60 protein-coding genes are annotated in these 54,573 nt (G+C 39.2%); 29 read left to right on the forward strand and 31 right to left on the reverse strand.

The window, feature by feature from the left end; translation table 11 throughout:
- Positions 1–400: 400 nt before the first annotated feature.
- Complete coding sequence (locus V6C71_18905; protein ID HEY9770531.1) at positions 401–2,089, reverse strand: M3 family oligoendopeptidase; 1,689 nt, start codon at positions 2,087–2,089, stop codon at positions 401–403.
- Positions 2,090–2,146: 57 nt separating this feature from the next.
- On the opposite strand from V6C71_18905, the gene V6C71_18910 reads away from it, so the two are divergent.
- Positions 2,147–2,779 (forward strand): hypothetical protein, encoded by a 633-nt coding sequence (locus V6C71_18910; GenBank protein ID HEY9770532.1) that lies wholly within the window; start codon positions 2,147–2,149, stop codon positions 2,777–2,779.
- Positions 2,780–2,801: 22 nt separating this feature from the next.
- Here the strand turns inward: V6C71_18910 and V6C71_18915 are convergent, their stop codons facing one another.
- Complete coding sequence (locus V6C71_18915) at positions 2,802–4,919, reverse strand: prolyl oligopeptidase family serine peptidase (GenBank protein HEY9770533.1); 2,118 nt, start codon at positions 4,917–4,919, stop codon at positions 2,802–2,804.
- Between the two features lie 382 nt (positions 4,920–5,301).
- On the opposite strand from V6C71_18915, the gene V6C71_18920 reads away from it, so the two are divergent.
- From V6C71_18920 to V6C71_18935, 4 genes are all read left to right on the forward strand, one after another.
- Positions 5,302–5,994 carry a hypothetical protein gene (locus V6C71_18920; protein ID HEY9770534.1) on the forward strand — a complete coding sequence of 231 codons (693 nt, stop codon included), beginning with the start codon at positions 5,302–5,304 and terminating at the stop codon, positions 5,992–5,994.
- 191 nt (positions 5,995–6,185) lie between these two features.
- Complete coding sequence (locus tag V6C71_18925) at positions 6,186–6,851, forward strand: CDP-alcohol phosphatidyltransferase family protein (protein ID HEY9770535.1); 666 nt, start codon at positions 6,186–6,188, stop codon at positions 6,849–6,851.
- A 100-nt stretch (positions 6,852–6,951) separates the two neighbouring features.
- Complete coding sequence (locus tag V6C71_18930) at positions 6,952–7,203, forward strand: TIGR03643 family protein (GenBank protein HEY9770536.1); 252 nt, start codon at positions 6,952–6,954, stop codon at positions 7,201–7,203.
- Positions 7,204–7,291: 88 nt separating this feature from the next.
- Entirely contained in the window at positions 7,292–8,107 is an 816-nt protein-coding gene (locus V6C71_18935; GenBank protein HEY9770537.1) for a carbohydrate ABC transporter permease, read from the forward strand.
- Positions 8,108–8,134: 27 nt separating this feature from the next.
- On the opposite strand, the gene V6C71_18940 is transcribed toward V6C71_18935, so the two are convergent.
- Entirely contained in the window at positions 8,135–9,859 is a 1,725-nt protein-coding gene (locus V6C71_18940; protein HEY9770538.1) for a hypothetical protein, read from the reverse strand.
- 210 nt (positions 9,860–10,069) lie between these two features.
- Between V6C71_18940 and V6C71_18945 the strand changes: the two genes are divergently transcribed.
- The 6 genes from V6C71_18945 to V6C71_18970 all read left to right on the forward strand — a co-directional run bounded on the left by V6C71_18945 (position 10,070) and on the right by V6C71_18970 (position 13,976).
- On the forward strand, positions 10,070–10,645 hold the full coding sequence (locus tag V6C71_18945; protein ID HEY9770539.1) for a TerD family protein: 576 nt from the start codon (positions 10,070–10,072) through the stop codon (positions 10,643–10,645).
- Between the two features lie 195 nt (positions 10,646–10,840).
- Entirely contained in the window at positions 10,841–11,416 is a 576-nt protein-coding gene (locus V6C71_18950; protein ID HEY9770540.1) for a TerD family protein, read from the forward strand.
- A gap of 105 nt (positions 11,417–11,521) precedes the next feature.
- Positions 11,522–12,112, forward strand: a complete 591-nt coding sequence (locus V6C71_18955) for a TerD family protein (GenBank protein ID HEY9770541.1) — start codon at positions 11,522–11,524, stop codon at positions 12,110–12,112.
- A 273-nt stretch (positions 12,113–12,385) separates the two neighbouring features.
- Positions 12,386–12,604 carry a hypothetical protein gene (locus tag V6C71_18960; protein ID HEY9770542.1) on the forward strand — a complete coding sequence of 73 codons (219 nt, stop codon included), beginning with the start codon at positions 12,386–12,388 and terminating at the stop codon, positions 12,602–12,604.
- A 24-nt stretch (positions 12,605–12,628) separates the two neighbouring features.
- On the forward strand, positions 12,629–13,549 hold the full coding sequence (gene accD, locus V6C71_18965; protein HEY9770543.1) for an acetyl-CoA carboxylase, carboxyltransferase subunit beta: 921 nt from the start codon (positions 12,629–12,631) through the stop codon (positions 13,547–13,549).
- 52 nt (positions 13,550–13,601) lie between these two features.
- Positions 13,602–13,976, forward strand: a complete 375-nt coding sequence (locus V6C71_18970) for a 4a-hydroxytetrahydrobiopterin dehydratase (protein HEY9770544.1) — start codon at positions 13,602–13,604, stop codon at positions 13,974–13,976.
- Positions 13,977–14,028: 52 nt separating this feature from the next.
- Here the strand turns inward: V6C71_18970 and V6C71_18975 are convergent, their stop codons facing one another.
- A complete protein-coding gene (locus tag V6C71_18975) occupies positions 14,029–14,412 on the reverse strand; it encodes a hypothetical protein (GenBank protein HEY9770545.1) in 384 nt (127 codons plus the stop codon).
- Between the two features lie 262 nt (positions 14,413–14,674).
- On the opposite strand from V6C71_18975, the gene V6C71_18980 reads away from it, so the two are divergent.
- The 5 genes from V6C71_18980 (at position 14,675) to V6C71_19000 (ending at position 18,756) form a co-directional block, all read left to right on the forward strand.
- Positions 14,675–15,655: a FecR family protein gene (locus tag V6C71_18980; GenBank protein ID HEY9770546.1), complete on the forward strand. Its 981-nt coding sequence runs from the start codon at positions 14,675–14,677 to the stop codon at positions 15,653–15,655.
- A gap of 279 nt (positions 15,656–15,934) precedes the next feature.
- Entirely contained in the window at positions 15,935–16,489 is a 555-nt protein-coding gene (locus V6C71_18985; GenBank protein ID HEY9770547.1) for a bleomycin hydrolase, read from the forward strand.
- A gap of 95 nt (positions 16,490–16,584) precedes the next feature.
- Positions 16,585–17,079: a bleomycin hydrolase gene (locus tag V6C71_18990; protein ID HEY9770548.1), complete on the forward strand. Its 495-nt coding sequence runs from the start codon at positions 16,585–16,587 to the stop codon at positions 17,077–17,079.
- 312 nt (positions 17,080–17,391) lie between these two features.
- Positions 17,392–17,997 carry a HEAT repeat domain-containing protein gene (locus V6C71_18995; protein HEY9770549.1) on the forward strand — a complete coding sequence of 202 codons (606 nt, stop codon included), beginning with the start codon at positions 17,392–17,394 and terminating at the stop codon, positions 17,995–17,997.
- Positions 17,998–18,027: 30 nt separating this feature from the next.
- Positions 18,028–18,756 carry a ComF family protein gene (locus V6C71_19000; protein ID HEY9770550.1) on the forward strand — a complete coding sequence of 243 codons (729 nt, stop codon included), beginning with the start codon at positions 18,028–18,030 and terminating at the stop codon, positions 18,754–18,756.
- 98 nt (positions 18,757–18,854) lie between these two features.
- Here V6C71_19000 and cbiE read toward each other — a convergent pair whose 3' ends face one another.
- Both cbiE and V6C71_19010 read right to left on the reverse strand, forming a co-directional pair.
- On the reverse strand, positions 18,855–20,105 hold the full coding sequence (cbiE, locus tag V6C71_19005; GenBank protein ID HEY9770551.1) for a precorrin-6y C5,15-methyltransferase (decarboxylating) subunit CbiE: 1,251 nt from the start codon (positions 20,103–20,105) through the stop codon (positions 18,855–18,857).
- A gap of 60 nt (positions 20,106–20,165) precedes the next feature.
- Positions 20,166–20,510, reverse strand: coding sequence for a hypothetical protein (locus V6C71_19010; GenBank protein ID HEY9770552.1), 345 nt, complete (start codon positions 20,508–20,510; stop codon positions 20,166–20,168).
- A gap of 186 nt (positions 20,511–20,696) precedes the next feature.
- Between V6C71_19010 and V6C71_19015 the strand changes: the two genes are divergently transcribed.
- Together V6C71_19015 and V6C71_19020 are read left to right on the forward strand one after the other, a co-directional pair.
- Entirely contained in the window at positions 20,697–21,362 is a 666-nt protein-coding gene (locus V6C71_19015) for an HAD family phosphatase (protein ID HEY9770553.1), read from the forward strand.
- Between the two features lie 619 nt (positions 21,363–21,981).
- A complete protein-coding gene (locus tag V6C71_19020; protein ID HEY9770554.1) occupies positions 21,982–23,658 on the forward strand; it encodes an EAL domain-containing protein in 1,677 nt (558 codons plus the stop codon).
- Between the two features lie 97 nt (positions 23,659–23,755).
- On the opposite strand, the gene ttcA is transcribed toward V6C71_19020, so the two are convergent.
- The 3 genes from ttcA to V6C71_19035 form a co-directional block, all read right to left on the reverse strand.
- Positions 23,756–24,562, reverse strand: a complete 807-nt coding sequence (gene ttcA, locus V6C71_19025; protein ID HEY9770555.1) for a tRNA 2-thiocytidine(32) synthetase TtcA — start codon at positions 24,560–24,562, stop codon at positions 23,756–23,758.
- A 129-nt stretch (positions 24,563–24,691) separates the two neighbouring features.
- Complete coding sequence (locus V6C71_19030) at positions 24,692–25,147, reverse strand: hypothetical protein (GenBank protein HEY9770556.1); 456 nt, start codon at positions 25,145–25,147, stop codon at positions 24,692–24,694.
- A 123-nt stretch (positions 25,148–25,270) separates the two neighbouring features.
- The gene (locus V6C71_19035; GenBank protein HEY9770557.1) at positions 25,271–25,840 is read right to left on the reverse strand and encodes an alpha/beta hydrolase; all 570 of its coding nucleotides are present in this window, start codon (positions 25,838–25,840) and stop codon (positions 25,271–25,273) included.
- Positions 25,841–25,994: 154 nt separating this feature from the next.
- Here V6C71_19035 and V6C71_19040 point away from each other — a divergent pair, with 154 nt between their 5' ends.
- Positions 25,995–26,258, forward strand: coding sequence for a hypothetical protein (locus tag V6C71_19040; GenBank protein HEY9770558.1), 264 nt, complete (start codon positions 25,995–25,997; stop codon positions 26,256–26,258).
- A 203-nt stretch (positions 26,259–26,461) separates the two neighbouring features.
- On the opposite strand, the gene V6C71_19045 is transcribed toward V6C71_19040, so the two are convergent.
- Genes V6C71_19045 through yqeK form a run of 4 tightly spaced genes read right to left on the reverse strand, consistent with a single transcriptional unit; the run spans position 26,462 to position 29,040 of the window.
- A complete protein-coding gene (locus V6C71_19045; protein ID HEY9770559.1) occupies positions 26,462–27,415 on the reverse strand; it encodes an asparaginase in 954 nt (317 codons plus the stop codon).
- Positions 27,416–27,452: 37 nt separating this feature from the next.
- A complete protein-coding gene (locus V6C71_19050) occupies positions 27,453–27,956 on the reverse strand; it encodes a CGLD27 family protein (protein ID HEY9770560.1) in 504 nt (167 codons plus the stop codon).
- A 13-nt stretch (positions 27,957–27,969) separates the two neighbouring features.
- Complete coding sequence (gene rsfS / locus V6C71_19055; GenBank protein HEY9770561.1) at positions 27,970–28,386, reverse strand: ribosome silencing factor; 417 nt, start codon at positions 28,384–28,386, stop codon at positions 27,970–27,972.
- A gap of 51 nt (positions 28,387–28,437) precedes the next feature.
- A complete protein-coding gene (gene yqeK / locus V6C71_19060) occupies positions 28,438–29,040 on the reverse strand; it encodes a bis(5'-nucleosyl)-tetraphosphatase (symmetrical) YqeK (protein HEY9770562.1) in 603 nt (200 codons plus the stop codon).
- A 466-nt stretch (positions 29,041–29,506) separates the two neighbouring features.
- Here yqeK and V6C71_19065 point away from each other — a divergent pair, with 466 nt between their 5' ends.
- Both V6C71_19065 and V6C71_19070 read left to right on the forward strand, forming a co-directional pair.
- Positions 29,507–30,010, forward strand: a complete 504-nt coding sequence (locus V6C71_19065; GenBank protein HEY9770563.1) for a hypothetical protein — start codon at positions 29,507–29,509, stop codon at positions 30,008–30,010.
- 53 nt (positions 30,011–30,063) lie between these two features.
- On the forward strand, positions 30,064–30,954 hold the full coding sequence (locus tag V6C71_19070; GenBank protein HEY9770564.1) for a hypothetical protein: 891 nt from the start codon (positions 30,064–30,066) through the stop codon (positions 30,952–30,954).
- A 14-nt stretch (positions 30,955–30,968) separates the two neighbouring features.
- On the opposite strand, the gene V6C71_19075 is transcribed toward V6C71_19070, so the two are convergent.
- Positions 30,969–31,400, reverse strand: coding sequence for an ATP-binding protein (locus V6C71_19075; protein HEY9770565.1), 432 nt, complete (start codon positions 31,398–31,400; stop codon positions 30,969–30,971).
- 398 nt (positions 31,401–31,798) lie between these two features.
- Here V6C71_19075 and truB point away from each other — a divergent pair, with 398 nt between their 5' ends.
- The gene (truB, locus tag V6C71_19080) at positions 31,799–32,713 is read left to right on the forward strand and encodes a tRNA pseudouridine(55) synthase TruB (protein HEY9770566.1); all 915 of its coding nucleotides are present in this window, start codon (positions 31,799–31,801) and stop codon (positions 32,711–32,713) included.
- A gap of 212 nt (positions 32,714–32,925) precedes the next feature.
- Here truB and V6C71_19085 read toward each other — a convergent pair whose 3' ends face one another.
- Complete coding sequence (locus tag V6C71_19085; GenBank protein HEY9770567.1) at positions 32,926–33,564, reverse strand: peroxiredoxin; 639 nt, start codon at positions 33,562–33,564, stop codon at positions 32,926–32,928.
- 337 nt (positions 33,565–33,901) lie between these two features.
- Here V6C71_19085 and V6C71_19090 point away from each other — a divergent pair, with 337 nt between their 5' ends.
- The gene (locus tag V6C71_19090) at positions 33,902–35,221 is read left to right on the forward strand and encodes a hypothetical protein (protein ID HEY9770568.1); all 1,320 of its coding nucleotides are present in this window, start codon (positions 33,902–33,904) and stop codon (positions 35,219–35,221) included.
- Positions 35,222–35,455: 234 nt separating this feature from the next.
- The gene (locus V6C71_19095; GenBank protein HEY9770569.1) at positions 35,456–36,592 is read left to right on the forward strand and encodes an alanine--glyoxylate aminotransferase family protein; all 1,137 of its coding nucleotides are present in this window, start codon (positions 35,456–35,458) and stop codon (positions 36,590–36,592) included.
- Positions 36,593–36,717: 125 nt separating this feature from the next.
- Here V6C71_19095 and V6C71_19100 read toward each other — a convergent pair whose 3' ends face one another.
- Positions 36,718–36,921 carry a hypothetical protein gene (locus tag V6C71_19100; GenBank protein HEY9770570.1) on the reverse strand — a complete coding sequence of 68 codons (204 nt, stop codon included), beginning with the start codon at positions 36,919–36,921 and terminating at the stop codon, positions 36,718–36,720.
- Between the two features lie 122 nt (positions 36,922–37,043).
- Here V6C71_19100 and V6C71_19105 point away from each other — a divergent pair, with 122 nt between their 5' ends.
- The gene (locus tag V6C71_19105) at positions 37,044–37,898 is read left to right on the forward strand and encodes a PfkB family carbohydrate kinase (GenBank protein ID HEY9770571.1); all 855 of its coding nucleotides are present in this window, start codon (positions 37,044–37,046) and stop codon (positions 37,896–37,898) included.
- 124 nt (positions 37,899–38,022) lie between these two features.
- On the opposite strand, the gene V6C71_19110 is transcribed toward V6C71_19105, so the two are convergent.
- From V6C71_19110 to V6C71_19130, 5 genes are all read right to left on the reverse strand, one after another.
- Positions 38,023–39,195 (reverse strand): FAD-binding oxidoreductase, encoded by a 1,173-nt coding sequence (locus V6C71_19110; GenBank protein ID HEY9770572.1) that lies wholly within the window; start codon positions 39,193–39,195, stop codon positions 38,023–38,025.
- 19 nt (positions 39,196–39,214) lie between these two features.
- A complete protein-coding gene (gene mazG, locus V6C71_19115; protein ID HEY9770573.1) occupies positions 39,215–40,042 on the reverse strand; it encodes a nucleoside triphosphate pyrophosphohydrolase in 828 nt (275 codons plus the stop codon).
- 200 nt (positions 40,043–40,242) lie between these two features.
- Complete coding sequence (locus tag V6C71_19120) at positions 40,243–40,521, reverse strand: DUF2470 domain-containing protein (protein ID HEY9770574.1); 279 nt, start codon at positions 40,519–40,521, stop codon at positions 40,243–40,245.
- Positions 40,522–40,660: 139 nt separating this feature from the next.
- Positions 40,661–41,116 (reverse strand): hypothetical protein, encoded by a 456-nt coding sequence (locus V6C71_19125; protein HEY9770575.1) that lies wholly within the window; start codon positions 41,114–41,116, stop codon positions 40,661–40,663.
- Positions 41,117–41,200: 84 nt separating this feature from the next.
- On the reverse strand, positions 41,201–41,812 hold the full coding sequence (locus V6C71_19130; protein HEY9770576.1) for a GNAT family N-acetyltransferase: 612 nt from the start codon (positions 41,810–41,812) through the stop codon (positions 41,201–41,203).
- Positions 41,813–42,032: 220 nt separating this feature from the next.
- Between V6C71_19130 and V6C71_19135 the strand changes: the two genes are divergently transcribed.
- Complete coding sequence (locus tag V6C71_19135; GenBank protein HEY9770577.1) at positions 42,033–44,348, forward strand: GAF domain-containing protein; 2,316 nt, start codon at positions 42,033–42,035, stop codon at positions 44,346–44,348.
- A gap of 18 nt (positions 44,349–44,366) precedes the next feature.
- Here the strand turns inward: V6C71_19135 and V6C71_19140 are convergent, their stop codons facing one another.
- The gene (locus tag V6C71_19140) at positions 44,367–46,043 is read right to left on the reverse strand and encodes an iron ABC transporter permease (protein HEY9770578.1); all 1,677 of its coding nucleotides are present in this window, start codon (positions 46,041–46,043) and stop codon (positions 44,367–44,369) included.
- A 779-nt stretch (positions 46,044–46,822) separates the two neighbouring features.
- Between V6C71_19140 and V6C71_19145 the strand changes: the two genes are divergently transcribed.
- Positions 46,823–48,016, forward strand: a complete 1,194-nt coding sequence (locus tag V6C71_19145) for a GNAT family N-acetyltransferase (GenBank protein ID HEY9770579.1) — start codon at positions 46,823–46,825, stop codon at positions 48,014–48,016.
- Between the two features lie 50 nt (positions 48,017–48,066).
- On the opposite strand, the gene V6C71_19150 is transcribed toward V6C71_19145, so the two are convergent.
- The 5 genes from V6C71_19150 to V6C71_19170 all read right to left on the reverse strand — a co-directional run bounded on the left by V6C71_19150 (position 48,067) and on the right by V6C71_19170 (position 51,063).
- A complete protein-coding gene (locus V6C71_19150; protein HEY9770580.1) occupies positions 48,067–48,327 on the reverse strand; it encodes a dienelactone hydrolase family protein in 261 nt (86 codons plus the stop codon).
- On the reverse strand, positions 48,327–48,545 hold the full coding sequence (locus V6C71_19155; protein HEY9770581.1) for a prolyl oligopeptidase family serine peptidase: 219 nt from the start codon (positions 48,543–48,545) through the stop codon (positions 48,327–48,329). The genes V6C71_19150 and V6C71_19155 overlap by 1 nt, the downstream gene beginning before the upstream one ends.
- Before the next feature lie 179 nt (positions 48,546–48,724).
- Positions 48,725–49,099 (reverse strand): hypothetical protein, encoded by a 375-nt coding sequence (locus V6C71_19160; GenBank protein ID HEY9770582.1) that lies wholly within the window; start codon positions 49,097–49,099, stop codon positions 48,725–48,727.
- Between the two features lie 93 nt (positions 49,100–49,192).
- Complete coding sequence (locus V6C71_19165; protein HEY9770583.1) at positions 49,193–50,704, reverse strand: serine/threonine-protein kinase; 1,512 nt, start codon at positions 50,702–50,704, stop codon at positions 49,193–49,195.
- A gap of 200 nt (positions 50,705–50,904) precedes the next feature.
- Positions 50,905–51,063, reverse strand: coding sequence for a hypothetical protein (locus V6C71_19170; protein ID HEY9770584.1), 159 nt, complete (start codon positions 51,061–51,063; stop codon positions 50,905–50,907).
- 107 nt (positions 51,064–51,170) lie between these two features.
- On the opposite strand from V6C71_19170, the gene V6C71_19175 reads away from it, so the two are divergent.
- Positions 51,171–51,581: a hypothetical protein gene (locus tag V6C71_19175; GenBank protein HEY9770585.1), complete on the forward strand. Its 411-nt coding sequence runs from the start codon at positions 51,171–51,173 to the stop codon at positions 51,579–51,581.
- A 46-nt stretch (positions 51,582–51,627) separates the two neighbouring features.
- Positions 51,628–52,059, forward strand: coding sequence for a hypothetical protein (locus V6C71_19180; GenBank protein HEY9770586.1), 432 nt, complete (start codon positions 51,628–51,630; stop codon positions 52,057–52,059).
- 212 nt (positions 52,060–52,271) lie between these two features.
- Here the strand turns inward: V6C71_19180 and V6C71_19185 are convergent, their stop codons facing one another.
- The 4 genes from V6C71_19185 to V6C71_19200 form a co-directional block, all read right to left on the reverse strand.
- Positions 52,272–52,466 carry a heavy-metal-associated domain-containing protein gene (locus V6C71_19185; protein ID HEY9770587.1) on the reverse strand — a complete coding sequence of 65 codons (195 nt, stop codon included), beginning with the start codon at positions 52,464–52,466 and terminating at the stop codon, positions 52,272–52,274.
- Positions 52,467–52,507: 41 nt separating this feature from the next.
- Positions 52,508–53,599, reverse strand: a complete 1,092-nt coding sequence (locus tag V6C71_19190) for a phosphotransacetylase family protein (GenBank protein HEY9770588.1) — start codon at positions 53,597–53,599, stop codon at positions 52,508–52,510.
- 34 nt (positions 53,600–53,633) lie between these two features.
- Positions 53,634–54,008: a type IV pilus biogenesis protein EbsA gene (gene ebsA / locus V6C71_19195; protein ID HEY9770589.1), complete on the reverse strand. Its 375-nt coding sequence runs from the start codon at positions 54,006–54,008 to the stop codon at positions 53,634–53,636.
- A 207-nt stretch (positions 54,009–54,215) separates the two neighbouring features.
- A partial coding sequence (locus V6C71_19200; GenBank protein ID HEY9770590.1) for a photosystem II q(b) protein occupies positions 54,216–54,573 on the reverse strand: 358 nt, incomplete at its 5' end.

The following is a 54,573-nucleotide window of genomic DNA, read 5'->3' on the forward strand; positions in this document are numbered from 1 at the left end:
TAGCGATATGCGAAGCGGTGACGCGACGTAAGGAGCTAATCCTTTAGGAATCCTTTAGGACTGCTTCAAGAAGCTTCGAGACCGAAGGGCGGAGTGCGGTTTATCCGTGAATCCGCGATTGGCAAATGCTTACTTCATACCGCTTCGCACAGATAAACGCACCCTATAGCAGATGATTTATTTGTTTACCGACTAATTCTTGGTTTTGCTCGCTCGGTGATAGTTAAGCTCGCTAAATTTGACGATTTATTCCAGCTAATGCGCGAGAATTGGTATAAAATTAATTTGCAAATAGATAAATGTTTTTCTTTTACAAAATAAAGTCATCTTTTCACTTTCTCAAGTATTACTAATAATGAACATTTAGAAGCAAATCTGCATTTCAGCTAATATTTATTATTTAAAGATGCAAAAACTTCTGAGCTGTTTCAACCACGTTAGCTAGTGAACCAGATTTGAAAGGGGAAATTAAATTAGCTGAACTTGTCAAACTTTGAAAAGGTGCTTTTCCGCCCCGTTGACACAGAGTAATATATTCAGCTAAAGCAGTATTAAAATCAGACTGGGCTTTAACCCAAAATTGCATCGCACAGCACAAAGCTAAAGTGTAATCAATATAATAAAAAGGTGAACAGTAAATATGTTGTTTTTCCTGCCACAAACCGCCTTGGGCAGGATGTTTTATCTCGCCATACTGTCGCCAAGGAAGATAACGTGCTTCCATTTCTTGCCACATTTGATTTCTTTGAGCAGGTGTGGCTTCAGGATTAGCGTAAACTAAATGTTGAAAATGATCTACAGCACAGCCGTAGGGTAAGAATAAGATCGATTCTGCTAGATGAATTTCGCGAAAACGGTCTGCATCATCACCAAAAAACTTTTCCATTTGTGACCAAGTTAGAAATTCTAGACTCATAGAATGAATCTCACAGGATTCTAAGGTGGGCCAGAGATAGTCGATTAAAGGCAGGTTACGGCTTTGCCAAGCTTGAAAGGCATGACCCATTTCGTGAGTAAATACTTCGACATCACCTTTAGTATTGTTGAAATTAGCAAAAATATAGGGAACTCCTTCAGTTGGGAAGCTGGTGCAAAAACCACCTCCCGCTTTACCAGGGCGGGTCTTGAGATCGATAAAATTACCGTTTACCATCATGGCAAAAAAGCTGCCTAATTCTGGGTGCATGGCATCAAACATCTGCTGTGCTTGCTGAAGCATCCAGTCGTGATCCCCCTGTGGTTCAGGATTTCCTTGAAGATCGAATACCGATTCGTCCCAAAAATAAACCTCAGCTAAGTCTAGTTTTTGAGCTTTTCGAGCAATAATTTTCTGTGCTAAAGGGACAACTGTGGCGACTACCTCATTACGGTAATTAGCTACATCAGCTTCAGTGTAGTCAATGCGCTGCATTCGCTTGTATCCTAAACCAGTGTAATTATCGTAGCCTAGTTTTTGTGCCATCTTGTGACGTAGTTTTACTAGCTGGTCGTAAATGCTGTTTAGTTGAGGTTCATTTTGACTAAAAAAATTCCACCTGGCTTTTTCGGCTGCATAACGAGTCTGGCGATCGCTATCTTGAGTATATTTACGAATTCCTGAAAGGTTTAGCGTTTCTCCTTTAAATTCGATTTGAGCGGAGGCTAATAGCTGTACGTATTGATTAACTAACTTAGATTCTTGAACTAAATCTAATTCAATCGCTGGTTCAAAAGTGGTCACGTCTGCTGACCATAAGCTAAAAGCTTGTTGACCCAAAATGGATTCCAATTCAGTCCGATCTTGGCTGTTTAATAACCGCTGTTTCATTGCTATTTCTAGGGCGGTTAATTTTGGTCGTAGTTCGTCACTATATGACTGGGCTTGTTTGTAAGCTTCGTTGGTTGTATCTTGACTAAAGTGGAGTGAAGTTAGAGCAGACCAACTATCTAAGCGACGGCGTAAATCTTCCCACTGTTGCAAAGCTGCTTTTTTGTCTGTGGTAGTAACAGCCCGATCTAAAGCAGTATTAATTTGAGCATATTTTGCCGTAACCTCTTCGATGGTAGGAGTTTCGAGCTGTATATCGGCAAACTTAATTGTCTGACTCATGGTTATTCAGGCAAGATAATTAGATTTTAAAATAATAGCGAAATTTGGTCTTCAGGTATGAGTAATATATCTTTTATTAAAAATGTAGATAAGTTGATTAAACGCGATCGCGATTTGGCTAAGGTGATTGAAGTTTGGGGCTATCCTCCCCAGTGGCAAAGAGAACCTGGATTTTCTACCTTGATTCGGATTATTTTAGAACAGCAGGTTTCTTATGCTTCGGCTAAGGCTGCTTTTAAACGTCTTAACGATGCCGTAGCAACATTGACCCCAGAAAGTTTTCTGGCTTTAGATGATGTTGAACTCAAAGCAATTGGTTTGAGTCGGCAAAAAATTAAATATGGTCGTGAATTAGCTCAGGCTATTATTAACCAGACTTTAAATTTGGCTCATTTAGAAAAACTAGACGATCGCGACGTGAGAAAATTACTGACGCAAATAAAAGGTATTGGTGACTGGACGGTGGATATTTATCTGATGATGGCTTTACAACGCCAAGATGTATTTCCTGCTAAAGACTTGGCAGTAGCGATCGCTGTTCAAGAAATTAAAGATTTATCTATTCGTCCTACCGCAGTAGAATTAGCATCTATTGCTGAACTATGGAAGCCACAAAGAGCGATCGCTACTAAAATCCTCTGGCACTATTATTTGAATCGTAAATCGGTCAAAAAAACTATTAGTTATTAGCTTTTAGATATTAGCTTCAAATTTATTCCATTTCTAAATTTGCCACTAAAAATGCCCATTTATCCGCCGCCTCTTCAATTATTTTACTGGTGGGCTTACCCGCACCATGTCCTGCTTTGGTTTCAATCCGAATTAAAACAGGATTGTCTCCCTGATGGGCAGCTTGCAGCGCGGCAGCAAACTTAAAGCTATGGGCAGGAACAACGCGATCGTCGTGATCGGCAGTGGTAATCATCGTGGCAGGATAGGCTATACCTTCTTTTAGGTTGTGCAGCGGGGAGTAAGCATACAGAGTTTTAAAATCTTGCTCATTGTCTGGATTACCGTATTCAGAACACCATGCCCAACCAATCGTAAATTTATGAAAGCGCAGCATATCTAATACCCCAACAGCAGGAATAACAGCAGCAAATAGATCGGGACGCTGAGTCATACAAGCACCAACTAACAATCCCCCGTTGCTACCACCGGCGATCGCCAATTTTGATTTACTGGTATATTTTTGGTCGATTAACCATTGGGCTGCTGCTATAAAATCATCAAAAACGTTTTGCTTTCGCTCTTTCATGCCTGCTTGATGCCAAGCCTCACCATATTCACCACCACCCCGCAAATTGGGGACGGCATAGATCCCGCCCATCTCTAGCCAAACTAGATTACTAATTGAAAAGTTGGGAGTTAGAGAAATATTAAAACCACCATAGGCATACAAATAAGTAGGATTATTACCATCGAGTTCAATCCCTTTTTTATGGGTAATAAACATGGGAATTTTAGTGCCGTCTTGGCTGGAATAGAATATCTGCTGGGTTTGATACTCGTTAGGGTCAAAATCTACCTGAGGTTGACGAAAGAGTTGACTTTCTCCTGTAGTCATGTCGTAGCGATAAATAGTTGCAGGGGTAGTAAAGCTAGTGAAGGTATAAAAAGTTTCGGTATCGTATCTCTCGCCGCCAAAACCACCAGCAGAACCAATGCCAGGTAATTCTACTTCTCGAACTAAAGTACCGTCTAAATCAAAAATTAAATAAAGCGATCGCGCATCTTTGAGATAACCAGCCACAAACTGATTGTTTAACAATCCTACACTTTGTAATGTTTCTGGTGCTTCTGGAATAATTTCTTGCCAATTGCTGCGCTCGGGATTATTTAGCGCGATCGCAATTACTTTCCCACGGGGTGCATCTAAGTCTGTCTGCACCCAAAAGACATCTCCATCATGATCGATTACGCTATAGCTGGCTTCAAAGTCACTAATCAATTCAACCACTTCACTATCGGGTTGTTCGAGATTTTTATAAAAGACTAGATTTTTACTATCTGTACCCAACCAAACGCTGATAATTAAATACTTACCATCTTCGGTAACACTACCGCTAAAACCCCATTCTTTTTGATCGCGGCGATGATAAATAAGTGTATCTTCTGTTTGTTCTGTACCGAGGCGATGGTAAAAAAGCTTTTGATAATAATTAACGTCTGCTAATTTTGTTTGTTCATTAGGTTCATCATAACGGCTATAAAAAAAACCTTGATCATCTTTCGTCCAGGATGCACCAGAAAACTTGATCCATTTAAGATGGTCTGAACTAGCTTCACCTGTGGCAATATTTTTAACTCGATACTCTACCCAATCCGATCCTGCACTGGATAAACCATAAGCCATCCACTGGCCATCGTCGCTAATAGATAACCCTGATAGTGCTACTGTACCGTCTGACGATAAAGTGTTGGGATCTAGTAAGACTTTTGCTTCATCGTCCAAGGATTCAAGTGTGTATAAAACACTTTGATTTTGTAAGCCATCATTTTTGAAATAAAAATAACGTTGTCCTCGTTTGAACGGGCTACCATACTTCTCATAATCCCAAAGATGAGTTAATCTTTGCTGTATTTTGCTTTTAACAGCAATATTTTCCAAATAGGCAGTTGTCACTTGGTTTTGCGCCGTTATCCAGACTTTGGTTGATTCTGAGTCCGGATTTTCTAGCCAGCGATAAGGATCTTTTACTTCTACTCCATGATAATTATCGCTTTGTTCTACTTGATTTGTGTTGGGATAGACCAGACTGTTACGAGAAAATGTCACAACTAAAACTCCAAAAACATCTATATTATTAGGATAATAAAACTTTGCCATCAGATTAAAATGTCATAGTTTTTTATAGTAAACAATGACCAAAAACTCAATGTCGATTGAGAAATACTAAATATCTAAACATAATTGTTTAATTATTAATTAATTTCTTTTGATGCTAAATAGTGCTTTATCTAAAATAAATATGATAAATTACGAAAGTTTACAATCAATTTTAAATTAAGTCATTTAAGCGGAAATAGTATTTTTGCCGATATTTACCCTTTATTTGGCTAGATAAACAGGACTATTTTACAAGTTAACCAACTCATTAAAATATCAGTCTGATCGGAACGTGGTTAGCGCTGCGATTGCTGCATTTAATCAGTTGCGATTTGTTGTATCAGTACAAAACCATCAAGACTTTAAAATTCAGGTTGTATTCATGAAAATAGTTGTCTTGCTTGCCTTATTAGTATTTTCTGCTTGCCAACCTCAAAAAAGCGAGTCTCAATTTCAGACTACTGAAACTGCTTCAAGTTCTAAGCAAGTTATTGCTAAACCAACTGTTGCGTCAGAATTTCTTATTTCAGCAAATGGCATTGGCAAAGCGAAGCTAGGTAGGACTTTAGGTGAACTCAAACAAATATCGGCTCAAAATACTAAATTTGAAGTAGTAACGCCTTTTATGCTTAACATCAATGCGATCGCCGTTAGCCATAATGGTCTACTTCAATACTATATTCTCTATAATGCAGGAACTAGTTCTCATCCAGATGGATCGACTCCTACGGACAATGATTTGATTACTTTTTTAATGACCGATAACTACAATTACCAAACTGAGGAGGGAGTTAAAGTAGGTATGCCTATTCAACAAGCAGAAAACATTTATGGTGATGCTATTCTCTCCTATAACGTAGATGGAGAATCAGGCGAATATATCACCTTTGGCAATAAAAATTTGCAAAATATTGGCTTTAAAGCCTCTTATTTTCAGCTAATTTGTGAAGGATTCGGTTTTTCAGCTATTTATCCCGAATATCCAGGAGTTTCCTATACAACTGATAAATATTTGGACAGGGCTGCGATCTCAGCGATCGAAGTTTCTTGTCTTCCCACAAATTGTCTTAACTAAATCTAGCGTTGCTGATTTCAGTAATGATATACATAATAATACGCTTAGTAGTAAAACAGTGCGTTGCGGGGCTCCCCCCGTTGAAGCAACTGCTGAACCCGAAGGGCTTTTAGCTTTTAGCTTTTAAAGAAATATACTAAATGTTAGCCTAGTTATCTAACTCGACATCCATAGCGGTAAATCAATAATTAATGGCAGACATTAAGCCACATCAAAGAATCAACGATATTCTCTTTGCGCCCTTGGAAAGACCTGCACTGCAATGGTTGGCAGCAAATATGCCAGTTTGGGTTAATCCTGATATTTTAACGGGGATTGGTATTTTGGGTGGCATAACGATCTTTTTGGGTTATTGGTTGTCAAACTACTCTCCTCTGATGCTATGGATTGCTAGCTTGGGATTCGTGATTAATTGGTTTGGTGACAGTTTAGACGGTAGTTTAGCGCGTCACCGCAAAATAGAGCGACCAAAATATGGTTTTTTCGTCGATCACACGGTAGATGCGTTTAACGAGGTGCTAATTGTAATTGGGCTTGGGCTATCACCCTATGTAACGTTTAGTGTCGCCTGTCTCGCACTGATTGGCTATTTGCTGATGTCAGTATTAGTTTATATCCGCACTTATGTAGAGGGAGTTTTCCAGCTTTCTTATGGCAAGTTTGGCCCGACTGAAGTACGAGTAATTCTGATCTTACTCAATACAGTAATGTTTTTCTGGGGTATCCCAGAAGCTAAATTACCCTTGGGATTGACCATTTACGATCTACCCATAGCTTTTATTGCTGCTATTTTAGGGATTCTATTTACAGTTGGCTCAATTCAGAATGCTGTTGAGTTAGCCAAACTTAATGAATAAAGTAATTTATCTCTTTAGACCGAAGCAAAATAAATCGCTTTAAGAAATAATTAAAATTAAACTGATCTGTGAAGACAAATTTTTATAAATTTTAGTTTTAATGAAATTACCAGATTTAGATGTGAGAACTATCGACCGTGTGGTGGAAATGGCTTGGGAAGATCGCACACCCTTTGCAGCGATTGAAACCCAGTTTGGTTTAAAAGAGAATGAAGTCATCGCTTTGATGCGACAAGAAATGAAACACTCTAGCTTTAAAATGTGGCGTAAGCGAGTCACGGGGCGTAAGACGAAGCATCTAGCCAAGAGAGATTTTATTGAAGGAAGATTTCGCTGTAAAGAACAAAAGTAGGAGTCACGAGTCAGGCGTAGACTTGAGATGTTTAGAGCTACACTAGAGCTTATTTAAGGTTCTGGGTATGGCAAATAGGCAAAATTCGGTGACAAGAACAGTTGGAATGTATCTAGTTTTAAGCGCGATCGCCTTTTTGATGCTGTTTCCGCTGTTATGGTTAATCGGCACTTCTTTTAAATCCCCCACGGAAGATATTTTTACTTTTCCACCTCAGATATTTCCTAGCCAGCCTACTTTGGATAACTTTGTTACGGTATGGGATGCCTATCCTTTTGGACTGTATTTATACAATAGTGCGATCGTCGCTTTTCTAGCAGTTGGATTAAATTTGTTGTTATGTTCTTTAGCCGCTTATCCTTTGGCTCGTCTTGATTTTCGGGGACGGGAGTTTATTTTTGCGCTAGTTTTAGCAACGATTATGATCCCATTTCAGATCGTGATGATTCCCCTATATATTTTGGCGGTTAATTTAGGATTGAGAAATACTTATCTGGGGATTGTTTTACCCAATCTTACCTCAGCGTTTGGTATTTTTTTACTCAGACAAGCGTTTAAAGCTGTTCCCTTAGAATTAGAAGAAGCTGCGCGTATCGATGGTTGCACTGAACTAGGTATCTGGTGGAATATCATGCTTCCCGCCATTCGTCCTGCTTTATTTACCTTAGCGATTTTTGTTTTTATTGGCTCTTGGAGTGATTTTTTGTGGCCCTTAATTGTCTTGGACGATCCAGACTATTACACCCTACCTCTAGCAGTGGCTAACCTAGCAGATTCTTTTTCTCTCGACTGGAGATTAGTCGCAGCAGGTTCAGTTATTTCGATCGCGCCAATCTTATTATTGTTCCTGTTGCTCCAGCGATATATTGTGCCAACCGATGTTAATAGTGGTGTAAAGGGATAGTCTGACAGAATCACGATAGAAAGAAGATTAAGGATCGCAACGGTAAAGGCGATCGAGATATCCATCTTTCGGTAACTCTAAAGTAGTGTTTTCAAAACAGCGAATTTGATTCATCGATGCTTCGCCAATTCCTAAATTTATCGTCCAGAGATCTAGAGGTTTTTTCTGGGTAGCTATACTATGGTCAAGATTAGATAAGCCAAGATCCACACCGTTTATATATAGTTGATTGAGTAAGAATTTTGGGGTTGAATCTGATAAATTGGCATTGCGCTGGTTGTTAGTTGGTTCACGATTAAAAGAATATGCCAGACTAATCAATTCCCTAGTTTGAGAATGAGTGCTGTAGCTCGTTGCTATTACAGCCGGATGAGTAGAAGTTGTTTGAATAAAAGCTGCTGTTAGATCCGACGGTTGTGATTTTTGGTAACCATAGTTATTGATTACGGTTAAAGAACCTAGCAAACCCATAGCAAACAATACTCCTACTACTCGTTTAGTTTTTAGCTGAGAATGCCAACAATTAGCCAAAGCTACAGCCACCAACAGAATCAAGACTGGGAAATAAACAAAGTGGTATCGAGCAGCCAAGGAGAGATTGCGTCCTAAACCATAGATAATTACCAGAAACAGTAGAATTGAGCCAATTAGATAACTACTAGCGATCGCCATTCCTGTATGCTCTAAGTCATTCGCCAGCTCTATTCGCCAGCCTTTGATTAACTTTGGTATTGACCAAATCAACACTGTTTGCAGCACCAAAAAAGAGATAACTATTACTACTGTAGGAACTCCTTCTAGAGGCAATAACACGATCATCGACTGCACCCAGCCAAGCAACAGAAAAGGCGGAAGCAAAATTTCTTTGATGTCAAAACTGGTCTGAATCCAGGTAGTCAATTCGTTGTCGGAAACTCCTGTGACCAATGGTAACCAAACCAAGCAGCCAACTAATGTCCCACAGGCTGCTAAGTATAGACTACGCCAATATTTAAAACTTAATTGACGACGATGTAACCACCAAATAGGTATAATGGCGATCGCTTCTGCACTTAAAGCAATGACAAAGAAGTAGTGTGTAGCAACCCCCAAAGCATTGATGACAATCCAAACACAGTTAAGCCACAGCGGAAGCGGTTTTTTTTGCTTAATTAACTGAACTGCCTTAACTAAGCAGGTAACCGAACCAATGACCCACAATACAGTCAGGGTGTAGTGACGCGCTTCCTGTGCCAAATAAATTCCATAGGGAGAAATAGCCATTAGCACCGCAGCAAAATGTGCCACTAAACGGGAACGAAAAGCCACCCAACTTAAACCAAAGATGGCAGGAATAGCCAGAGTACCGAAAATAGCACTGAGCGATCGCGCAATCTGTAACGAGACTAAATCCCCATCCTCTAGCCACAGCTTAATCCACCAATGAGTTAGCCAAAAATAAAGCGGTGGATGAGTGCTTTCTTGGATCAGCCGCTCAAATACGTCTGCATAACCAATTGCAGTATCTAAACGCAAAGGAGCAAGTAAAGTTTCTTGAGAAACAAGCTGATTCAGAGGAATGGCATCAAAGCCGTGACCTAAACTATAGCCAATAGTGGCGATTTCAATCGAAGAAGCGGGTTTTAAAGCTAAATTGGTCAGACGCAGAGTCAATCCTAAAACTACCCAGATCGACAGTAAAAGGCTTAGATAAACAAGGCGATCATTTTGTTGTCGCCCTATCGCTTCTTGTTTACAGTTGTTCTGTTTCAAATTGCTCGGAAAAAATTACTAACAAGATTTAGCGTTAAAGATAGTAACAGCATTTGTGCTTAATTGTGCAAAAAGATGTGAAAAAAAGGCAGAATTGTGAATTCATAGTTATAAATTACCCTGCGGACAAAATGATTGTCTTAGAATTTAATAAATAGCTATTAACTTGAATAAAATTTTAGCTAAAGTAAAAATTAGGACAGATCAATAATGGCAATCAATCTAAGCAAAGGAGAAAGAATTTCTCTAGAAAAAGTAGCACCTGGACTGGTACAGATTTTTATTGGTTTGGGCTGGGATATTAACGTTACTGATACTGGAGGAAATTTTGATATTGATGCGTCAATTTTTCTTTTGGATAGTAAAGATAAGCTGATTTCTGACAAACACTTCATTTTTTACAATAATCCAACCAGTCCCGATGCAGAACAATCGATTCAGCAACGAGGAGACAACCGAACTGGTGCAGGAGAAGGAGACGATGAGATAATTGATGTTAACCTTAAAACTATTCCTCCAGACGTAGCTAAAATGGCACTTACTGTGACTATTCATGAAGCTGAAAAACGTCATCAAAATTTTGGTCAGGTAAGCAATGCTTTTGTCCGAATTGTTAACTGTGAAAATGAAACAGAAATTATTCGCTACGATTTAACTGAAGATTTTTCTGTAGAAACTGCTTTGATTATGGCAGAACTTTATCGTAAGGATGGTGAATGGCGCATGAATGCCGTTGGTGCGGGTTACGAAGGCGGACTACAGGCTTTAGTAGAGCGATATCAATAAAACAGGAGGAAGGAGGAGAAATGAGAGCAGAGAAATTAGTTAAAAGTCAACAGTCAATATAATGATGTTTGACGATTTCTCGAATTATTAAGTATTACTTAATAATTTTGCTCTTCTTTCTGCTTTTTTTATGGCAATTAATCACGAACTACAAACATCACCAATTAATAAATCGGATAATCAACAGATAAAAAAATGACAGTCAATCTTAGTAAAGGACAACGCATATCTCTAGAAAAAGTCGCCCCAGGATTAAGCGAAGCGTTTGTTGGCTTGGGTTGGGACACTAATATTACCGATACTGGACAAGATTTTGATATCGACGCTTCGGTTTTTCTTTTAAATAGCAACGAGAAATTAATTTCTGATAGTCACTTTATTTTCTACAATAATCTTGCTAGTCCCGATCCTGATAAATCTGTGGAACATTTAGGAGATAATCGAACTGGTGCAGGAGAAGGAGACGATGAAGTAATTAAGGTAAATCTTCGGCAGGTTCCTCCCGATGTCAGTAAGATTGTGATGGTCGTGACGATTCATGAAGCTGAACAACGCCAACAAAATTTTGGTCAGGTACAAAATGCTTTTGTGCGAGTAGTTGATGCTAAAGATCAAAAAGAGGTAGTTCGATATGATCTCACCGAAGATTTCTCAATCGAAACTGCTCTCATTATGACTGAACTCTATCGCAAAGACGGAGACTGGCGCGTTAATGCTGTAGGCGCGGGTTATCAGGGTGGTTTACAGGCATTATTAGACCGCTATCAGTAAAAGCAGGAACGATAAAAGCTCAAAGACACAAAGACAAACAGCGACTAACCACTAACTACTAATAATTTCAATTAATAAATTAAGCAGTTTACAGACATTAAACTAATGGCAATTAACCTAAAAAAAGGACAGCGAATTTCGTTAACCAAAGAAGATCCTAGCCTAAAGCAGATTATGTGTGGACTAGGCTGGGACGTTGCGCCTAAATCTGGAGGTTTTTTTGGGGGCAATAAACAGTTCGATCTTGATTCTTCCGTAATCTGTTTAGATGCAAATAAAAAATTAACCGATGTTAAAGATATAATTTACTTTGGTAATTTGCGACATAGCTCTAGCGCGATCGCACATCAGGGAGACAATCTTACAGGTGCAGGGGAAGGAGACGATGAGGTAATTAACATCGATCTACCACTAATTCCGCCTAGCATTGCTTATTTAGTATTCGTCATTAATATCTATAAATGTAATCAGCGTCGTCAAGACTTTAGCATGGTCAACAATGCTTTTGTCCGTTTGGTAAATCGCACCACCAATAAAGAATTAGCTCGTTACAATCTTTCTGGTGCAGAATATAAAGGAATGACAGGAATGATTCTAGCCGAACTCTATCGCCATAACGATGATTGGAAAATGGCAGCAGTTGGTAATGGATTTGAAATAGCGACTTTAGCAGATCTTGCTAAAATTTATACTTAAATTGACAATGCGATCGCTAATAAATTGCTTTATCTATCGTCATTGCTAAGGTCTAAGTTCAGCCAGGAAGTGGTTTTATTTTACTGCTGCTTGAAGCTGTTATCTGAAATATCGCTAGAGAAATTAGTCACATGACAAACAAATAAATTGCTTGCTCTTCTGCTATGCTCAGTTCAACTTACTCAGAAGATTTTACAATAACAGAAGTAAAATTATCAGGCTATCTATCAATAAAATAATATTTTATGCTAACTGAAAACACAGTATAAATCAGTGTCTTGGATTACACTAAAGACGACTAAAGCCCGCTGGGAGGCAGATTTGATGCAGCAAATATTGAATGCGTATGATATTCCTTGTCGTGTTCTTAATATTGGTGCAGGAATATATTGCGGAGATGGAAGTCAGGCAGCTATTCAGGTAAGATCTAAGGATCGATGGACAGCTTTGCTGCTTTTAAGTCCTCCTGAAGATAGTCAAGAAATAAGTTAATGCTCTATAAAAAAACCTAAATTTATGTCTTCTTTATTTGATTGGTTTGCCAACATCAGAAAAAATGAACCCTCAGTGCAAAAGCAGCAGGAACGAGAAATCGCTGATGGTTTATGGACAAAATGTAATTCCTGTAGTTCGGTGGCGTACACCAAAGATCTGCAGGCTAATCAATTGGTTTGCCCCGAATGTAACCATCATAATCGGGTTGATAGTGACGAAAGAATTAGACAGCTAATCGATCCTGACACCTGGAAGCCTTTAGACGAAAATATTCACCCGATCGATCCGCTTAAGTTTCGCGATCGCAAAGATTATAAAGCTAGACTGCAAGAGTATCAGGCAAAAACTGGCTTAACCGATGCCGTGAAGACAGGAACAGGCTTAATTGATGGTTTGCCCCTAGCCTTGGGAGTAATGGATTTTCGCTTTATGGGGGGCAGTATGGGTTCTGTAGTCGGCGAAAAACTCTGTCGCCTAATTGAACACGCCACCGCTGAACAATTTCCTGTGGTTATTGTCTGTGCTTCTGGTGGGGCTAGAATGCAGGAAGGTATGTTTAGCTTAATGCAGATGGCGAAAATTTCAGGTGCGCTACAACGTCATCAAACCGCCAAATTGCTTTATATTCCCCTGTTAGCTCATCCTACTTTGGGTGGTGTTACGGCCAGCTTTGCCATGCTGGGAGATATTATTTTAGCTGAACCAAAAGCGACGATTGGCTTCGCCGGAAGACGCGTAATTGAACAAACATTAAGAGAAAAATTACCAGATGGATTTCAAACATCAGAGTATCTTTTGGAACATGGTTTTGTCGATTCGATTGTGCCTCGCACTCAACTGAAAAAGACTTTGGCACAGTTAATTAGCTTACATCAGCCTTTTTATTCATTAATGTCTCCCTTAGCGGAAAATCATCATACACAAGTTAGCGAGACTGTTTAGAACAGCGAGTTTATTTACACCTATGTCCAACTAATTATTAGCATTTGTCAAGATGTTGTCAATTTTGAAACAGCCATTGCCTAAAACAATATTTTTGGCGATCGCGCTCGTCTGGATGTCCTTATCTCAACCGCTCAACGCTAATGCTATGCCGTTAACTCAGACCGAAATCGACCAAAAGATTCAAACTGTACCTCAATGGCAACAGGAAGACCAAACCATCACCCGCACCTTCAAATTTAAAAATTTTGTCGAAGCGATCGCTTTTGTCGATCAATTAGTCGAACCAGCCGAAGCAGCAGGACACCATCCAGATCTAACTATTTCCTATAATCAAGTTACTGTCTCTCTAACCTCTCATGATGCAGGAGGGCTAACCCAAAAAGATTTTGCTCTGGCTCAAACCATCTCGAATATAGCCCAATAGCAAGAGTAGAAGTCAGGCAATGCCTGACTTCTAAACTGCCTTACCCTTACTTTTAATTACAGGTCATCGTTGTAGAAGAACTTCTGCTTTGAGATACTGCCGTACCCGAACTATTACTCCGAGTAGTCGAATAGCCAGAGATGGCGCGATCGCATTTTTGATAAGTAGCTGAATTCGAGCGATGCCCCGTAGGATACCCTAAAGGAGTAGCTTCGCGTCCCGCTTGGCGATCGCCAAACAACCTCAGATGACTTAAGCGATCCAATAAAGATCGGGTTTTGGTGGCATGAGAATCAGAACTAACTTCGACATTGCCATTTTCGACTGATACCTGCATATTGCCAGCTTTGACTTCAACTTCCTGGGCATTAGCCAATCCCACATACAAGCCGACTATTACTGGCGCAATCATCAAGGAAATATATTGCTTAAACATAATTTGTATAACTCCACTTGGAAAACAATTCAGTTGGTTATCTAACAATTACAAGCGGTAGACTTTTTAGAACCTAATGCTTGACTCGTTAATACTTCGACCTATTAGAAAAATTTATGGTTTGTCGATCGGGTAAAAGACGTTAATAATTACTCCGATCTTGCTACTGAAAGCCAAGCCAATTTATTGTAGGATGGTTGTAGGCAGTTTAAGACCGAGCTAAAATTACCCTACTGTTTTAATACGTCTGCTTCTATTTTTTATGCAGCAGTTTCTCGCACGCAACAAACGATACTATTACAGCTTGTTCAAAAAGCTAGCTTTAGGTTTATGTATCGCCTGTTTCTTATCTAATTCGGTTTTTGCTAGTACCGCAGTTAAACAAGCCGAAATTTATAAAATACGTAATCAAGTAGACATAAATTATGGAGCGGCTTTGGACTGGAATAAGGCTGAGCTTGGTGATGTCATAGTCCCCAAAAATTCTGTCCGTACTGGGGCAAATTCTCGCGCCGATATTTTGTTTGATGAAGGTACGTTAGTGAGAACAGGTGCAGGAACTACTTTTCGCTTCCCTCCAGGAAAACGTAGTTTTGAATTAACCAGCGGTGCTGCCTTGATTATGATTCGTCCCGATCAAGGACAAAGTACAATCAATACTCCTGAAGCCAAAGTGGTTTCTCAGGGAACAGCTTTGTTTGTGCAACATAATTCTGAGCGTAGTGCATCTCTAATTGGCGTACTTACTAATAGCCCCGCGGGTTTAGTCAAAGTATCTAGTGCAGATGGCGCAGTCACTCTTGAATTGCAGGCTGGTCAATTTGTTTCAATTGTTCAGGGAGTCGTAGGTTTAGTCGAGCATTTTGTGCTGCCTATGTTTTATGAAACCGTCGAACTAGCGGCAGGGTTGGGGATGAAACCAGAAGCAATGGAGGCTATGCTCGCACAAGAATCGACCGAGGTGCAGACTACCATCAGAGCCGTACAGGCTGAAGCAATCGCTCCTTTACAAAACCAGTTGGCCTGGCTGCAAGGCTTTTGTAAATTTAATATAACCCCTGAAAATATAGCTCCTTTATTACAACTTTTGGGCATTAATGCTACAGAAGCAAAACTCAATTTAGAAACCTTGGAAACAGATTTAGCCGTAATTCCCTTGCGCTCGCTAGACGGGATAACTTGGTTAGGTGAATATTGCCGAAAAACTCAAACTCTTCCCGGATTGGAAAAAGATGATCGATAACGTGAAGGTTAAGAAAGATGAAGATAAATCACTTTAGTTCACTTTCTCCGCCAAGATTCTGTGTTCCTGATTTCTACTATGGTATTTACCCAATTCAAAATTAAACACAAGCAAAAAAGTGTAACGAGATTTACTTAAACATTACAGATTATTACTTTGTTTTTAATAAAGGAGACTAGTGTAGGGTTAATCTTTTATCTTCAGTATCGACGGGTACTTTCTTACGCACCTGTCAAAATAATTAAAACTAAATTTGTTGTCACAATTAAGGAGAGCTCAATGCTTGACGCTTTTTCCAGAGCTGTAGTAAGTGCAGATAGCAAAACTGCTTGCATCGGCGGAAACGAACTACAATCTCTAAAAAACTTTATCTCTGAAGGAAACAAACGTTTAGACGCTGTTAATACAGTTGCTAGTAACTCTAGCTGCATCGTATCTGACGCTGTTGCTGGGATGATTTGTGAAAACCAAGGCTTGATTCAAGCTGGTGGTAATTGCTATCCTAATCGTCGCATGGCTGCTTGTTTACGCGATGGTGAAATCGTTCTTCGCTACATCACTTACGCTATTCTCTCTGGTGATGCTTCTGTACTAGAAGATCGTTGCTTGAATGGTTTGAAAGAAACTTACACTGCTCTTGGTGTACCTCTTCAGTCTACTGGTCGTGCTGTTGGAATTATGAAAGCTTCTTCTTTAGCTCATATCAACAACACCAATAGCGAAGAATATGGTGGCAAGAGATTCCGCAAAATGGAAATGAAAGATGGAGATTGTTCTGCAATCACTTCTGAAGCTGCTAGCTACTTTGATCGAGTAATTTCTGCTCTTAGCTAGGCATCTTTTGGCTTAGTATTAATGCTGATAAATTACTTCAGGCATTGACAATACACCATAATTTCGATTACAAGCAATTCAGGAGATATTAAAAAATGAAATCTGTTGTAACTACAGTCGTTACTTCTGCTGATGCAGCGGGACGCTTTCCCTCTACTTCTGACCTAGAGTCAGTACAGGGTAGTCTTCAACGTGCTTCGGCTCGTATGGAAGCTGCTGAAAAACTAGCTAGCAACATTGATAACGTTGCTCAAGAAGCTTACGATGCTTGCATCAAAAAGTATTCTTACCTCAACGATGAAGGTGAAGCAAATTCTAATGATACCTTCAAAAGCAAGTGTCTTCGTGATATCAAGCACTATATGCGTCTAGTTAACTACTGTCTAGTTGTTGGTGGTACTGGTCCTTTGGACGAATGGGGTATTGCTGGACAACGTGAAGTATATCGTTCTTTGAACTTACCTACTGCTCCTTACGTAGAAGCTTTGACTTTTGCACGTAACCGTGGTTGCGCTCCTCGCGATATGTCTTCTCAAGCTTTAGTTGAGTATAATGCTCTTATAGACTACATCATCAACTCTTTCTCATAAGAGACTGATTGGCAGTTTGAATTTATAACAAGCAGATAATATTTCTGTTTGACTAATGTGAGCTTTAGGTCTGTTGCTGTGACTTTAGTAGGTTTGAGTATCAGTCTTAAAGCTCTCGTTGTTTAGATAACTACAAATAATCGAAACTTGGTTAAATAAACAAATAAACATAGCTTAGTTATCTCTTTTGCATCTTTGCTGACAATTACTAAATCATCAACTTAGTAATCGCTAAAATATATTTAGCGATAAAAGCCTTTATATTTGGCATATTTTCGCTCCAGAAGAATCAATCAACAACTATCAAGTCTAATGACCATAGACGATCTATTTGAGAAACTCAGGCATCCCAATCCCAATTTACGTAGTAAAACGATGTGGGAAATAGCTGAGGCTAGGGATGAAAATACTATCCCTCGTCTGATGAGCATTCTTAATCAGGAAGACGTAACCTATAGAAGAGCAGCAGTTAAAACCTTGGGAGTAATTGGCGCAGAGGTTGTCCCCCAGGTGGTAGATTCATTACTCAATAGCGATAATCCTACAGTACGCTCTAGCTGTGCCAAGGTATTAGCTCAAATTGTAGTTAACCATCCAGACGTACCGATGCCAGAAGCAGGAATTCAAGGATTAAAACAAGCACTTAACGATCCTAATCCTGTGGTTAATATACCTGCGGTAATGACCTTGGGTGAAATTGGTTCTCCTGTCTTCGAGCTTTTGGTAGAAACTCTGAACACAACTGATAATATAGCGGTGCAGGTAGCAATTTTAAACGCTCTCGGCTCGATGGGCGATGCTAGAGGAGTAGAGGTATTAACTAATTTAAGCAATGATCGGACTGCCGATCCCTATCTTCAGGAATCAGCAACTAGTGCTTTATCTCGGTTAGAAATGGTGATGAGATATAGCAGTTAAAAAAAAGCTAATTCTGGGAAAACTAAGGGGATGCTGAAACAATTGCTCTGTGTTTTTCTTGAATCTCGTTGTCTATTTTGCGATCGCGCAGCGGAGGCGGAGCCTCATCGCATAGCTTACCCGGAGGGTAATCGCGCAACTGCTAATACTCTTTGCCAGTATTGCTCAAAGAAACTAGCTAGTCATCAGTTAACCAAAAGCGATCGCTTTAACCTACAGCGCGATCTATCCATATTTGCTTGGGGTAAATATGATGGACAATTAAAAAGAGCGATCGCTCTGATGAAATACGATCGTCAGCCAGAAATAGGTACTGTATTAGGTAGACTATTAGGACAAGCTTGGCTAGATAGTAGTTTAACTAAATCTCTACAAAAAGTAACCGTTGTTCCCATTCCCTTACATCATAAAAAGCTTAAGGAGCGTGGTTTTAATCAAGCAGAAGTAATTGCTAAAGGTTTTTGTCAGGTAACACGATACACTCTCAATTCTCAAGCTTTGATTCGTGTCAAAGAAACTAAGGCGATGTTTGATATAACAAATTTAGAGGAAAGAGCAAAAAACTTACAGGGTGCATTTCATATTGGTAATAAGTTGCCCAAAAATCCTGTTTTGTTAGTGGATGATATTTACACTACGGGAACTACTGTTAAGGAATCAATTAAAGTACTGCAAAAACAAACTCAGGTTTTTGGTGTGGCTGTGGCAGCTAAGGCGGGGATAGATAAGCAATCAAGAGCGATCGCATCTATACGCTAGTCATTCCCAGTAACAACCAGACGATCTTTGAGAAAAGTAGCAAATAGCAAATAGCAAATAGCAAGTAGCAAGTAGCAAAATTAAGAATAAGCAATAAACTAGTTGAAAGCAGTAATAATTGTCACTGGATTTAAAGGAGTAAAGCGGGTTAAATGGCTAATTGGTGTAGAACGAGATATTTGTAGCTGTAATAATCGGTATTGCCAAGAATTATTGCTCAACCAATTAATAGCTTGATATTGATATTCAATAGTAGCAAAAGCCATAACTATTATTCCTCTTTTTGCTAGTTTTTGGCGAGAAACATTTAAAATATCCACAATATTTCCTCCACTACCGCCAATAAAAATACGATCGCAATTTGGCAAATCTAATAATACTTCTGGTGCTTTACCGTTGATGCTATTTACGTTGTCGACTTTAAATCTTTGACTGTTTTGAGTAATTAGAGTCGAGCCCATAGCAGTTTTCTCTACTGCATATACCTGAGAACTAGGACATAGACGAGCTATTTCTATAGATACTGAACCTGTACCCGCACCAATATCCCATACTGTTTGCTTTGGCTGTAGGGCTAATTCTCCTAAAATAGCTAAACGCACTTCTTTTTTAGTGATTAAACTAGGGCGATCGCTAAAGCTTAAAAAACTACTATCAGCTAATCCGATTAAGGGCAACTTATCTAGTTCTAATTCATCTGGCTGTGTCTCACGCAATAGAACTAAAACGTTTAAATTGGCAAAATACTCTTGGTCAAAATTGCTTAATTGAATTACTTCCTGCGGCCAAAAATGACTTACTTTTTCGTTTACGTCACCTAAATTTTCGCAGATATGAAAACTGTAATTAATTGGTAAATCTAAAGCTAAATAAAGTCGAGCGATCGCCCCAGGATGATTATTACTATCAGTCAATACGGCAATCTTATTTGCTCCTTGTTTAATCAGCTTAATCAATCCATCGGTACTGCGTCCATGAACGCTAATTAATTGAGCATCTTGCCAAGGAACTTTGAGACGACTAAAGGCTAATTGTATGGAACTAAAGTGAGGTAAAAATTGAATTTGTTTAGCATCGAAGTTGGCTAATAATAATCTGCCTAAGCCAAAAAAAAGCGGATCGCCACTAGCTAAAATAACTACAGAATGAGCGGTCAACTCTAGTTGCGCGATCGCCTCTATTCCTGTCTGAAGATTAGTTAAATATATTTTCTCTGCTGGATGATGTGAAAAATACCGAAGATGGCGTTTACTTCCTACCAAAATAGTTGCTTGTTGCACCGTTTCTTTAGCGACTGGAGTTAATCCATTTTCACCATCTAAACCAATACCAACTACGGCAATTCCCACTAAAATTCTTACTTTTTGCTACTTACTTTTTGCTACTTATTACGTATTTATCTGACTCTATTAATTAGAATTAGATTTGTGATTAAATAAGCGATAACCAACGTATAAAATAAAAGCAATAACAGCAACGCTTAGTATACTGCTAACCACGTGTAGCACCGCACCCACGATTGAAAAACCTAGCCAGACTCCTCCAATAGCTACCCCAGCTTTCCCTATTTTGGGCAAACTGTTGAACCAAGCTTTGCTGGTATCGATCCAACCTTGTACTTGGGGAGAAGGATTAATTTCTACCTGGGGAAAACCCGATTTAGTTGCATCCTGAGAATCAGAGGGAGTTTTCTGATTAATGTCTGCTTCCATTTCGTCTAGCTTGCTTTGTAAATCACGTTCTGAAAAACTCATGACTGTTTAACTCTCGCTGAGGAATAATTGCCCTTATTATTTAGAGTAGCAAACAAACATAGTTAGAGACTGTAGAAATTTCTCTACAACCTTGTAAAGATACTACCAATATATGTCTGCTCAACTTATAGTAAGGTCACATATTAAATGTTAATACTAGTTACGGTTAAAATTACGGTGTGAATAATGTTAAAAGCGATCTTGTTTGATTTGGACGGTACATTGGCGGATACAGACTCAATTCATTTTGCTGTTTGGCAAGATATTTTGGTTCGGTTCGATCTTGACATCGATCGCGCTTTTTATCGACAACGAATCTCTGGTAGAACCAACTCTAAAATTATTAAAGATATTCTTCCTCAACTATCTTTAGAAGAAGCTTGGAAACTGGCAACAGAAAAAGAAGAAACCTATCGGCGGATTGCTAATTCTTTGCTACCTACTCCTGGCTTGGATAGATTGGTTAACTTAATCGAAACAGCCTCAATTAAAAAAGCTGTGGTGACTAATGCACCAGAAGATAATGCTGTATATATGCTCAAGATATTACGCTTAACAGGTACATTTCCCACGGTGATTATGGCCAAAGATGCACCTCCAGGAAAACCCGATCCTGCACCTTATCAATTGGCTTTAAGTCGTTTAGGAGTAAAAAGCCAAGATGCGATCGCTTTTGAAGATTCTGCTGCGGGTATTCGTTCAGCCGTTGGTGCAGGTATTTATACAATTGGCATTACTTCTAGCCATCTTGTAACAGATTTGCTCGATGCAGGTGCAAGTATGGCAGTTAAAGATTTTAATGACAAGCAACTTTGGAAATTGTTGAGCAGTAAAACTAAAGCAGTTAACTAGATCGAGCATTTATAGCACTCGAAGCAAAGGTTAAGACACGTCGATCAAAAGCTAAAAGTGAGACAGTTGCGTCCCTGAACGGGCGACGCAGCATTGCCTTGCTTTGCGCAGCTAATAGCTCGTTTTATAACTAACGTCCTAATCTATAGTTCACTTGCTATAACTTGAAGATGAGTCGCCTTTTAAACTTTGCCACCCCTTGCACACAAGCTTTTTAACTGAATTCAACTTAATAGTATTTTTGTATTATAATAACGATTCACTTTCGGAGTCGAAGGTCAGGATCCCCGCCGTAAAACGACGGGGCTTGCCTGACCGTTGGTCAATTAACAACCTTTTCAAGACAATCTTTTATTTTGCTTTTAAATTAATATCCGCTACTATTATTCGCTTAAATTAAGCTATTAAAATAATGTACTGTGTTGATAGAACATAATCTCGCCATTCAAGATCTTTAGTTTTATAGTAGGTCAATGTTAGTCAGGGATAATACTTTGACCGTTGGTCAAGCTTTTCATAATGAAAATGCACGTCAAGAGAAAAATTAGATTATTTAGATCGAGAAAACCAGATTAAAAGCGAGAATCACACGTTAATAAACATCTTTATTGTTTAGTTTATGAATCTCGATAGCTTGAAATTTTATACCTTAATCTCTCGCTTAACGTTTCCTAAAACCTATCCAGGCAAAATCATGTTGGTGGCTTTTATTGGTACTCATATACCTTTAATCGTGCTGATAATTTATGCTGCTGCTTCTTCGGCATCTTCTGCAAAAGAAATCGCTTTTGCGCTATCAATCACTTTATTTGCCACCTTGATTAGTACAGCAGCAACTTTATATGCTTTACATCATCTGCTTTCCCCAATAATACTTACCTCTAAAGTTTTACGTCAATATCTCCAGCTAAGAAAACGAACTGACTTACCGACGAATTTTCGGGATGAAGTAGGTACTTTGATGGCAGATACCAATCTAACTTTGCAGCAACTAGACGAAATAATTAAGCACTTAACCGACTACGATAGTTTAACAGGACTACCTAACCGCGAACTATTTCAAACTCATATTCAGCAAGCCATATTAGAGTCAGCCAATCAACAATTTGCTCTAATAGTTTTAGATATCGACAGTCTTAAAGATATTAATAGCGCCTTAGGACGTGTAGTCGGCGATTTATTACTCAAAAAAGTTGCTCAAAGAATAATTAGTTACACAGAATCAGGGGATATATTAGCGCGCTTTGGCGGTGACGAGTTTGCTATTTTACGCACTAATATTACCAATTTTTCTGATAGCCCAGTTATTTTATCAAACAAGCTACTTAAGAGTTTATCAGAACCATTCTCTTTATACGGGAGAAAAATTCATTGTGCTGCGAAGATTGGCATCACTATTTATCCTTTTGATGGCACTAACGTTGCTCAATTACTCCAAAATGCTGATACGGCAATTCATCAGGCAAAACAGCAGAATTTGAATACTTATCAATTCTATTCTCCAGCCATTAATGCTCAACTCAAGCGCATATTAGCAATCAAGGAAAACTTACGTTATGCTCTCGAACGTCAAGAATTATCGATTCACTATCAACCCCGCATTAAAGTTGCAACTGGTCGTTTAGTAGCAGTAGAAGCTTTATTACGCTGGCAAAATCCCGAATTAGGTTTTGTTTCTCCTGCCGAATTTATTCCCATCGCCGAAGAAACCAACTTAATTATACCTATTGGAGAATGGATACTACACAATGCCTGTCTACAAAACAAACGGTGGCAACAAGAGGGAATAGCAAGACTGCGAATGTCAGTAAATCTTTCTACCTGTCAATTTAAACAGGCAAATCTTATTGAAACCATCGATCGCACTTTGCAAGATACAGGCTTAGATGTTGCTTTTCTAGAGTTAGAAATCACTGAGAGTCTTTTAGTCAAAGATCTTGAAAAAGCGATCGCTCTGTTGACGGAATTAAAAACAAGAGGCATTTCTATTGCCCTAGATGATTTTGGCACAGGCTATTCATCTTTGAGTTATCTGCAAAAACTCCCGATTAATACTTTAAAAATAGATCGTTCGTTTGTAACTAATATCGCTTCTAACCCCGATGATGCAGCAATATCTAAAGCGATCGTGGCATTAGCTCAAAGTCTAGAATTAAATATTACCGCAGAAGGAGTAGAAACTAAAGAACAGTTTAATTATCTGCAAAGCCAGGGCTGTCATGAAGTTCAAGGATACTATTTTAGTAAACCTCTATCGGCTGAAATGATTAAAGATTTTTTTATTAATTATAGTTAGAAAAATGTTAATGAAATGGAGTTAGAGTTGTTCATCGACTTGCCATGTTTTGCCTTAAAAATTAAAGATCTTATTTACTTCCTCGAATATTAAAAATTTAGTTATTGGTAATAATATCTAATCCTGCAAAATCAAACAATTCTGGATCTGCCAAATGAGAGGGGGAAACGTTTTGCAAACTATGAAACAGACTATTGATTCTTCCTGGCGACTCTCTTTCCCAGGTTTGTAGCATTTGTTTAATCTGGACTCGCTGTAGGTTTTCCTGGCTACCACATAGATTACAGGGAATGATCGGAAAGTCTTTTACTTTAGCGTATTTCTCAATTTCCGCTTCAGCACAATAAGCCAGAGGTCGAATTACAATATTTTTTCCATCATCACTCAATAACTTAGGTGGCATGGCTTTGAGTTTTCCGCCATAGAACATATTCAGAAATAACGTCTCCACAATATCATCACGGTGATGTCCTAAAGCAATTTTATTAATTCTTGATTCGGCTGCAACCCGATAGAGAATACCCCGACGCAAACGAGAACATAAACCACACATAGTTTTTCCTTCAGGAACTATACTGGTTACGGTGCTGTAGGTATCCTGTTCCACGATGCGATAGGGAACGTTTAATGCCGTCAAATATTCAGGTAAAACATTCTGGGGGAAGCCTGGTTGTTTTTGATCTAAGTTTACGGCTAATAGCTCAAAGTTTACCGGTGCTTTACGCTGCAAACTCAGCAGCATATCCAGCATGGTAAATGAATCTTTACCTCCAGACAAACATACCATCACGCGATCGCCTTCTTCGATCATCTTATAATCAGCGATCGTTTTACCTACCTGTCCCCGTAACCGCGCCTGGAGTCTTTTGAAATTATTAGAAGTACGAGTCTTAGTCGCTTCCATATCTAAATTTAATATTTTTTAATATTGATTAATTTGGTATCAACGAAGAATTTGATTGATTATAGTATAGTTGCGATCGCACTCCAGAAATAGCCGCTCAAAACCTACTTTTATTTATCAGCAGATTAATTAATCCAAGTCTTTGAGATTGGGGAGAGTGCTTGCTCGCTCATTCGGAGCTGGAGCTTTATTTTGACTATTAGGTACAGTTTCAAAATCTCCTGTCAAGGCTTCATCTTTGTTGATGGGTATAGGTTCAAAAGATACTTTCCCCTCCAGCCAGGCTGTAAGAAGATTGGGAAGATTTCTTTTTACCCAAAAAATAGCAGCCATACGAGCGACGGGTTTAATATAACCCACCAACATCTTCATAATTTTGTTGAGAGGAGGATTGTGCAGTTTATGATTGGCATAGTTAATTGAGCCAACATCAATCAAACAATCGACAATTAACTTTAAGGTTACTTCTTCTCGTTCTACTAGTTGCTGTAACAGTAAGGTGACATCACGCATTCGCTCTTGCTTTTTTATTTCCTCAGCAGAGATAGGTTTAACTTTAAGTGATTCTTCTGAATAGGTCAGCATTTAAAATATTTAAAATTTAGATTTAAAGATATTCCTGTTTTTATCTTATGGCTCTTTTTTCTGAAGCACTATAACCAATGAGACATAAATTATAAGTAAACTTATAATTTACCAGAAATTTAATTACTGCATTAAAAAACTCATCGGTATCTTGATATATTTATTAGTCTCTTCAATAAACTGACTTAGATTCTGACGTGCCTTAGCCAGTATCTTGCCGTTAACGTATACCTGCTGAGTAGGATAGTTTTCTAATAACTCAATTAGAGAAATTACATTGTCATTACTTGCAGAAGTTATTAAAGCACCTCTTAAAGCTTGAACATTAGCTCTTTCAGATTTTGAGCCAAGCACGTTGCCAGTTTGCGACAAGACATATTCTCCTGGTGCGGTATTAAGTAAATCGTAAACCAGCCTGGTATTAGCAGGAAACTCTTGCATCAAAATCCAGCGCATCATCAAAGGATTTTGATTACTAAAATTTAAGAGAAAGTCTAAAGATGAAGATACTTCTCCAGTCTCAGCGAAATTTTGTAGCTCTTCGAGGGAAACCGATTGTGTTGCTCCACCATAGGTAAAGATAATCTCTTCTGAAGCAACGGCTTGATTAGGACTGAGGAAAATAGCCATACTTGCGATCAACATAGCAATTCCATTTTCTCGAAACCACTTACCTATTTGGATTTCTCGCATTGTATTATTCCCCTCAATATAAAGTTTTATTTATATATTAGAATACGAACCTTCTACTCCAATTATGCGCTGGTTAATCGTTGAGCGACTAATATTTATTGATTAATTATTCAACTTAAAGTATACTAGTACTAGTTGAATCAAAGAGTTATTCATGAACAAGCACTATATTCTTGACCTAGATCCTCAGGCCAAATCAGACTGGGATCGTTGTGTCTTAAGAAATCCTCTTACGGGAGAAAGACCCGATCTAAGTACAGTAGTCGCCGAAGCGGTAAACCACCAAGCAGGTTCATATTTGAGCAAAGTCAGCTTACAGGTAGAAGTTTTAGAACAAAGCAATTCACGCCCGAATAAGACAGTTGAATTATCAACAGGAAAAAAATCGCTGATTCCTGAGAAAAGACTAGCTAGTTAGTCATCGCCAACTTTAATCACAGCTTTGCTGGTGGGAACCAAAGAAAATTCACTATATTGACTGTCTAGGTTGAATTTTACAGTTATAGATGGGCGAGCAAGTGGATTTATAGACTGCTGTCACAGCTACAGGCTCAATAAATCCATGCTTGGGTTGAAAATTTCAACATTGTTATAAATGCGCCCAAAATAGTCTCAGTCGCATTATAAAATTGACAATTCCCCAACCGCTTCTAAGCGTTTAAAGCTGGTTAATTGAATAAAACTATCTGATAACACCTCGGCAATAGCAGGACTAATCCAACCCATCTGCTTTAATAAATGTATAGCGGTAGCGTACTTAGCTCGTTTTGCTCCATCTTTAACCTTTATCGCCAGTCCCATTCCCTGACCAACGCGACCGATACACTGAACGCCTTCTGCCCCAGATTTACTAACTAGCTCTCCTTCGCTTAGGCGCATCAATTCGGTATCAAACGCACCATCTCCAGCAATCATCCTGGGATGATAGGTCATAGCACGGGTAATACGTTCTAAATCGAGGTTAGTCCCTGCTGCCAACTTAGCATACAGATGTGCCATTTGCTGTAGCTGCATTGAATAAGTAGGCATCCCGCAGTCATCTTGTGCGCCAATTAGTTCATCTCCAGGCATTTCTAATAGTTCTGATATTTTGCTGAGAATTAGCTGCTGAACAGGATGAGCTGGCTTTAAATAGTTATGTAGTGGCCAATCAAGGTTTTGACAAACAGCTAAAACTCCCGCGTGTTTACCAGAGCAATTATACTCTAGCCGATTAGTTTTTCCCTCAGGAATAGGACATTGCAGAGCAAGAGGATCGACATCGGCACGCCACAAAATATTAAATGCTTGTCTAGCCTGTTCTATTGTTCCCTGATGAGAACTACAGATGATCGCTAAATCACGATCGCTCAAACCATATCGCTGTAGTGTACCCGTCGTAGTTACCGCCAGTGCCTGAAAAGGCTTTAAAGCCGAGCGAATAAAAACTGAGGTTTGACAATTTCCCGCCATTAATAAGGCACGTCCTTTTCTGTCACAAACTGTCGCCTCTACCTGATGAGAGGATTCTAATATGCCTTCTCTTAAAAGATGTACTTCTAGCGACGGTGTATGTGTTCTTTTTCCTCTAGTCATGCAAGATCAAATTTAATAAAAAGTAGTAATAGAAAACCTAAGCAAAAACCAACCAGATTAAGCTGCTGAACCCAATTATTCCAGCGATCGCTCCATAGGTTTTGTGTAGTCTGCCTAAAATTGGCTCAACTTCGTAACTTACGACCAAACGATCGCGATCCAACATTGCTGTTGGTTTAAGCCAAGTTTGCCCATCATACCAGCCAGACTCTTCGTAAAATATGCGATCACTTTGAAGACGATCTTTAACGTATTGCCAGCCTAAATAAATTCTTGACAAAAATAGTCCAGTCAGCAAAGAAACCCCAATTAGACACGACAGGAACAATTCCAGAGGTTCTTTGGCAGGTGTGAAGATAGACATTGATAGTGGAACGACAAAAACCAGACTCCAAAAACTTACCCAAATTATTTTCTTGGTATACTGATTTATAGCTAATATTCCCCAGTCAAACAACCAAGATTCTTTTAGTTGTTCGTATTCATAGATCGGCTGTTGTTCTCTGGGAACGGGACAAAAATTGACGGTAGATTTATTCATATCAAGAACGATCTTAACTAGATTGAGAAAATTCAAGGCGCTCGGCGTGTCCCCAAAAAGCTTCTAGATTATAGTATTCTCTCTCTTCAGGAAGAAAAATATGCACGATTACATCGGCATAATCTTGAACGATCCAATTCCCTTCTCTTTTGCCTGAAACTCTCATGGGGTGTAGATTGAACTTCTCTTCTACCCGTTCTTCAATTGACTCAGCGATCGCATTCAGCTGAGTTCGTGAGAATCCCGTAACTATCACGAAGTAATCAGCCAAGTAGGAAACATCACTAACTTTCAGTAAGACAATATCCTGGGCTTTTTTCTCTTCAGCAGCCGTGGCTATTTGCCAAGCTAATTCTTCACTACTAATTGTCGATTTAGTTTGAGAGGTTTGATTTTGAGTGGCAGTTGCTGGTTCTGATGATTTTCTCATTCAAATATAAGTAAAAATTTGTTTTGTATAGTTGAGTGGCAATCGATTTGGTTAGCTACTAGAATCAATGGGCAACTCTACCGAATTCGCTCTGGCTTTTGCTGAAGCCCAATTTCTGGTTAAGACGGTACGGGGATGAATAATTTTTTGTTTGCTTAATAAATATTTTAATGAATAATCACTCGTCTGCTGTACACATTTGTAAAGATTGTTTGTTGCTACTATCCGCATAGCTGCCAATTCTGCATTTTCTCCCCGATTTGGTTCTAATACGTCGGCAACAAACACCACGCAGCTTAATTTGCTCATTCGTGGCGCGCCCAAAGTATGATTGCCAATAGCAGCCAATATTTGCGGATCCTTAACTTTAAATTTTCGTTGGGCAACAACTGCTCCAACCTCGGCATGAAGTAGGTGCGGATTCTCTAAGCACACTTCGTCTATAGGAATTTTAGCTTCGGTGGCTATTTTCAGTAATTTTTGCGGTGGAAAAAACTTTGCCAAATCGTGCATTAAGCCTGCTTGAGCTGCCTGCGCTTCGTTTAACTGATGGTAACGAGCTAAGGTAATGCAGGTTTCTTCTACTCCTAAGATATGCTGCAAACGATGATTAGAAACATTTTTTTTCAGCCAAGATATAATGCGATCGCGCATGGAAAATTAAATATTAACTTTAACAGCTTTCATTATTTTTGATTAACCTATTTATTTTAATGTAATCATCAAACTTTTCACAAGTTTTTCTTAATTACTCAGCATAAAGTTACAGACAATTATCCTATCTTAAGAGTCATCAAAATACTTCGTTTAGTATAAATAAAGTAATTGATTTATTATTAAATCAATATTTTACTGGCTTTGAATTCTTTTGATCAATCAACTAAGTTAATCAATACAACTAAATTGAAAAATACTTAAACTTCACGGATAATTACTGCAAATTAATTATCCATAATTAAAGTTAGGTAAATTAATTTAACCAGCGGTCACAGATTACTTTGACATAAAATGATGGAGCAATCTGTGATCTACCCTTGTTAAAGATTTAATAAATTCAATTAAAATATCAATCACCAAGTTAGAGAATAAAACTAGATAATTTAAGACAAACAAGCTAAACATGATTAGTTTACGTAAATTCTTGACCGCATTCTTTCTAGCTAGCTGCTTGTTATTGTCCTCCTGTACACAGCAAGCTCCTTCCCAATTTGATGGAGCGCAACAGGAAAGCACTAGTAAAGGTGCAACCGCAGTTGTAAATGATTCTCAATCAGGAGGTACTTTTAATCGTTATTTCCCTGATAGTGGGGAAGGATACGAGCGGATTTATTCTCAAGAAAAGCAGGGTTTTGCTCAGGCAAAATTGAAGCGAGATGGCAAGGAGATTGCTATTTTAGCGATTTCTGATGTGCTAAATAATCCTAGTACAGTTGAGAAGTTTCAAAGCAGCACTAAGCAAATAAATGGCTACCCCGCCGTAAGTCAGGGTAGTACAGGTACAGCAGTTTTAATTAACGATCGCTATCAGGTCAAAATCCGTTCTAAAGATACGTCTTTCAGCCAAAGCGATCGCGAAAAGTGGCTCGGTAAATTCGATCTTAGAGGATTATCTAAGTTGAACTAAATCAAGCTAAATTCTCGTCGAAAATCGATCCATATAAATTAAAGGAGCAAGCAGTGAGCGAATCCATATTTGAATTGGTAGATAATTTACCAAAAAACAATATCACCACCATGATGCTGAAATCTTTCGACTCTATTATTCCTGGTGAATGGGAAAACACAGTTGGCTTTGTCGATACAATTCGCCAGGTAACAGGTGAAACCGATGAAGATCTAATTCAGCAAATTGGCGATCGTGCAGTATGGTTATATAACGATAAGTCTCAGGGATATCGTCGTGCTATGTGGCTTTATCAAACCGTAGACCGTGCAGATATAGCATTAGGTTCAGCAGCATTAGCCAACAAGGTCGGTAATAAAATTCCTTTAGTGGGAGGATTACTGAGCAAAGTTACGCCAAATCCCAATAAAGCTCAGGCACTCGATTTAGCGATTAAATTGGTTGTAGAACTAGTAGCTTTTTGCCAAATCAACGGTATTCCAGGCGACAGTATCGGTGAATTTGTTGGCGCATTGAGCGACTACAGTGGCGAATCTTTAATGCGGATGACGGCTTTAGTCTGCGTTGATGGTTTAATTCCCCTGGGTCCAGATTTTCTACTCAAGGCACAGTCAACTTTAAGCGGGATTAATCCTCAAGATTTGGAATCGAACTCAACTTTCAAAGGTGTATCGGAATCAATACCTGGCGGTAACTCTAGAGGTAAGCTAAATTTTATTGGTGAAAGTTTTGACTCCGTAAAAGGCTGGATGGCTAATTTTGTTAGCAGCAAAAATTTGTCTCCCGAAAAAGTCATGAATAACCTACAAAGCTTTTTAGAATTTTCCGATAATAAGCTAGACTACGTTGCGGCTTTTATCGATCTATCAACCAATTATTACGAGCATACTGGAACTCAAACCTTAGCTAGGAGGTTAATAGAAAGAGCCTTTGACGAAATTTGAGCCGCAGAATATATCTAATAATTCTTGCGCATCACTAAGCAGTTGCGATGATTGGGTAGGTTGAGGTATTGTAATTCGTCAGTTAACTTCTTAATAAATTGTAATCCTCTGCCACCTTCTTTTTCCATTAAACTAGCTTCTCGCTCACTTTTGCGTAACTTTGCCTGAATGTCAAATGGTTGTCCTCTGTCCCAAATCCGCATCTCGATAAAGTTTGGTAGTAGCTTCACTTCTAGATCGATCGGTGTAGTTTTGGGTAAGTTGTGATGAGCATGACGAACCGCATTAGTGAAAGCTTCAACTAGTGCTACCTCGCATTGCCATCTCATTTTTTGAGGAACTAAAGGAAATACTAAACCTTCAAACCACTGTAATACCTCTTTCAAAGCTTCCAATTCGGTTTTAACCTGTAGGTGATATTGTCTTGTTTCTGGGTTCGATTTCATTGAACGATAATGACTAGGAGTCTGCCAAGTATAAAGAATGCTGGCTAGTAAGATTCTTTATTTCAATGTGAAATTTAAACTTAATTCGACTTAATGAAATTTGGGCTCGAGCAAAACTCTAGCTGTTAGTTATGCTTACTTAATACCAATAAATTATGTATAACTATTATAAATAATTTTATATATTTTTACAGCTCGTTACAATAAGAACTGTTAAATAATCGCAGTAAATACCATGTTTGTAAATGATGTTTAAACAATAACACTTAATTTAAGCGAATTAATGCTAAAACTGCGATTTTAATACTCTCAATTTTAATTTATCTGTGCTAAGGAGTTGCTTCATATTCAGCTAAAATTGCCTTGGTTTAGAAATAAAACAATAATTAAATTTTTAGATGTTTGGTTTTATCAATTTAAATAAACCTGTCGGATTTACTTCCCACGATTGCATTGCCAAGTTACGAAAACTGCTAAATATTAAGAAGGTTGGACATGGAGGGACTCTTGACCCCACAGCAACGGGGGTATTGCCTGTGGCAGTAGGTAAAGCTACTAGATTGCTACAATTTTTGCCCGAACCCAAAGCTTACCGCGCCCGAATCCGTTTAGGGGTCATTACTACTACTGATGATTTGGAAGGAGAGATTATTAAAAGTGTTACGCAAATTAATTGCTCAAAAAGCCAAATTCTTGATAGCCTTAATAGTTTTGTTGGCACAATTGAGCAAGTACCACCAATTTATAGTGCCATCAAGCAAAATGGCAAAAAACTCTATGAATTAGCTAGAAAAGGCGAAGAAATAACGGTAGAACCAAGATCTGTAACTATTAGCAAAATTGAACTGCTTAATATATATCAAACAGACTTCTACGAATTAGAAATAGATATTTACTGTAGTCCAGGAACATATATTAGAGCGATCGCCCGCGATCTTGGAGTAAAGTTAGGAGTAGGCGGTACTCTGGCTAATCTCATTCGGACTGAAAGTTGTGGAATGCAGCTAAAGGACAGTGTTACTTTTGAACAGATAGAAACCCAGTTACAACTACAAACCTTCAACTTGATCGAGCCTAGTGTAATACTGAATTATCTTGATTCTGTTATTCTTGTACATGATGATTGTCAGCGATGGTGTCAGGGTCAATTGATAGACTTAAGCCAAGCTCAAATCAATAGTTCAGTATCAGCCTTAAACCAAAATAATTATGTAGCTACTTATGCTGCAACGGGAACTTTTTTAGGTATTAGTCTTTTGATTGAGCGCAATGTCACACTTAAAATTAAACCTAAGATAGTTTGCACTCAATGAGACTAGAGAAGAACGTAATTCTTGAAAATAGCTACCAATGATTAATGTATTGCGATGTAGATGAAAATAGGTTTTTTCAGCAGCGACTGATCGCAATTAGTATTAAATTATTAAATTAACCAATAATCATCTCAATCAATTTGTCTGAAAAAGGGCAGGTTGCGCCTACCCTGGATTGGTAATTTTATTAATTAACTGTTATTGGCTTCGTCTTATTTGTCAGGTTGAGGAGTCATCCGTAAGTATGGCTTGATTTCTTCAACGCCTTTGGGGAATTTCTGTTTAGCGTCTTCAGTAGAAATAGCTGGAGAAACTACTACATGTTCACCGTCTTGCCAATTTGCGGGAGTTGCAACCTGATAGTTATCAGTTAACTGTAAAGAATCAATTACTCTAAGTATTTCGGGGAAATTACGACCTGTACTTGGAGGATAAGTTAAAGTCAAGCGTAATTTTTTGTTGGGGTCGATAATGAATACAGAACGTACAGTAACCTTTGCATTGGCATTGGGATGAATCATATCATAAAGGTCAGAAACTTTTTTATCTGCATCCGCCAAGATGGGATAATCAACTTTTGTCCCTTGAGTCTCGTCAATATCGCCAATCCAACCGTTGTGAGAATCTGCGTCATCAACGCTTAAAGCAATTGTTTTGACGTTACGTTTATCAAATTCTGATCGGAGTTTGGCAACCTCGCCTAATTCAGTAGTGCAGACAGGAGTATAGTCAGCAGGGTGAGAGAAGAGTACTACCCAGCTATCTCCAGCCCAATCATAAAAGGAAATTTCCCCCATGCTGGAAGCCTGGGTAAAATCAGGCACTGTGTCGCCTAATCTAAGTTGAGCCATTGTTTAAACCTCAATATTCATTCTACAAAAGCAGTTTTATATTTTCCCATGAAATGCCAGGTATATATCCTGCTCTTAATCCTTCTTGATAAGAATTTTAATTATTTATACAATACAATTGAACGTTTTCGAGATAAAACTTTGACATGAAAGTGCCTTGACTTCATATTACATTGTGGTTTGGCGAATTAGATACATCTTGAGTCATAAAGGATAGTAGTGGAGATCGCTTTCTCCAGCAGTTGTAAAATGCTTTTTTGCGAGACTTGGGAAAGAACGATGATAATGTAAGGGCTGACTGGGTTAAAGTGCTCGTGCCTCTGAAAAGATAATAATTATGGCAAGCAAAGAAGATTATTCGTTAATTGAGGCGATGCTTCGACGGCGATCGCGACGCTTTGGCAAAGGAATGAAGCTGGGTGGTGCTTTAGATTATCAAAGTCAATATCAACCGCAGTCACTGAGTTTATCACAAGAAGCACTTTTAGGCTTTGCTGCTTCGGGGGTGACGGGTTATGCTCTGGCTGAGTTACCCTACACGACCGCAGCTAAAAGTTTGATGGGCAGCGGTGGCAATATTATGGTTAACTTTATCGGTCGTACCGTTGCCAGTGCGGATGCAATTCATGGAGTTGTTGTTTTCGTGACCAACGATGAAGGCACGTGGATGCTCAAACGTCCCCAAGACTATCCTCGTACCGACATCCCTAGTTTGATCGATATGTCCCAAAAACAGCAGTTTGTCGAACTGTACGAGCGCAGCCGCGTAAAAATTGCCGATCGCCGAATCGATCTTCCTCGGCGACTTCCCTATTTGATGCCATTTAATACCTGGGCTGCCAACGTACCTGGTACTACCTATTTCTTGGCAGTTAACGAATTGTCTGGCTTATATATTAATATCATGCTGGCAATGTTTGGTGAAGATGTAGGCTTTTTCATGGTAGACGAGCGTAACGGTTATCGACCTGCGGGGGTGGAAAAGTTTGGCAAATCCAAAGGAGGACATCTCGAAGATGACCTGACTAAGGAATCTTTTATGTATATAAGTGCAGCAGAAACTTTGCTAGCAGAATTTATTGCTTGGGAACAGGGTTCTATTCACCAAAATTTAGGCTTGATGACCTCAATGCTAGGTTTAGGTGGCTATCCTCACTTCGCTGCCCACCCCTACATCTGGTTTGAGTCACTAGGCTTTCGCATGAACAAAATTCCCTTTACCAAGCTGAATGGGATGAAACTCTTAACCAGAACAATCGCTCAATGGATGGGCAAGGATACCCTTGTTCCCAATGCTGTAGGACTAGAAAAAGATGGTGAGGTGCTGCTCAAGAATTATGCCCCGCCATATTATCGGAATATGGAAGAAGCAGTACTCGCTTTTATCGACCATAAATACAATGCTAAACAGGGGACGTTTCGCGATGGAGGAGAAGTAACTGGTTGGCAAGACGGTCGCGCAATACAAGCAGCGATTCCCCAATATTCGCAGCAGGCGATCGCAGCCACAATCGCCTGCTGCGAGTATATTTACAATCGTTACCGTTTCCCTGCCACTACTGGCGCATTTCGCACTTTATTAGCCTATCAAGCTCATCAACTCGATCCTGACTTTTATCAACGTTATTACCGCCCCGAAGCAGTTAATCTTTCTTAAATCGTGACTAATAAGGTGCGCCAGATTGCACTTTTCAAATGCTTTATAAAACTTATACACTACAAGGTATTTTTTAAAGCAATGGGTTGGCGTAAGCACCCCCTTTTTTGCTTATCCCGAACTCAGGTTTACTAAGTAAAGTAAACTTCTCCTAATTTTTTTAAGAAATGTAAATGCCCTATTGCCATAAGATAAAATGAACGACTCGACTAGCTGAATAATAAGGAAGACTTCATGGAAGACAAGCATATGTTAATGATTCCTGGGCCCACTCCAGTCCCAGAGAAGGTATTGATTTCTTTGGGCAAACAACCCATCGGACACCGTAGCGGTGATTTTAGCAAGGTTATTGCCGAGATTAATCAAAATTTAAAGTGGCTACACCAAACTAAAAACGAAGTATTATCTCTTAACGTATCCGGCACAGGAGCAATGGAAGCGGGAATGATTAACTTCCTTAGTCCTGGCGATCGCGTTTTAGTCGGTGTCAACGGTAAATTTGGCGATCGCTGGGCGCAGATCTGCGAAGTTTTTGGTCTGCAAACCGAACGTATTACTTCAGATTGGGGAACACCTTTAGATACTGAAGAGATTCGCACTAAGTTGGAAGCCGATAGCAACAAAGAAATTAAAGCAGTTGTAATTACTCATTCAGAAACTTCTGCGGGGGTACTCAACGATTTAGAAACTATTAATAAGCACGTCAAAGCCCATGGCGAAGCTTTAATTATTGTCGATGCCGTAACTAGCCTGGGTGCATACAATCTACCTATTGATGACTGGGGATTAGATGTGGTGGCATCTGGTTCACAAAAAGGTTATATGATTCCTCCAGGCTTAGGCTTTATTTCCGTCAGTGACAAAGCCTGGCAGGCTTATGAAACCAGTAAGTTTCCTCGTTTTTATATGGACTTGGGTAAATACAAAAAAGCCAACGCCAAAGATAGCACTCCCTTTACTCCTCCGATTAACTTGATGTTTGGGCTACAAACTGCTTTGCAAATGATGCAACGAGAAGGTTTAGAAAATATCTTTGCTCGTCATGCACGTTTGACTATGGCTGCCCGTGCTGCTGCTAAAGCCATGGGGTTAGGATTGCTGGCGCCAGATAATGCGGCTAGTACTGCAGTAACGGCCATTACAAGTGATAATGCTGAAGCAATTAGATCGACGATGCGCCAGAAGTATGATATTGCTCTGGCGGGAGGACAAGATCATCTCAAAGGTAAGATTTTCCGCATCGGTCATCTAGGCTTTGTTAGCGATCGCGATCTCCTTATGACTATTGCTTGCCTAGAAGCTACTTTAATTGAACTGGGTCATGATTTTGAACCTAAGTCGGGAGTTAAAGCTGCCGCTGCATTGGTCTAAATATTCTGGAAATTAGCTGCCGATATCCCCCAATTTTGGGGGACTTTTTTTGCTTAAGTTATAGATAACGAGCCAAATTTAGTTACACATTAGATTGTTAATTGCAGGCTGTCAATTTGACTGATTTACTGATATTTTAAACTTCCATCTGCTTCATATTCAAGTTCATGATATTTACCTCCCATTTTCAAATCCCATAAACAACGTTGATAATTTTTCGCTCCCATATCGAATGGATTAGTTCGATTAAGTCTTGCCCACTCAGCAACTTTTTGTTGAGTGCTTAAACCTGTAACATCCATGGCAAACTTGGCAATTTCAAAAATCATTATTTAATCTCCTTGCATTTTGTAAAACTGTTTGATGAAATTATCAGCTATTAATTTTTAAAGATCGATGATTTTCATCACATTATTAATAGTTTGATTCCAGACAGATAATTGAGTTGGTTATGCAATATAGAGGCTTGTTTGTCGGTTTAACTACTTTAGATTTTATTTATTTGAGCGATCGCCCGCTATTAGAAAATCAGAAATTAGTTGCTCAAGATTATTTAACCGTAGCAGGTGGGCCGGCAGCTAATGCTGCCGTTGCCTTTAGTTATTTCGAGAATCACGCTCAGTTATTGACTGTTTTGGGACAGCATCCTTTAACAGAGTTAATTGCCAGCGATTTAGAAGAACGTTCAGTCGAGATAATAGATCTAATTCCTGAGAAAACAGACACTCCTCCTATTTCATCGATTATTATTACGGCAGGTACGGGAAAGCGTTCGGTTATTTCCATTAATGCTGTCAAGTCTCAGGCTAGTAATTTAATTTCTCAAGATTTGCTGACTGAAATAGATATTGTTCTAATTGATGGACATCAGATCGAGGTAAGTTTGGCGATCGCCAAATTAGCTAAAAGCCAACAAATTCCTGTCGTAATCGACGGTGGTAGCTGGAAACCAGGATTAGAAAAAGTGCTGCCTTTTGTTAATTACGCTGTCTGTTCGGCTAATTTTCAGCCTCCTCAGTGCCAAAATACCCATGATATCTTTGATTTTCTCCAAAATCAGGGCATTTCTCATATTGCTATTACTAATGGAAAAAAACCCATTCAGTGTTTTGAAGCCAGAAAAAGCTTTACTGTCACAGTACCTTCGATTCAGGCAGTAGATACTCTAGGTGCAGGGGATATATTCCATGGTGCTTTCTGCAACTATATTCTGGAGGAGGATTTTTCTACGGCTTTGAATTTGTCGGCGGAAATAGCCAGTCAGTCTTGTCAGTCTTTTGGTACTAGAAACTGGCTCGATCGATAAATAAAAGATCCCGTTTAAATAGCGATCGCTAGACTAGAATGCTGGGCTGATTTAGGGGGCTGAAAATAATTTTTTAATACCCAATAAATTAATCTAGACGCGTTACTAATGCTAGTTGGGCTTTTTAGTGAATAGCTTGATTTAAAATTACCTGTAGGTGCTTGATAATTTTGTCTTCTTTGCCTTTGGCCCAGTGAGCAAAACGCTTGGCTAATACAGGCGCAAATACAAGTGTGCTAGTAAAGCCTGAAAATAAATAAAGTCCTTTAATGTTTGCCAGATTACCGATTAAAGCAATTCCTCGATCGTTAAATGCGACCAAACAACTATGATATTGACCGGGAAGATCTTCTAATAAAGGCAATACTTTGCCTATTCGATCGCGAATTTGAGCTTCAGCAACGGTCGGGTTAAACTTAGCTTTGGGATTATAGGCGATCGCGCTAATTTGCCCTATACATAAACTACCATCAATAAACTGTACTGCTCCAGGATCTAAAATTAATTTGGCAGGTGCATCGTGAGAATTCCATAAAGCTTCGGTTTCTGAGTTTTGGGCTGCTTCGAGCATAAACCTTTGCTGTACTGCTGGCATTACCAGCGTAGACAATTCTAAATCTACAGGAGGAGTCATGATTAATTGAGCGTGAGTAAAATAGTTGTTGACCTCAATACCTGCCTGCTGCAACAGCGATCGCGATAGTCCCCCCGCGCAAACAATGGTATTCTCTGCATAGTAAGAATTATTGTTAGTTTTTACGCCAATTACAGTTTCTCCCTGACGCAACAAGGCTGCCTGTTCATAAATAATTTTGCCTCCGTTGCGCTGAAAAGCCTGAAGATAAGCATCAGTTGTCTTTTGAGCCTGAATATGAGCATGAGGTAATTTCAGTACCCCTGAAATGGCATTAGGATTGAGCAACGGCTCTAAAATACAGGCATCTTGAACGCTAAGTAACTCTGGAGTAATCGCAAAGCGAGCGTATTTTTGGGCGATAATTTTTGGGTCATCTTGACGATCTATAGTCAAAACTAGGTCTAGTTCTCTAAACTCCGTATCTGCTGCAAGTTCTTCGCTCAGATGGCGATGTAGCTCCATGCCTTCTTGACCTAAAGTACGAGTTAGTTCATCTGTTCCCGACCAATAAGCCAAGCCTCCATAGCTATAAACAGTAGCGTTATCTGGATGCGGATCTTTTTCTAATAAAAGAATTTTAAAGTCTTGTTGACTCAGTTCATAAGCAAGACTAGCACCAGTTATCCCCGCACCAATTACTATCCAGTCATATGTGGTCATCTATTTTATTTTCTTGAACTTACTTTTCGCTGTTTAACTGTGCTTTAGCCTGTTGCCAAAGAGATTCCAACTGCTCGATATCGTAATCTGTCAGAGGATGAGAGGCGAATTTTTCCATCATTTCCAGGCGTTGAATGAAACGTCGGTTGGTTCCCTGTAAGCCATCAAACGGACTGAGATTATACCAACGAGCAATATTGATAATAGTAAATAGCAAATCTCCCAATTCTTCTTGTTGGTGCGATTTGTCTTCAGTAGCTAATGCTTCTTTAAATTCTTCTAACTCTTCTTCAAACTTTGACCAAACTCCTTCTATATTTGACCATTCAAAACTTGCTGCTGCTGCCTTAGTCGATATTTTCATTCCTGCCATTAGGGGTGGTAAGCTGCGGGCATAGCGTTTTAATTTATGGCTGAGTAACTTTGCTTGTTCGGGAGTTTCGCCTTTTTCCGCTGCCTTAATTTGTTCCCAATTCTGATTGACTTCCGCTGCACTGTGAACTTCTACATCAGCAAATACATGAGGATGGCGACGAATCAGTTTTTCAGTAATTCCCCTGGCAACATCTTCAAGAGTAAAATCTTGGTGTTCACTAGCGATCTGAGTCTGCAAAACTACCTGTAATAACAAATCACCTAGCTCTTCGGCGATCGCTTCTCGATCTCCCTTTTGCAGCGCGTCTACTACTTCATAGGCTTCTTCAATTACGTAGGGGATTAAAGTCTGTGGTGTTTGCGCCAAATCCCAAGGACATCCCCCATCAGGAGATCTTAGCTGAGCAACTACTTCAATCAAACGCTGTAGGGCATCTAAAATAGACTGATGGGTCGTTGAATGAGAATTCATGCTCGTTTATTTAACTGTTTTTATAACTTTATAACAACTGAGACTTGATTTTACTTGCAGTTAAGCAAATTGGGGCGTGAATAAACCACATCATACTGGGCAATTTAAAAAACGGTCGGATAGAATTTTCGGTGAACAACTAAATATAGCCATCTTCCCTAGGGCGAGTTTACAAATCGCCCTTTATTTTGGCTCGATTTCTATGCGGTTCGAGCCTGCTTAATCATGGCAATCAGGGTATGGTGAGCATCCTCGGCATCTTTAAGAGTATGGTCGAACTCTACTCTGACGGAAACCACCTCTGCGGCAATTTGAGTCGAAATATTCATTCCTTGCGGATCGATTGAGTTCATCGTTGCGGCTTCTGCTTGAGGCACATTACCATAGACTCGGGCATAAAGAGCGATCGCCTCAGCGTGATCTTGGTTCATGTGTTGACAAATGCGATCGCTAATAGCAGGAGTAATCGGTTCAGACATAATTAGTTTGTTTAGTTTGTGCTGTGAGTTGAAAAGCTAGTTTTTAAATATTATTATCTATAATTCAGTAAAAATTATTATGCCAGTAAATCAACCTTAGCTTGAGTAAATATTAAAGCGATCTCCTTAATTTCAACAATTATAAAAGTTCAGTATTTCTAACCTGGCGAATTGTTTGGGGTAAAACACCTACTAGCAAAGCAAAAGCCTCATCAGGAAGATCGCTTACCGTTTCGAGATCGAACCAATGTTCAAATTGATTTAAAATAACCTGTGCTCTTTCTGTAGGTTCGGGGTTGTCGATAATTTGCTTAGTTAGTCGAACCCATTGTCGTCTCATTTTATAAGCTTGCTTTCTTTCTTGAGAATTTTGAGGAGAAACCAAGGATACGTTACCTACAGCAAGCAGATTAATTAGACCTAGATCGAATTGTCCACCAACAATTGCGCCTGGTCCAGCAAATTCGGCATGGTACTTTTTATAGATAATTAGCCCATTTTTGCGACGCGGATTGACTATCAATAATTCTTCGGCTTTTAACCTTGATAAAAGTCGCTCGATCTTCAACTTACTGTCTATATTTTGCTCGTTCACTCTTTAAGTACTATCGTCCAAGCTCAAAACCTCAGCAGATTACCATAAACTTAGCACCATAATTTTAAAACGAACCATAAATTTTTAATCTATTTGAATCTGTTTTTTTAATAGTAGACGAGGTGAACAATCAAACCACAAGTTTCCCCAATTTGCCTCTATGTGTGAAATTTGGTAGCCGTTATGACAATATAGCTGCTTGGCTGATTCATTACTGTCTAAAACATGAAGCCGAGTTTCTTGATAGCCCCAATCAAGGGCAATCTCTTCACATTTGGTTAAAAGTTGACTACCAATACCGCGACGGCGGAAATCTTGATTAACTGCTAGGTTAGAAATGTAGGGATACTGAACATTAGTAGACCACAAAGAAGGAGAACGCAGCGCTATTTCTACAGTACCGACAATAGATAAATCTGAATTATACTCAGGTCTAACTTGCCAATCTTGCTGATTTGACTGGGGTAATTTAGCTACAAAACAACGATAAACGGGAGAATGAGAACGTAGGCGGTAGCGCAAATCTTCATTGATCGTAAATTGTAGAAATGGATAAATCCAGCTGGCAAAGTTAGGAAAGTTATAAAAACTCTGGGCTAAGATTGCGCTAATTGCTTTAGTATTTTCTATTGCAGCGGGTTGAATAGTTAATTTTAAATTGTTATCGATGTTATTATCAACGGATTTTAAAACCATTAACTAAAAAGTAAACTCGAATTTTCTAATAATTGTAGTTGTAGATGAAGACGGATGGGTTTTTTCTTAACTGTTTGGGAATAATAAAATTATGCCTTTGGCTGTTAGACGATTGCACCAGTTAATAGAGGAGAAGTTTTAACTGCTTCTAATTAACTTGATAGCTTCTAGCTGGTTGGTGTCGCTCCATTGTCTTTGATCGCAAACCCAAATTAAATCAATGCTTCAATATGAATACAGCCAGCTATTAAGTGATTTGTCTTGGCAAAAGACAGGTCAAGCCATCGTTGATGGAGTTGGTCAGTTGCTTAACATCGATATTGCTATATTACATCTTAATAAATTGCAGTCTCAAGCCGAACAGTACTTCTTCTATCAAAAATTTAGCGCAGAAGTCTCTCAGATAGAGCTAGATTTACTCAAATTAACAGTCACACCTGGTTCTGAATTTGGTTTAAACAACTTAATCATTAATCATCAGTATGAGGCTCACAAATCTCAGCTTCAGGTTAAGAGCTATCAGGCTTGTATGCAGGCTAAAATACGCTCTACCGTATCTATCTCTTTATTTTCGCAGAATAATCTATTTGCTTCTTTGACTATACATCGCCTCCAAGAGTTTGATTGTTGGCAAGAACAGGAGGTAGAAGCAGTCAAAATGATGGCAAATCAGGCGAGTCTACTTATTTCTCAAATGCTAGCCAGCGAGAAGCTACAGGAATTAGCTCATCGAGAAACGACGATCAATCGCATTACCGCGACGATTCGCTCTAGCTTAGAGCCGCCAGTGATGTTTGCCACCATAGCCCAAGAGTTAGGAGAAGCGTTAAAAGTGGACGGCTGTACTCTGTCTCTATGGGCACAAAGCGATCGCTTTGTCAAGTGCGTCGGCTTGTACAATCCCCATGAACCTCAAAAAATTATTCAAGATTCATCCGACTGGCAACAAGCTACTACCTCCAGTGTTCCCATTACCGAAAATCCCATTCTTCAGGCTCTTTTGTTTAAAAAAAGAACGATTAATTTATCAGATTTAGAACAGCAAAAAGAACTGGCTCGCTATGAGCTTCCCTGGCACTCTAAAGCCAGAGCGTTAATGATCGTACCGCTAATTGTCGAAGAGAAAATTATTGGTAGTATTACCCTCAGACAGTCGGATGCGTCTCGTAACTGGAGTCAGTCAGAAATTGATTTGGCTGAAGCCGTTGCTTCCCACGCTGCGATCGCTATCGATCAAGTTTTAACTCATCAACAAGTAAAAGAATTAGCTCAAAGAGAAACGACGATCAATCGCATCACCGCTACCATTCGCTCTAGTCTAGAGCCACCAGTAATGTTTGCCACTATAGCTCGGGAATTAGGGGAAGCGTTAAAAGTAGACGGCTGTACTCTGTCTCTGTGGACACAAAGCGCTCGCTTTGTCAAGTGCGTCGGTTTATACAATCCTCAGGAACCTCAAAAAATTATTCAAGATTCTCCCGACTGGCAACAGGCTACTACTTCCAGCGTTCCTATTAACAAAAATCCGATACTTCAGGCTCTTTTATTTACTAAAAAAACCGTCAAATCTTCAGACCTAGAACAGCAGCAAAATTTGGCTCGCTATGAGCTTCCCTGGCACTCTAAAGCCAGAGCGTTAATGATCGTACCATTGCTGGTAGAAAATGAGATTATTGGTAGTATTACCCTCAGACAGTCGGATGCGTCTCGTAACTGGAGTCAGTCAGAAATTGATTTGGCTGAAGCCGTTGCTTCCCACGCTGCGATCGCCGTACAGCAGGCAAAACTATATCAAACTACCAAAAAACAAGCACAGCAGCTTCAAATTAAAGAACAAAAAGTTAGAAAGCTAAATTATTATCTTACGGAGTCGGTATTAAAACGATTTCTACCTGAGGCAATTGTTAATAAGGCTGCTACGGGAAAACTTTCTTTAGATCTAACCCCTGAACCACGACGAATTACGGTCTTATTCTGCGATTTAGTCGGCTTCACCAATTTATCTAGTCAGCTGGGAGTACTGCCTTTAGCCGAAATACTTAACGAGTATTTAGAAGCAATGAGTAAAGCCGTGTTTGATCGCGGTGGTACGGTAGACAAATTTATTGGCGATGGCGTAATGGCAATGTTTGGCGCACCTGAAGATTTGACTTGTCCCGAACAAGCAACCAGAGCGATCGCGACTGCCAAAACTATGTATTTCTATCTGGAAAAGTTAAATCAACGTTGGCAAGCCAAAGCTTTGAAAAACAGCGGTAAAATTCCCCTACTGAAAATGCGCTGTGGAATTCATCAGGGTAAGGCGGTAGTGGGCATGTTTGGTGGCGGACAAAGAAAAGACTATACCGCCGTAGGTAAAGTAGTTAATATTGCAGCTCGTTTACAGAGCGTTGCTTCTCCTAACACTATCCTGATCTCAGAAGCTGTAGTTAATTCTTTAGGAAACAAAGTTAATTGGCAATCAGGACGAAATTTTAAGCTTAAAGGTATTGATCGCGATTTTCGGGCATTTACGATTAAAATCAAAAATGATTAGCACCTAATAGTGGATAAGTTAACGCGAACGAGTAATACGCCAACTGAGCAAAACTACAGGAATTATGCCGACTAGAACAATTGCTAAAGCAGGTGCAGCAGCTTCAGCCAGTCTTTCATCCGAAGCATATTGGTAGACTCGAATACCTAAGGTGTCGAAGTTAAATGGCCGAATGACCAAGGTTGCTGGAAGCTCTTTCATTACATCCACGAAAACCAACATTGCCGCAGTTAGCAATCCTCCAGACATCAGAGGAGTATGAACTTTCCATAGGGTACTGGTTGAGCCATATCCTAGGCTGCGAGAAGCATCATCTAAACTAGGAGCAATTTTATTTAAGCTAGATTCTACCGAACCAAAGGCTACGGCCAAAAAACGTACTAGATAAGCAAAAATTAGCGATGCGATCGTTCCTGAAAGCAATAGTCCCGTGGAAATATTAAAGGTAGAACGCATCCAGCGATCGATGATATTGTCTAGTCCAGCTACGGGAATCAATACTCCAACGGCAATTACTGAGCCAGGAATGGCGTAACCCATAGCAGCAATTCTTACCGCCGTTTTCATTAGCCAGTTGGGTTTCAACCTCTCTCCATAAGCCATAAGTAACGAAATGAACATAGCAGCGAGCGCCGTTATACTAGCTAAAATAAAGCTGTGCTGCGCCAATTGCCAAAAATCGTCGTTAAAAGCAGTATCTAAGTTGTTTATGGTTAACTGCAATAAATAAAGCCCAGGAATGATAAATCCGAAGCTCACGGGAAACAGACAGGCAAGCAATGCCCAGAAACTGCGCCAAGGATTTAGCTCAAAGGGAGTTAATCTTTTGATTGAGCTAGAGCGATCGTAATACTGAGCTGCGTTACGCGATCGCCGCTCCAACACGATTAAAATTAATACAAATATCATCAGAAAAGCTGCTAACTGAGCTGCTGCTGCTCTCTCCCCCATCCCCAGCCAGGTACGGTAAATTCCTGTAGTAAAGGTATTTACCCCAAAATACTCTACTGTTCCCAAATCATTCAGGGTTTCCATCAATGCCAAAGCCAAACCCGCTATAATTGCTGGTCTTGCCAAGGGTAAAGCTACGGTAAAAAAACTTCGCCAGGGGTTGCAGCCTAAAGAGCGACTTGCCTCAATGGTACATACCGACTGTTCGAGAAATGCTACCCGTGCTAATAAATAAACATACGGATACAACACAAGTAGTAACATAAGCGCCGCTCCCCACAGAGAACGAACTTCGGGAAACCAATATTCTTGAACGCTGGTCCAGCCAAACAAGTTTCTTAATCCTGTCTGTACTGGTCCAAAGTAATCCAGCATTTCAGTATAGGCGTAAGCAAGAAGATAAGCAGGAGCGGCTAAAGGCAGAAGTAAGAACCATTGTAACCATCTACTGCCCCAAAAACGACACATCGTTACTAACCAAGCTGTTCCCACTCCGATTAGACAGACTCCTGTACCAACTAGGAGCATCAGCCAGCAAGAGTTAATAATGTAATCTTGTAAGACCGTAGCAGCTAAATGTTGCCAAATAGCACCAGATTTAGTAAAAACGCTGCTGAAAACGAATAGTATGGGAGCGGCAATTATTAAAGCGATCGCCAATACTAATAACGTCCAACTATTTAAAGCAAAACGCTGCATTATTTTGCTGGCTGGAAAGGGAATCAAATCAAATTTTACGTTCACTAATTGATGATCAAATTTTACCTGTCTAGTCAAGCTTAAGCCAATTAAGCACTAGAATTACGAGAACAGTAAACGGTTCACATTAAGCTAGAGCAAGTAGTTTAATTATCTTGTCTGTGCTTGTGTTGATCGCGATTAATTCAGCAACGCTAGGTAAATTTATCCTGGCAACAGTTGCGATATTGAACAACGAATATCAAACTGTAACGTAACTATGTTTTAACTTATACAAGACTTTTCAATTTCAGGGCAATTAGCTTTAATGCAGATATGAGTCTTTTAATAACAGCTATATGTAGCTAGTCAAAGATTTTGTTGCCTTAAAGAAAATATCTTGAGAACAGAGCCATGAATGAGCCGTCGAAACGAGATATCTTAGTATTAGAGCTAGAAAGAGAACGTTCTATCCGTCGTACAGCCAGGTTGTTATCTGCCCAGCGATCACCGAATTAGAGATGAACTGGAGCGTTTAATTAGCCATCTTTCTCTTCTGGTTGCCATACCACGAAAAACAGCAGAAGATCCCCAACCAAAGTCCGCTCTTTTAATTAAAGCTGTCAAGAGAATCGATGACCCTGTATTTACCGAGCTATTAATTCAAATTATCCAAGAAAGAAAAGGCTAGATTCTCGTTGAGCTTCTGAGCTAGATAAATTTCAATTAAATAACTAGATATCAGCAAATCTTGGTTTTTTCTGCAATCTTGGGCAATATTTATTAGGCTAAATAACATAAGTAACAAAGGTTATAGTTTACACCCCAGCCCTTAAAACGCCATCATGGTTGAGCAGATTAAATCTCAATATTCTCTATCTTGGATTACTCAAATTGCCGAAATTCCTCAATCAGACTGGGATGAATTGGCAAAACCCCTAAACACGCCATTTTTAGAATGGGAATGGCTCAATAACATTGAAGTTTCTGGTAGTGCAACGGCTCGCACTGGATGGCAACCTTGCCATTTAGCAGTATGGCGCAATAATCAGCTAATTGGAGCAGCACCGTTATATATTAAAGGACATAGCTATGGCGAATTTGTCTTTGACCATCAGTGGGCAGATTTATCTCATCGTTTAGGCATAGAATACTATCCTAAATTATTGGGCATGACTCCTTTTACGCCAGCAGTAGGATATCGCTTTTTAATCGCTCCTGGAGAAGATGAAGAGATGATTACCGAACTTATGGTGGCAGCAATTGATAATTTTTGCGATCGCAATCGTCTTTCAGGCTGCAATTTTTTATTTGTCGATCCTGATTGGCAAAAAATAATGACAAGAAATGGTTTTCATAGCTGGCTGCATCATGGCTACATCTGGTTTAATCGCAATTTTCAAAGCTTTGATGACTATCTCAAAATGTTTAATAGTAATCAGCGCAAAAATATTAAACGAGAGAGAAAAGCCGTAGCGCAAGCTGGTTTATATACTAAAACCTACGTTGGTTCAGAGATTCCGCTGCATTTATACTCTTATATTTATCGATTTTATAGTAGTACCTGTAATAAATTTTATTGGGGTAGTAAATACCTAACTCGCCAGTTTTTTGAACAACTTCATCCTAACTATAGCGCTCGCATCTTACTAGTAGTAGCATACACAGAACAAGACGACCAGACCCCGGTGGGAATGTCTTTTTGCCTCCATAAAGGCGAAAATTTATATGGTCGCTATTGGGGTTGCCATGAGGAATATGATTGTTTGCACTTTGAAACTTGCTACTATAAGCCAATTGAATGGGCAATAGCTAATGGGATAAAAATGTACGATCCTGGTGCGGGAGGCAGACATAAAAAACGACGTGGATTTCCTGCCACCGCAAATTATAGTTTACATCGCTTCTCTAACCGCCGTATGGCTAAATTGTTAAACAATTACATGGGTGAGGTTAATCGGATGGAGCAAGCTGAAATCACAGCGATCAATAACAATTTGCCTTTTAATAAACAGGAAATTACCTTCAATTTAGATTAGTAGCGTTGCATATTTAATCAACTACTTAACTATTCCCGAATGTCCTTTGATTACTCCTGCTGGTTCATACCTTCCACTGCTACAGCATAAAAGTGCAAACGGTTCTCAGGACAAGCAAAACCATGTCCATCAGTATAAAGCGCATATTCAACTGGTTTATCCGCTTGACGCATGGCGTTAACTATTTGTTCGCTCTCAGCCTGTTTGACGCGAGGATCGTTAGCTCGTCCGATTAATAGAGGTTTTTGAATTTGGTCTACAAAAAATAAGGGCGATCGCGATATTAAAAATTCTGATTCTGTTGCTATAATTACCTACCCGATGTTGAAACATTGCCATCATCGGCTTCCAGTAGGGGGGGGATACTTTGCATCAGGGTCACTAAGTTACTCGGTCCGACAATATCTACCCCACAAGCAAATACTTCGGGAGTAAAGGTCAAACCGACTAGAGTGGCATAACCACCATAAGATCCTCCCATAATCGCGATTTTATTTCGCTCGGCAATATCTTTTGATCGACTAACCAATTTACTCCATCAATCAGATCGTCGTGCATTGCTGCACCCCATTGACGATTACCCGCATTAACAAAGGCTTTTCCCTAACCCGTAGACCTTCTAAAGTTGGGTTGCAAGACTGCATAACCTCGATTTGCCAGCCACTGTGCCTGCGGATTGTAACCCCAAGTATCTCGCGCCCAAGCCCACTATGAATATAACATTACCGTCGGATATGGTGCTTGTAAGCCTTGAGGGATAGTTAGATAACCGTAAATAGTCAAACCATCTCTAGCTGCATAAGAGATCGGCTTCAGGGAAACTAGAGGTACATTTTCTAATTCTGGACGATTGCTAAATAGTAATGTACCCGACTTTGTGGCGCGATCGTAAACATAATAGTAGACAGAAGCATCATCTGTTACATAAGCAATCAACCATTTTTGGTGTGCTAAGTCGCCCCTGACTGGATAAACTTCCCCAGGACGTACAGAGGAGATCGCCTTTGCATCTTCAGCTAGATCGGGGTCGATCTTGAAGAACATTGTGATTATCTGGAGCAATATAGGCGATGTATCTGCCATCTGGCGAAAGCTAAGGACTAGTACGTTCGGGATTGCCAAACAAAATTGTCCGAGGAATTAAAGAAGGTGTTTGGTTTGGTTGACTAGTAGTATTCATTTTATAGGTTTCTTATAGGTGATCTCATGAAAGTCTTTATCCCAAATACTAATGTAAATATAATTTTGGGGGTTACGCCGAACTACACCTAATAAATTATTGATTTCAAATTCCTGGCGATCGCTAATCTTAAAATATACTTGGTTAATCTTTTGCTCGATTGCTAATGAATAGTCTTCACGCAATAATTTTTGTGCTGAGTGTTGAATTGTCAGCAAATCAACCGAATCAGCAAAAGAAATCTCGGACTGACGAATAGTTTGAGTTCTCGCATCGGATAAATAACCTAAATCGACCCGATTAGGGATAAAATCTCGATACAAATGTGCATTGCTATTTTGCCCGCCTTTAACAATCTCGGTGGGTTTTCCTAAAAAGCTAGTTATCCGCTTTAAAGGAGTACCAATCGGAAAAACTGGTATTATTGCCTCAATCGATTTGACATTTGATAACGGCTTTAATTTTTGAGATTTCGCATTAACTTGTAGTAAGCTGGCGATCTGCTCAAAGTTATTCTTGGTAAATTGACTAGAATTGGCATTCAGTAAAACAAAAGTAATTCCTAATACTCCTACACTTAATGAAGATAAAGCTGAAATTATTTTGAAATCTGAAGATAAATAAGATTTTTTGCCTGACTCATAGACTATAGGCATTGATAGGCTAATCGGTGGAGAATGCAGTGCCTGAAGCATCGCTTCGGCGGAGGTGAAACGATCTTGAGTATAGGAATAAATGGCGCGATTAATTACTCTAACCAAGTGAATTTTTATTCCAGGTACTTCTTGATGCCATAAAAGCTCCTTGGTTTGTGGATCGCAAGGTAACTCGGCTGGACTTTTGCCTGTCAGTAGATAAATGGCAATCAATCCTAAACTGTAAAGATCGCTGGCATAAACTGATTTTCCTTGTTGCTGTTCGACAGGAATATATTCATGCTGATTAGTTAAAACCAAATTACGTCGATCTTGCCTTTCTGGTTTTATGGCTATTTCTTTTACCGCGCCAAAATAAATCGGCACGGGTAAATAATCATGCTGAGATTGGCGTGACCAAGAATTTTGACGTAGTACGATGCTGCTTGGTTTAAGCTGTCGATATACTATGCCATAGCTATGAATATACTTTAAGCAAGTTAGAATACTGTCTAATATATGTTCTACTTCTTCTACTGATAGCTTTCCTTGCTGCCGTACCTTTTGCTCCAAAGTCAAACCATTAATCCACTCACGAACTAGGTAAAAGTCCTCTCCGTCCATAAAGTATTCATAGAGTCGAGGAATTTGACAATTTTTGCCGCTTAGTCGTTTGAGTATGCTGGCTTCTCGATAAAACAACTGCCTCATTGATTCAGCTTCAGGATTGCCTAAAACTGGTCGAAATTTCTTAATAATATAGCGACGATTTAAGAGCCAATTAGAATCTTTTGCTAAAAAAGTCTTGCTAAAAGCATCCTGACCAAGGCTTTGTAAAATAAGATATTTATTTTGGATTAATTTGCCTTTCATTAAGGTGCAAAAAATATTGACGCAAACCTAAAGTGTAGTTAATCTAAAAGAAAAGGTTCTATAAAGCAGCCTATATAGTTAAATAAATTTTAGACTCTATCTACAGATAACTATTTAGTGACCAGAATTGGATAGGATGAAAATGTGATTGCCTTTGCATAACCTGAGAAGGCTCGATCGCAATTACCTGATCTCTTCGTTCAGCGATCGCATATCCTATAATTTCCCGTACCTGCACCAACATCAGCAATAGTACTACCTATCGGTAAATCTAATAAGTTAATCAAGCGATCGACAATTCTATAATCAAGCTGGCGGGTAGACTTATAGCCTTTGCCAATTGAGTTGTATAAGGTCATTTCTAATTTAGTAACTCAAGTGAAAATTTTGAACTTATGCAGTAGTTTATCGATTTTAGAGATGATATACACTAAAAATAGAAGGTAGCGCGATCAAAGAAAAAAATATGGCAAGTTTTGAAGATATTGCAAAAAAAGCTTTTTATATGGGTGTTGGTTTTGCATCCTATGCACAAGAGAAAGCCAACGATACGGTTAAAGATTTAAGAGTCCAAGCGCAAAAGCTGGCGGATGAAATGGCTGAACGAGGCGAAATGAGTACCGAAGAGGCTCGTAAATTTGTTGATGACTTGGTAGAACAAGCTCAACAAGGAACTGTTCCCAACAGCGATCGCTCACAGCGACAAGAACCCCGCCGAATTGAGATTGTGGACGAAGACGAACCTAAATCACAACCAGAAGCAGAGATCAAAGCTGAACCAGCAAAATCGGCTCAATCTAACGTCAATCGTGAGGATTTGCGTCAGCAAGTACAGTCTTTACAAGAACAGTTACGTCGTCTTAAAAATGAAATGTAAGATAAAAAACTATCTAAACTAGTAAAATCTGTTAACAAGGTTAATTATGAATAATTGGCAAGAACAATGGTGGAAGCAGGTTGAAAAAACCGCTGCTGACATGGAGGAATTTTTAACAGAGGTGGGAGAGGCTACAGAATCATTAGTAGAGGAAGTAAACGATTCTCTAATCTTTGTGATGGAGCAGCTTCAAACAGGAGTTGTAGAAGAGTTTGATAGCTTGATACAGGATTTTGTAGATGTAATAATTACCACCAGCGACACCATAGATGCTGCTCTATCAGAAGAGTGGTCAAATTTTACTGATGATGAATTTACTAGCATAAGTTATCACACCCCTTCTGTTGACAGTCATCCCGCCTGTATCGATTGTACTAACTATCATGGACAAGTCTACAACGGTAATTTATTAGTTTGCGCCATGCACCCTAACGGTTTTGAAGGTAATAGCTGTCCTGACTGGCAAGAAGGAAACTAAGCGATCGCGCTAACAGCATTAATTAATTTCAATTCATAAACCATTTTATAAAAAAATAATCAATTAAATCATCGCTTATTTAATTTTAAAAATGCCCTAACTTATTCTAGCTAGGGCATTTTTATTTTTAGTAAATTTTTTGGTTGATTCTTGCTTGAAACTATTATGAGTAAAATTGAGAACGATTTTAATTAAGCGATGTTGATTAATAATTACTCTACAGTATGACCAACAGCGGCAATAACTTGTTTAATCGATGCTTCAGAAGCTTCGGTGTTGATGGTTACTTGTTTTGTATTTAGATCGATCTCAACTTTAGCATTTGGCTCATGAGTAATAATAGCGTCCTTGACTACTGTTACACAACCATCACAAACCATACTCGGTACTTGAAGATTTATAGTCATGAAAAGAATTCCTAGTTTTAAATCTAAGTTCTATCTTAAAACTAAATTGATTTTGCCACTTCCAAACCAAAATGTTTGATCAATCTATCTATATCGAAATGTTGTTTCATCAAACGTTTGATCTGTTCTACCTTAATTGCTTCCTGAATTGGAACTTTACCAAAAGCACTATCTACAACTTCCACAGTTGTCAAAGTGTCTGTGTCAACTGATAGAACAGGAATGTCTAAACTTTCAGCACGCTCAATAATTAATTCTTTAGGCGGTATCCGTCCCGTTAGAATCAAACAATGAGTCGAAGTTTCTAAAGCAGCCATCTGTAATTCAGTGCGATCGCCGCCTGTAACAACCGCCATATTTTCTCTTTGACGAAAATATCCTAAAGCCGAATTAACGTTCATTGCGCCAATACTAAGGCTTTCTACCATCCAATCTAAATGCTCTGAACAACATAAAACTTCTGCATTAAGTCGAGTTGCTATTTCTCTAACGCTGACGCTGTTTAAAATTCGGTCTTGGGGAATCATGCCTAAAACTGGAATATCTTGGTTTTCTAGGTAAGGCTTGATTGTTTCAGTGGCGGTAACTAATTCTGCTAGAGGAATATCGTTGATGACTATTCCCAAAAGGCGATCGCCCAAAAACTTTTTCGCTGACAAAAAATTACCTACCAACAGTTGAGGATGATAGCGAGCTACTAATAAAATTGAAGCATCAATTAATTCAGCAATTTCTGGTACTGAAAGGTTAAAAATACTACCTTCCCAAAGATTGCTAGGTCCTTCCAAAAAAATTAGCTCCCCGTCAATCTGGTTGACATAATCTCGCAGTGCTTCAGCATAATTTTGACGATCATTTCCCTGCAAACGCCGAGCGATCAGATTACGATCGATAGATAGTAAAGGCGGTCTAGCTTGGTTTGCTGACAATCCCAAGGTATTTGCTAAAAACTCGGTATCTTTCGTAGGCTCTGTCTCTTTAGAACGTCCTTGAAGATCGGTTGCTAAAGGCTGTCCATAACCAATCGATATTTCTTTTTCTTTTGCTAAATAGCCTAAGCCCAAAATTGTTGCCGATTTTCCGCAATAAGCTTCCGTAGAGGCTATCAGAAGATGTTTAGCAGATGTAGCCACGCCCTCACTCCTTGTTGATGTTGTTTATTTGGTTTTATTCAAAACGCAATAGTTTTCGATAAAAACTCCTAGGAAAGTCTGTTATGTTAGAACCTTTAAAATTTATGATGACATCAATTAAGTAATCAATAAACTCTGAGTTTGACAAAGTTACTTCATAACTTAATTCAGCTTGCCCATCAAATTGTAAACGACAACGAGTTAACTCTGATGGTAATTTAGATACATACCAGCTAGCAACAAAGGGAATGCTTTCCCCGCCTTCAATTTGTCGTTCTCCTTCTAAGGATGCGTGGCGGTATAAAGCGATCGCTTGAGGTAGCCAACTGTGTTTGTTTTTTGAATAATAAGGTACATAAATAATTACATCTGCTCTTCCCGCAGGTTTAAGTTCTTCAATAGTAGACATAGATAAAAATCAATTATCGTTACAGTTCAATTTCAAAGACTTTCTACTTTATAACATCAGTTTTTTCAGACCACCTGTGGTTGTAGAAACTAGGAATGTAAAAATAATGAGACTATTGACTCAAAGAAGGCTGTGTGGCTAAGTCTAAAAACCAAAAAAAGGCTCTCCAGATACCTGGAGAGCCTTTTTTTTATAAGGTAAAAGTTTCTAAGCGTTGATAGCAGGAGCGCTCAAAGCTACAGGAGCTTGTTCGCCACTGGCTAAATCCAAGGGGAAGTTGTGTGCATTACGCTCGTGCATTACTTCAAAACCGAGGTTAGCTCTGTTTAAAATGTCTGCCCAAGTGTTGACTACACGTCCTTGAGAGTCCATTACCGACTGGTTGAAGTTAAATCCATTTAGGTTGAACGCCATAGTGGAAATACCCATTGCTGTGAACCAAATGCCGATTACTGGCCATGCTCCTAAGAAGAAGTGTAGACTTCTTGAGTTGTTGAAGGATGCATATTGGAAAATCAAACGACCGAAGTAGCCGTGTGCTGCTACGATGTTGTAGGTTTCTTCT

The sequence above is a fragment of the Coleofasciculaceae cyanobacterium genome (genome assembly GCA_036703275.1).
In the GTDB taxonomy this organism is placed as follows: domain Bacteria; phylum Cyanobacteriota; class Cyanobacteriia; order Cyanobacteriales; family Xenococcaceae; genus Waterburya.

What these genes read in the sequence shown, in the direction of transcription:
- V6C71_18905 (HEY9770531.1), bottom strand. Translation starts at nt 2,089, where the DNA reads ATGAGTCAGACAATTAAGTTTGCCGATATACAGCTCGAAACTCCTACC.
- V6C71_18910 (HEY9770532.1), top strand. Translation starts at nt 2,147, where the DNA reads ATGAGTAATATATCTTTTATTAAAAATGTAGATAAGTTGATTAAACGC.
- V6C71_18915 (HEY9770533.1), bottom strand. Translation starts at nt 4,919, where the DNA reads ATGGCAAAGTTTTATTATCCTAATAATATAGATGTTTTTGGAGTTTTA.
- V6C71_18920 (HEY9770534.1), top strand. Translation starts at nt 5,302, where the DNA reads ATGAAAATAGTTGTCTTGCTTGCCTTATTAGTATTTTCTGCTTGCCAA.
- V6C71_18925 (HEY9770535.1), top strand. Translation starts at nt 6,186, where the DNA reads ATGGCAGACATTAAGCCACATCAAAGAATCAACGATATTCTCTTTGCG.
- V6C71_18930 (HEY9770536.1), top strand. Translation starts at nt 6,952, where the DNA reads ATGAAATTACCAGATTTAGATGTGAGAACTATCGACCGTGTGGTGGAA.
- V6C71_18945 (HEY9770539.1), top strand. Translation starts at nt 10,070, where the DNA reads ATGGCAATCAATCTAAGCAAAGGAGAAAGAATTTCTCTAGAAAAAGTA.
- V6C71_18950 (HEY9770540.1), top strand. Translation starts at nt 10,841, where the DNA reads ATGACAGTCAATCTTAGTAAAGGACAACGCATATCTCTAGAAAAAGTC.
- V6C71_18955 (HEY9770541.1), top strand. Translation starts at nt 11,522, where the DNA reads ATGGCAATTAACCTAAAAAAAGGACAGCGAATTTCGTTAACCAAAGAA.
- accD (HEY9770543.1), top strand. Translation starts at nt 12,629, where the DNA reads ATGTCTTCTTTATTTGATTGGTTTGCCAACATCAGAAAAAATGAACCC.
- V6C71_18970 (HEY9770544.1), top strand. Translation starts at nt 13,602, where the DNA reads ATGTTGTCAATTTTGAAACAGCCATTGCCTAAAACAATATTTTTGGCG.
- V6C71_18975 (HEY9770545.1), bottom strand. Translation starts at nt 14,412, where the DNA reads ATGTTTAAGCAATATATTTCCTTGATGATTGCGCCAGTAATAGTCGGC.
- V6C71_18980 (HEY9770546.1), top strand. Translation starts at nt 14,675, where the DNA reads ATGCAGCAGTTTCTCGCACGCAACAAACGATACTATTACAGCTTGTTC.
- V6C71_18985 (HEY9770547.1), top strand. Translation starts at nt 15,935, where the DNA reads ATGCTTGACGCTTTTTCCAGAGCTGTAGTAAGTGCAGATAGCAAAACT.
- V6C71_18990 (HEY9770548.1), top strand. Translation starts at nt 16,585, where the DNA reads ATGAAATCTGTTGTAACTACAGTCGTTACTTCTGCTGATGCAGCGGGA.
- V6C71_18995 (HEY9770549.1), top strand. Translation starts at nt 17,392, where the DNA reads ATGACCATAGACGATCTATTTGAGAAACTCAGGCATCCCAATCCCAAT.
- V6C71_19000 (HEY9770550.1), top strand. Translation starts at nt 18,028, where the DNA reads ATGCTGAAACAATTGCTCTGTGTTTTTCTTGAATCTCGTTGTCTATTT.
- V6C71_19010 (HEY9770552.1), bottom strand. Translation starts at nt 20,510, where the DNA reads ATGAGTTTTTCAGAACGTGATTTACAAAGCAAGCTAGACGAAATGGAA.
- V6C71_19015 (HEY9770553.1), top strand. Translation starts at nt 20,697, where the DNA reads ATGTTAAAAGCGATCTTGTTTGATTTGGACGGTACATTGGCGGATACA.
- V6C71_19020 (HEY9770554.1), top strand. Translation starts at nt 21,982, where the DNA reads ATGAATCTCGATAGCTTGAAATTTTATACCTTAATCTCTCGCTTAACG.
- ttcA (HEY9770555.1), bottom strand. Translation starts at nt 24,562, where the DNA reads ATGGAAGCGACTAAGACTCGTACTTCTAATAATTTCAAAAGACTCCAG.
- V6C71_19030 (HEY9770556.1), bottom strand. Translation starts at nt 25,147, where the DNA reads ATGCTGACCTATTCAGAAGAATCACTTAAAGTTAAACCTATCTCTGCT.
- V6C71_19035 (HEY9770557.1), bottom strand. Translation starts at nt 25,840, where the DNA reads ATGCGAGAAATCCAAATAGGTAAGTGGTTTCGAGAAAATGGAATTGCT.
- V6C71_19040 (HEY9770558.1), top strand. Translation starts at nt 25,995, where the DNA reads ATGAACAAGCACTATATTCTTGACCTAGATCCTCAGGCCAAATCAGAC.
- V6C71_19045 (HEY9770559.1), bottom strand. Translation starts at nt 27,415, where the DNA reads ATGACTAGAGGAAAAAGAACACATACACCGTCGCTAGAAGTACATCTT.
- V6C71_19050 (HEY9770560.1), bottom strand. Translation starts at nt 27,956, where the DNA reads ATGAATAAATCTACCGTCAATTTTTGTCCCGTTCCCAGAGAACAACAG.
- rsfS (HEY9770561.1), bottom strand. Translation starts at nt 28,386, where the DNA reads ATGAGAAAATCATCAGAACCAGCAACTGCCACTCAAAATCAAACCTCT.
- yqeK (HEY9770562.1), bottom strand. Translation starts at nt 29,040, where the DNA reads ATGCGCGATCGCATTATATCTTGGCTGAAAAAAAATGTTTCTAATCAT.
- V6C71_19065 (HEY9770563.1), top strand. Translation starts at nt 29,507, where the DNA reads ATGATTAGTTTACGTAAATTCTTGACCGCATTCTTTCTAGCTAGCTGC.
- V6C71_19075 (HEY9770565.1), bottom strand. Translation starts at nt 31,400, where the DNA reads ATGAAATCGAACCCAGAAACAAGACAATATCACCTACAGGTTAAAACC.
- truB (HEY9770566.1), top strand. Translation starts at nt 31,799, where the DNA reads ATGTTTGGTTTTATCAATTTAAATAAACCTGTCGGATTTACTTCCCAC.
- V6C71_19085 (HEY9770567.1), bottom strand. Translation starts at nt 33,564, where the DNA reads ATGGCTCAACTTAGATTAGGCGACACAGTGCCTGATTTTACCCAGGCT.
- V6C71_19090 (HEY9770568.1), top strand. Translation starts at nt 33,902, where the DNA reads ATGGCAAGCAAAGAAGATTATTCGTTAATTGAGGCGATGCTTCGACGG.
- V6C71_19095 (HEY9770569.1), top strand. Translation starts at nt 35,456, where the DNA reads ATGGAAGACAAGCATATGTTAATGATTCCTGGGCCCACTCCAGTCCCA.
- V6C71_19100 (HEY9770570.1), bottom strand. Translation starts at nt 36,921, where the DNA reads ATGATTTTTGAAATTGCCAAGTTTGCCATGGATGTTACAGGTTTAAGC.
- V6C71_19105 (HEY9770571.1), top strand. Translation starts at nt 37,044, where the DNA reads ATGCAATATAGAGGCTTGTTTGTCGGTTTAACTACTTTAGATTTTATT.
- V6C71_19110 (HEY9770572.1), bottom strand. Translation starts at nt 39,195, where the DNA reads ATGACCACATATGACTGGATAGTAATTGGTGCGGGGATAACTGGTGCT.
- mazG (HEY9770573.1), bottom strand. Translation starts at nt 40,042, where the DNA reads ATGAATTCTCATTCAACGACCCATCAGTCTATTTTAGATGCCCTACAG.
- V6C71_19120 (HEY9770574.1), bottom strand. Translation starts at nt 40,521, where the DNA reads ATGTCTGAACCGATTACTCCTGCTATTAGCGATCGCATTTGTCAACAC.
- V6C71_19130 (HEY9770576.1), bottom strand. Translation starts at nt 41,812, where the DNA reads ATGGTTTTAAAATCCGTTGATAATAACATCGATAACAATTTAAAATTA.
- V6C71_19135 (HEY9770577.1), top strand. Translation starts at nt 42,033, where the DNA reads ATGCTTCAATATGAATACAGCCAGCTATTAAGTGATTTGTCTTGGCAA.
- V6C71_19145 (HEY9770579.1), top strand. Translation starts at nt 46,823, where the DNA reads ATGGTTGAGCAGATTAAATCTCAATATTCTCTATCTTGGATTACTCAA.
- V6C71_19160 (HEY9770582.1), bottom strand. Translation starts at nt 49,099, where the DNA reads ATGGCAGATACATCGCCTATATTGCTCCAGATAATCACAATGTTCTTC.
- V6C71_19165 (HEY9770583.1), bottom strand. Translation starts at nt 50,704, where the DNA reads ATGAAAGGCAAATTAATCCAAAATAAATATCTTATTTTACAAAGCCTT.
- V6C71_19170 (HEY9770584.1), bottom strand. Translation starts at nt 51,063, where the DNA reads ATGACCTTATACAACTCAATTGGCAAAGGCTATAAGTCTACCCGCCAG.
- V6C71_19175 (HEY9770585.1), top strand. Translation starts at nt 51,171, where the DNA reads ATGGCAAGTTTTGAAGATATTGCAAAAAAAGCTTTTTATATGGGTGTT.
- V6C71_19180 (HEY9770586.1), top strand. Translation starts at nt 51,628, where the DNA reads ATGAATAATTGGCAAGAACAATGGTGGAAGCAGGTTGAAAAAACCGCT.
- V6C71_19185 (HEY9770587.1), bottom strand. Translation starts at nt 52,466, where the DNA reads ATGACTATAAATCTTCAAGTACCGAGTATGGTTTGTGATGGTTGTGTA.
- ebsA (HEY9770589.1), bottom strand. Translation starts at nt 54,008, where the DNA reads ATGTCTACTATTGAAGAACTTAAACCTGCGGGAAGAGCAGATGTAATT.